The 57671-nt window shown below is 45.7% G+C and carries 67 protein-coding genes and 1 other annotated feature (1 of these 68 running past the window's edge); of the genes, 62 read left to right on the forward strand and 5 right to left on the reverse strand.

Features of this window, described 5'->3' with window-relative positions; all coding sequences use genetic code 11:
• Positions 1–592, forward strand: a 592-nt coding sequence (locus tag H7T88_RS08815) for a BclA C-terminal domain-containing protein (protein ID WP_221788168.1), incomplete at its 5' end; no start/stop codon positions are given.
• A 71-nt stretch (positions 593–663) separates the two neighbouring features.
• On the opposite strand, the gene serA is transcribed toward H7T88_RS08815, so the two are convergent.
• A complete protein-coding gene (serA, locus tag H7T88_RS08820) occupies positions 664–2259 on the reverse strand; it encodes a phosphoglycerate dehydrogenase (protein ID WP_090917287.1) in 1596 nt (531 codons plus the stop codon).
• Positions 2260–2462: 203 nt separating this feature from the next.
• Positions 2463–2693: a binding site (T-box leader), on the reverse strand.
• A gap of 328 nt (positions 2694–3021) precedes the next feature.
• Here serA and H7T88_RS08825 point away from each other — a divergent pair.
• Entirely contained in the window at positions 3022–3615 is a 594-nt protein-coding gene (locus H7T88_RS08825; protein WP_221788169.1) for a CPBP family intramembrane glutamic endopeptidase, read from the forward strand.
• Between the two features lie 46 nt (positions 3616–3661).
• Here H7T88_RS08825 and H7T88_RS08830 read toward each other — a convergent pair whose 3' ends face one another.
• The gene (locus H7T88_RS08830; protein WP_221788171.1) at positions 3662–3910 is read right to left on the reverse strand and encodes a hypothetical protein; all 249 of its coding nucleotides are present in this window, start codon (positions 3908–3910) and stop codon (positions 3662–3664) included.
• Positions 3911–4057: 147 nt separating this feature from the next.
• On the opposite strand from H7T88_RS08830, the gene H7T88_RS08835 reads away from it, so the two are divergent.
• Positions 4058–4882, forward strand: a complete 825-nt coding sequence (locus tag H7T88_RS08835) for a metallophosphoesterase (RefSeq protein ID WP_221788172.1) — start codon at positions 4058–4060, stop codon at positions 4880–4882.
• Positions 4883–4950: 68 nt separating this feature from the next.
• Here H7T88_RS08835 and H7T88_RS08840 read toward each other — a convergent pair whose 3' ends face one another.
• Positions 4951–5862 (reverse strand): polysaccharide deacetylase family protein, encoded by a 912-nt coding sequence (locus H7T88_RS08840; RefSeq protein ID WP_221788173.1) that lies wholly within the window; start codon positions 5860–5862, stop codon positions 4951–4953.
• Between the two features lie 94 nt (positions 5863–5956).
• Here H7T88_RS08840 and H7T88_RS08845 point away from each other — a divergent pair, with 94 nt between their 5' ends.
• The 22 genes from H7T88_RS08845 to hbs all read left to right on the forward strand — a co-directional run bounded on the left by H7T88_RS08845 (position 5957) and on the right by hbs (position 25838).
• Positions 5957–6307, forward strand: coding sequence for a hypothetical protein (locus tag H7T88_RS08845; RefSeq protein ID WP_090917276.1), 351 nt, complete (start codon positions 5957–5959; stop codon positions 6305–6307).
• 188 nt (positions 6308–6495) lie between these two features.
• Positions 6496–7110 carry a genetic competence negative regulator gene (locus tag H7T88_RS08850; protein WP_154890631.1) on the forward strand — a complete coding sequence of 205 codons (615 nt, stop codon included), beginning with the start codon at positions 6496–6498 and terminating at the stop codon, positions 7108–7110.
• A 42-nt stretch (positions 7111–7152) separates the two neighbouring features.
• Positions 7153–7839 (forward strand): glutamic-type intramembrane protease PrsW, encoded by a 687-nt coding sequence (prsW, locus tag H7T88_RS08855; RefSeq protein ID WP_090917272.1) that lies wholly within the window; start codon positions 7153–7155, stop codon positions 7837–7839.
• A gap of 618 nt (positions 7840–8457) precedes the next feature.
• Positions 8458–9804 carry a germination protein YpeB gene (gene ypeB, locus H7T88_RS08860; protein ID WP_154890630.1) on the forward strand — a complete coding sequence of 449 codons (1347 nt, stop codon included), beginning with the start codon at positions 8458–8460 and terminating at the stop codon, positions 9802–9804.
• Positions 9805–9953: 149 nt separating this feature from the next.
• Positions 9954–10607, forward strand: coding sequence for a flagellar brake protein (locus tag H7T88_RS08865; RefSeq protein WP_154890629.1), 654 nt, complete (start codon positions 9954–9956; stop codon positions 10605–10607).
• A gap of 63 nt (positions 10608–10670) precedes the next feature.
• Positions 10671–10895 (forward strand): hypothetical protein, encoded by a 225-nt coding sequence (locus H7T88_RS08870; protein WP_090917264.1) that lies wholly within the window; start codon positions 10671–10673, stop codon positions 10893–10895.
• Between the two features lie 103 nt (positions 10896–10998).
• On the forward strand, positions 10999–11703 hold the full coding sequence (cmk, locus tag H7T88_RS08875) for a (d)CMP kinase (protein WP_090917262.1): 705 nt from the start codon (positions 10999–11001) through the stop codon (positions 11701–11703).
• Positions 11700–12287 (forward strand): lysophospholipid acyltransferase family protein, encoded by a 588-nt coding sequence (locus H7T88_RS08880; RefSeq protein WP_221788174.1) that lies wholly within the window; start codon positions 11700–11702, stop codon positions 12285–12287. The genes cmk and H7T88_RS08880 overlap by 4 nt, the downstream gene beginning before the upstream one ends.
• A gap of 136 nt (positions 12288–12423) precedes the next feature.
• Positions 12424–13638, forward strand: coding sequence for a 30S ribosomal protein S1 (gene rpsA / locus H7T88_RS08885; protein ID WP_090917258.1), 1215 nt, complete (start codon positions 12424–12426; stop codon positions 13636–13638).
• A 194-nt stretch (positions 13639–13832) separates the two neighbouring features.
• A complete protein-coding gene (gene der / locus H7T88_RS08890) occupies positions 13833–15155 on the forward strand; it encodes a ribosome biogenesis GTPase Der (RefSeq protein ID WP_090917256.1) in 1323 nt (440 codons plus the stop codon).
• Positions 15156–15166: 11 nt separating this feature from the next.
• Entirely contained in the window at positions 15167–15790 is a 624-nt protein-coding gene (gene plsY / locus H7T88_RS08895) for a glycerol-3-phosphate 1-O-acyltransferase PlsY (RefSeq protein WP_221788175.1), read from the forward strand.
• Entirely contained in the window at positions 15783–16823 is a 1041-nt protein-coding gene (locus H7T88_RS08900; RefSeq protein ID WP_090917252.1) for an NAD(P)H-dependent glycerol-3-phosphate dehydrogenase, read from the forward strand. Before plsY ends, H7T88_RS08900 begins: the two co-directional genes overlap by 8 nt.
• A 114-nt stretch (positions 16824–16937) precedes the next feature.
• Positions 16938–17213, forward strand: coding sequence for a stage VI sporulation protein F (locus tag H7T88_RS08905; RefSeq protein ID WP_090917250.1), 276 nt, complete (start codon positions 16938–16940; stop codon positions 17211–17213).
• Between the two features lie 170 nt (positions 17214–17383).
• Positions 17384–17563 (forward strand): DUF2768 family protein, encoded by a 180-nt coding sequence (locus H7T88_RS08910; protein WP_090917248.1) that lies wholly within the window; start codon positions 17384–17386, stop codon positions 17561–17563.
• Between the two features lie 85 nt (positions 17564–17648).
• A complete protein-coding gene (locus H7T88_RS08915) occupies positions 17649–18284 on the forward strand; it encodes a hypothetical protein (protein WP_221788176.1) in 636 nt (211 codons plus the stop codon).
• On the forward strand, positions 18284–18637 hold the full coding sequence (locus H7T88_RS08920) for a 2Fe-2S iron-sulfur cluster-binding protein (protein ID WP_221788278.1): 354 nt from the start codon (positions 18284–18286) through the stop codon (positions 18635–18637). The genes H7T88_RS08915 and H7T88_RS08920 overlap by 1 nt, the downstream gene beginning before the upstream one ends.
• 58 nt (positions 18638–18695) lie before the next feature.
• Positions 18696–19505 carry a YphF family lipoprotein gene (locus H7T88_RS08925; protein WP_253493331.1) on the forward strand — a complete coding sequence of 270 codons (810 nt, stop codon included), beginning with the start codon at positions 18696–18698 and terminating at the stop codon, positions 19503–19505.
• A 469-nt stretch (positions 19506–19974) separates the two neighbouring features.
• Complete coding sequence (gene spoIVA / locus H7T88_RS08930; protein WP_090917242.1) at positions 19975–21453, forward strand: stage IV sporulation protein A; 1479 nt, start codon at positions 19975–19977, stop codon at positions 21451–21453.
• Positions 21454–21672: 219 nt separating this feature from the next.
• Positions 21673–22770: a sugar ABC transporter substrate-binding protein gene (locus H7T88_RS08935; RefSeq protein ID WP_221788177.1), complete on the forward strand. Its 1098-nt coding sequence runs from the start codon at positions 21673–21675 to the stop codon at positions 22768–22770.
• 78 nt (positions 22771–22848) lie between these two features.
• The gene (locus H7T88_RS08940; protein WP_221788178.1) at positions 22849–24366 is read left to right on the forward strand and encodes a sugar ABC transporter ATP-binding protein; all 1518 of its coding nucleotides are present in this window, start codon (positions 22849–22851) and stop codon (positions 24364–24366) included.
• Complete coding sequence (locus H7T88_RS08945; protein WP_123066011.1) at positions 24363–25349, forward strand: ABC transporter permease; 987 nt, start codon at positions 24363–24365, stop codon at positions 25347–25349. Before H7T88_RS08940 ends, H7T88_RS08945 begins: the two co-directional genes overlap by 4 nt.
• Before the next feature lie 216 nt (positions 25350–25565).
• The gene (gene hbs / locus H7T88_RS08950) at positions 25566–25838 is read left to right on the forward strand and encodes a non-specific DNA-binding protein Hbs (RefSeq protein WP_090917341.1); all 273 of its coding nucleotides are present in this window, start codon (positions 25566–25568) and stop codon (positions 25836–25838) included.
• 92 nt (positions 25839–25930) lie between these two features.
• Here the strand turns inward: hbs and H7T88_RS08955 are convergent, their stop codons facing one another.
• Positions 25931–26083, reverse strand: a complete 153-nt coding sequence (locus tag H7T88_RS08955; RefSeq protein ID WP_221788179.1) for a hypothetical protein — start codon at positions 26081–26083, stop codon at positions 25931–25933.
• Between the two features lie 144 nt (positions 26084–26227).
• On the opposite strand from H7T88_RS08955, the gene mtrB reads away from it, so the two are divergent.
• The 32 genes from mtrB to H7T88_RS09115 all read left to right on the forward strand — a co-directional run bounded on the left by mtrB (position 26228) and on the right by H7T88_RS09115 (position 54135).
• Positions 26228–26449, forward strand: coding sequence for a trp RNA-binding attenuation protein MtrB (gene mtrB / locus H7T88_RS08960; protein ID WP_090917232.1), 222 nt, complete (start codon positions 26228–26230; stop codon positions 26447–26449).
• 145 nt (positions 26450–26594) lie between these two features.
• Complete coding sequence (locus H7T88_RS08965; RefSeq protein WP_154890623.1) at positions 26595–27140, forward strand: hypothetical protein; 546 nt, start codon at positions 26595–26597, stop codon at positions 27138–27140.
• A gap of 107 nt (positions 27141–27247) precedes the next feature.
• Positions 27248–28111, forward strand: coding sequence for a heptaprenyl diphosphate synthase component 1 (locus H7T88_RS08970; protein ID WP_221788181.1), 864 nt, complete (start codon positions 27248–27250; stop codon positions 28109–28111).
• A gap of 15 nt (positions 28112–28126) precedes the next feature.
• A complete protein-coding gene (locus H7T88_RS08975; RefSeq protein ID WP_221788182.1) occupies positions 28127–28855 on the forward strand; it encodes a demethylmenaquinone methyltransferase in 729 nt (242 codons plus the stop codon).
• Positions 28848–29714 (forward strand): UbiA-like polyprenyltransferase, encoded by an 867-nt coding sequence (locus H7T88_RS08980; RefSeq protein ID WP_090917224.1) that lies wholly within the window; start codon positions 28848–28850, stop codon positions 29712–29714. Before H7T88_RS08975 ends, H7T88_RS08980 begins: the two co-directional genes overlap by 8 nt.
• A complete protein-coding gene (locus H7T88_RS08985) occupies positions 29714–30334 on the forward strand; it encodes a UbiX family flavin prenyltransferase (RefSeq protein ID WP_186809731.1) in 621 nt (206 codons plus the stop codon). Before H7T88_RS08980 ends, H7T88_RS08985 begins: the two co-directional genes overlap by 1 nt.
• A gap of 351 nt (positions 30335–30685) precedes the next feature.
• A complete protein-coding gene (locus H7T88_RS08990) occupies positions 30686–31660 on the forward strand; it encodes a polyprenyl synthetase family protein (protein ID WP_090917219.1) in 975 nt (324 codons plus the stop codon).
• A 135-nt stretch (positions 31661–31795) separates the two neighbouring features.
• Complete coding sequence (gene ndk / locus H7T88_RS08995; protein WP_221788184.1) at positions 31796–32239, forward strand: nucleoside-diphosphate kinase; 444 nt, start codon at positions 31796–31798, stop codon at positions 32237–32239.
• A gap of 24 nt (positions 32240–32263) precedes the next feature.
• Positions 32264–33055: a CheR family methyltransferase gene (locus tag H7T88_RS09000; protein WP_090917215.1), complete on the forward strand. Its 792-nt coding sequence runs from the start codon at positions 32264–32266 to the stop codon at positions 33053–33055.
• A 168-nt stretch (positions 33056–33223) separates the two neighbouring features.
• The gene (aroC, locus tag H7T88_RS09005; protein ID WP_154890620.1) at positions 33224–34393 is read left to right on the forward strand and encodes a chorismate synthase; all 1170 of its coding nucleotides are present in this window, start codon (positions 33224–33226) and stop codon (positions 34391–34393) included.
• A 1-nt stretch (position 34394) separates the two neighbouring features.
• Complete coding sequence (aroB, locus tag H7T88_RS09010) at positions 34395–35489, forward strand: 3-dehydroquinate synthase (RefSeq protein ID WP_221788185.1); 1095 nt, start codon at positions 34395–34397, stop codon at positions 35487–35489.
• A gap of 4 nt (positions 35490–35493) precedes the next feature.
• Positions 35494–35862, forward strand: a complete 369-nt coding sequence (gene aroH / locus H7T88_RS09015) for a chorismate mutase (protein ID WP_221788187.1) — start codon at positions 35494–35496, stop codon at positions 35860–35862.
• A gap of 516 nt (positions 35863–36378) precedes the next feature.
• Positions 36379–37947: an anthranilate synthase component I gene (gene trpE / locus H7T88_RS09020; RefSeq protein WP_090917209.1), complete on the forward strand. Its 1569-nt coding sequence runs from the start codon at positions 36379–36381 to the stop codon at positions 37945–37947.
• 68 nt (positions 37948–38015) lie between these two features.
• A complete protein-coding gene (gene trpD, locus H7T88_RS09025) occupies positions 38016–39056 on the forward strand; it encodes an anthranilate phosphoribosyltransferase (protein WP_154958041.1) in 1041 nt (346 codons plus the stop codon).
• Positions 39046–39834, forward strand: coding sequence for an indole-3-glycerol phosphate synthase TrpC (gene trpC / locus H7T88_RS09030; protein ID WP_221788189.1), 789 nt, complete (start codon positions 39046–39048; stop codon positions 39832–39834). The genes trpD and trpC overlap by 11 nt, the downstream gene beginning before the upstream one ends.
• A gap of 53 nt (positions 39835–39887) precedes the next feature.
• Positions 39888–40571, forward strand: coding sequence for a phosphoribosylanthranilate isomerase (locus H7T88_RS09035; RefSeq protein ID WP_423246128.1), 684 nt, complete (start codon positions 39888–39890; stop codon positions 40569–40571).
• Positions 40568–41764 carry a tryptophan synthase subunit beta gene (trpB, locus tag H7T88_RS09040; RefSeq protein WP_145331732.1) on the forward strand — a complete coding sequence of 399 codons (1197 nt, stop codon included), beginning with the start codon at positions 40568–40570 and terminating at the stop codon, positions 41762–41764. Before H7T88_RS09035 ends, trpB begins: the two co-directional genes overlap by 4 nt.
• Positions 41764–42570, forward strand: coding sequence for a tryptophan synthase subunit alpha (gene trpA, locus H7T88_RS09045; RefSeq protein WP_154957576.1), 807 nt, complete (start codon positions 41764–41766; stop codon positions 42568–42570). The genes trpB and trpA overlap by 1 nt, the downstream gene beginning before the upstream one ends.
• A 64-nt stretch (positions 42571–42634) precedes the next feature.
• Complete coding sequence (gene hisC, locus H7T88_RS09050) at positions 42635–43735, forward strand: histidinol-phosphate transaminase (RefSeq protein ID WP_221788191.1); 1101 nt, start codon at positions 42635–42637, stop codon at positions 43733–43735.
• A 26-nt stretch (positions 43736–43761) separates the two neighbouring features.
• Positions 43762–44856, forward strand: a complete 1095-nt coding sequence (locus tag H7T88_RS09055; protein ID WP_154890613.1) for a prephenate dehydrogenase — start codon at positions 43762–43764, stop codon at positions 44854–44856.
• A 677-nt stretch (positions 44857–45533) separates the two neighbouring features.
• The gene (locus tag H7T88_RS09060) at positions 45534–46127 is read left to right on the forward strand and encodes an RNA polymerase sigma factor (RefSeq protein WP_090917194.1); all 594 of its coding nucleotides are present in this window, start codon (positions 45534–45536) and stop codon (positions 46125–46127) included.
• Positions 46124–46759 carry an anti-sigma factor family protein gene (locus H7T88_RS09065; protein WP_090917192.1) on the forward strand — a complete coding sequence of 212 codons (636 nt, stop codon included), beginning with the start codon at positions 46124–46126 and terminating at the stop codon, positions 46757–46759. The genes H7T88_RS09060 and H7T88_RS09065 overlap by 4 nt, the downstream gene beginning before the upstream one ends.
• Before the next feature lie 44 nt (positions 46760–46803).
• Complete coding sequence (locus tag H7T88_RS09070; protein ID WP_221788279.1) at positions 46804–47406, forward strand: histidine phosphatase family protein; 603 nt, start codon at positions 46804–46806, stop codon at positions 47404–47406.
• 235 nt (positions 47407–47641) lie between these two features.
• The gene (locus tag H7T88_RS09075) at positions 47642–48760 is read left to right on the forward strand and encodes a hypothetical protein (protein WP_221788193.1); all 1119 of its coding nucleotides are present in this window, start codon (positions 47642–47644) and stop codon (positions 48758–48760) included.
• A 44-nt stretch (positions 48761–48804) separates the two neighbouring features.
• Positions 48805–49311 carry a gamma carbonic anhydrase family protein gene (locus H7T88_RS09080; RefSeq protein ID WP_221788195.1) on the forward strand — a complete coding sequence of 169 codons (507 nt, stop codon included), beginning with the start codon at positions 48805–48807 and terminating at the stop codon, positions 49309–49311.
• 23 nt (positions 49312–49334) lie between these two features.
• On the forward strand, positions 49335–49514 hold the full coding sequence (locus H7T88_RS09085) for an IDEAL domain-containing protein (RefSeq protein WP_090917186.1): 180 nt from the start codon (positions 49335–49337) through the stop codon (positions 49512–49514).
• A gap of 189 nt (positions 49515–49703) precedes the next feature.
• The gene (locus H7T88_RS09090) at positions 49704–50111 is read left to right on the forward strand and encodes a DUF2487 family protein (protein ID WP_253493393.1); all 408 of its coding nucleotides are present in this window, start codon (positions 49704–49706) and stop codon (positions 50109–50111) included.
• A gap of 193 nt (positions 50112–50304) precedes the next feature.
• Entirely contained in the window at positions 50305–50847 is a 543-nt protein-coding gene (locus H7T88_RS09095; protein WP_090917182.1) for a QcrA and Rieske domain-containing protein, read from the forward strand.
• Positions 50848–50862: 15 nt separating this feature from the next.
• Positions 50863–51534: a menaquinol-cytochrome c reductase cytochrome b subunit gene (gene qcrB, locus H7T88_RS09100; protein WP_017687726.1), complete on the forward strand. Its 672-nt coding sequence runs from the start codon at positions 50863–50865 to the stop codon at positions 51532–51534.
• 22 nt (positions 51535–51556) lie between these two features.
• Positions 51557–52444, forward strand: coding sequence for a menaquinol-cytochrome c reductase cytochrome b/c subunit (locus H7T88_RS09105; protein ID WP_154890610.1), 888 nt, complete (start codon positions 51557–51559; stop codon positions 52442–52444).
• Positions 52445–52572: 128 nt separating this feature from the next.
• Positions 52573–53199, forward strand: a complete 627-nt coding sequence (locus tag H7T88_RS09110; RefSeq protein ID WP_154957573.1) for a DUF1405 domain-containing protein — start codon at positions 52573–52575, stop codon at positions 53197–53199.
• Positions 53200–53265: 66 nt separating this feature from the next.
• Positions 53266–54135 (forward strand): sporulation protein YpjB, encoded by an 870-nt coding sequence (locus H7T88_RS09115; RefSeq protein WP_221788197.1) that lies wholly within the window; start codon positions 53266–53268, stop codon positions 54133–54135.
• 143 nt (positions 54136–54278) lie between these two features.
• Here H7T88_RS09115 and H7T88_RS09120 read toward each other — a convergent pair whose 3' ends face one another.
• Positions 54279–55148: a YitT family protein gene (locus H7T88_RS09120; RefSeq protein WP_221788198.1), complete on the reverse strand. Its 870-nt coding sequence runs from the start codon at positions 55146–55148 to the stop codon at positions 54279–54281.
• 195 nt (positions 55149–55343) lie between these two features.
• Here H7T88_RS09120 and H7T88_RS09125 point away from each other — a divergent pair, with 195 nt between their 5' ends.
• From H7T88_RS09125 to bshB1, 5 genes are all read left to right on the forward strand, one after another.
• Positions 55344–55673 (forward strand): nucleotide pyrophosphohydrolase, encoded by a 330-nt coding sequence (locus H7T88_RS09125; RefSeq protein ID WP_090917174.1) that lies wholly within the window; start codon positions 55344–55346, stop codon positions 55671–55673.
• A gap of 50 nt (positions 55674–55723) precedes the next feature.
• Positions 55724–56248, forward strand: a complete 525-nt coding sequence (locus H7T88_RS09130) for a tetratricopeptide repeat protein (RefSeq protein ID WP_154890606.1) — start codon at positions 55724–55726, stop codon at positions 56246–56248.
• A gap of 100 nt (positions 56249–56348) precedes the next feature.
• Complete coding sequence (gene dapB / locus H7T88_RS09135) at positions 56349–57152, forward strand: 4-hydroxy-tetrahydrodipicolinate reductase (protein ID WP_221788199.1); 804 nt, start codon at positions 56349–56351, stop codon at positions 57150–57152.
• Positions 57153–57170: 18 nt separating this feature from the next.
• The gene (gene mgsA, locus H7T88_RS09140) at positions 57171–57611 is read left to right on the forward strand and encodes a methylglyoxal synthase (RefSeq protein ID WP_090917168.1); all 441 of its coding nucleotides are present in this window, start codon (positions 57171–57173) and stop codon (positions 57609–57611) included.
• Positions 57608–57671, forward strand: the start of a protein-coding gene (gene bshB1, locus H7T88_RS09145) for a bacillithiol biosynthesis deacetylase BshB1 (protein WP_090917166.1). The gene runs 626 nt beyond the window's last position; 64 of the gene's 690 nt are visible here — the first part of the coding sequence; the start codon lies at positions 57608–57610; the stop codon falls past the right edge of the window. The genes mgsA and bshB1 overlap by 4 nt, the downstream gene beginning before the upstream one ends.

Consider the following 57671-nt stretch of genomic DNA (forward strand, 5'->3'; position numbering starts at 1 on the left):
TGGCGCAAGCATTACGGGTGCAACAGGAACCAACGGCGCCACTGGTGAAACCGGTGCAACAGGAGCCACAGGAGTTACAGGATCCACTGGAGCAACCGGGGGGACTGGTGCAACGGGCACAGCCGGAGTCACTGGAGTCACCGGAGCAAGCATTACGGGCGCAACAGGAGCGACTGGAGCTACAGGTACGTCCGTAACAGGAACCTCAGCTTTTGCTGAAAATACGAGTGGTACGATCCTTGTTCTTTTGGGTGGTACATTGATTCCATTGACAAACAATCAAAACATCGGAACTGGTATTACGGTTAATGGAACTAGCGATACGTTTACTTTAGCGAACACAGGAAGATACTTTATTTCTTACAAAATCAGTTTAACAGCTGCAGCTCTAGTACAATCCCGGGTATTGCTCAATGGTGCATCGATTCCAGCCAGTGTTGTCTCGCCTGCACTTTCCTTGAGTCAATTGCAAACAGAATTTATCGTCTCGGTTACAGCTGGTTCTACAATCCAACTTCAGCTTTTCGGCCTTGTGGCCACGGCTGTACTTGCACCACCAGGTGCAACATTAACAATTATTCAATTAAGTTAACTATCCTTAATCTCACAGAACGTAAAAAAGACGGGAGCATTATGTTCCCGTCTCTTTTTTGTAACATTGTATTAACCGAGCACAATCTCAACAGCTGTATTTAGTTCAGGCAGAGATGTAAGCTGAACCAGCACATCTTTTGGCACTTCTTTATCAACGGTCAGGATCATGATCGCAGCGCCACCAATAATTTTACGTCCAACCTGCATTGATGCGATGTTTACGTCATTTTGACCAAGCAAAGTACCTACACGTCCAATGATACCCGGTTTATCGTTGTGCGAGATCAAAATTTGATGACTTTCGGGTGCGATATCTACAGGGAATTTATCAAGACGAACAATACGTTCGCCGTATCCTGCAAGAAGCGTACCTGCCACGCGGCGTTCTTCAGCATCTTGTGTTGTTACAAGTGTTACGGTGATTAGGTTTGTGAATCCTTTTGTAGCAGAGGTTTGGCTCACAACAACATTCAGATCACGAATTTTGGCCAAGTGCATGGAGTTGACAATGTTGGCTTCTCCGCCCAAATGTCTTGCTAGAATGCCTTTCACAATGTAACGAGTGAGCGGTGATGTATCCACTTCTGACAGGTCACCCGCATAGTCAATGCGAATCTCTTGGACTGCATTTTGAGTGATTTGTGCTGCAAAACTTCCTAGCGTTTCACCCAATTTAAAGTATGGTTGCAGTTTGTTCATGACGGTTGGTGCGACAGCTGGCATATTAACCGCATTTTTAAATGGTTCATTGCGAAGAATGTGAAGAACTTGTTCAGATACGTCAATCGCAACGTTCTCTTGAGCCTCTACGGTTGATGCGCCCAAGTGAGGTGTAACGATAATGCTTGGATGATTCAGGAATGGATGATCTGCTGCTGGTGGTTCACTTTCAAATACGTCGAATGCTGCTCCAGCAACAATTCCTTCATCAATCGCTTCTACAAGCGCCATTTCGTCAACAACACCGCCGCGTGCACAGTTAATAATACGCATGCCTTTTTTCATGACTTCGAATTGCGGACGGGAAATCATATGACGTGTTTCTGGGGTGAGTGGAGTGTGTACAGTCATAAAGTCCGCATTACGGATAATATCATCAACACTTGCCAGCTTGACTTGCAGTTTCTCGGCACGCTCCTCTGTGAGGAACGGGTCATAAGCGAGAATGTCCATGCCGAATGCTTTGGCACGTTTGGCTACTTCGCTGCCGATTCTTCCCATACCGAGTACACCGAGTGTTTTATTTCTTAACTCCACACCGAGGAATGTTTTACGATCCCATGTACCCTGAATCGTTTTGGCATATGCCTGCGGAATGTGTCGTGCCAGTGCCATCATCATGGCAAAAGTGTGCTCACAAGTCGTAATGGTATTACCGTCAGGTGCATTAATGACAATGATACCGCGTTGTGTAGCAGGTTCCAGTTCAATATTATCTACGCCAACTCCTGCGCGTCCAATCACTTTAAGATTGGTGCCAGCCGTCATAATACGTTCAGTAACACGGGTCTGGCTACGAACGAGTAGGGCATCATAATCTCCGATAATGGCAACAAGCTCATCTTCACTTAGTCCGGTTTTCTTCTCGACAACGACATCACTTGCATCCACCAGCTGCTGAATTCCCAGATCACTGATTGGATCTGACACTAACACTTTGTACATGGTTTCTTCCTCCTTAGGTTTGTATATCTATAATCGTCAAGGTTTGTTCTCCGGCAGGAGACGTTCCTTAAAACCAAAGTGATTCTTCCCTCCAACAACGCGGTGCCGTAGCAGAGGAGGAGGGTAAACTAACAGGGTGATTCCACAGGATTCTTTTATCAAAAACAATCAAAAAAACTCTCAATCCACATACTGCTTGCGCAATAAGGGACGAGAGTTGTCGTGGTACCACCCTAATTCACCGCCGTTTCGCAACGACAGTCTTAGCGGTCAATGAAGACCGAAGAGGATAACGGGTCTAAACCGATTGCACCTACTCCAATTTCAATGCAATAACTCAGGAGCGCTCAAGATCATCTGCCTGCCACCGATTTACACCAACCATCGGCTCTCTGAAAGACAAAGCAACGTCTTTTTTCCATCATCGTGTTTGACGTAACTAATTTTTCATAATGTATCATGGCTTACATGAGCATGTCAATAGGCTTAAATGTTTTAATTCCTGACGTTGAAGGCTGTGATTTCCGGACCTTCAGAGAGTGTAATCTATCTACTTAGAATCATTTTTATTGAGATTTAAATGCTTAAACATACTGTTTCGTGAAAGAAAGTTCACTGCATTAATGAAGTAACGTTTTGATGTGATCAACCGGGACTTGGGACAGGTCTTGAACCGGATTGGTTTTTTGGCTATCATTTAGTATACTATCGGATTGGTCAATGAAATTTTTATCAAATAACTTAAGAGGACAGACGCATGCAATGAAAAAAAAGAAATTTCCGAAGTTTAAAATTCAGAAGGCCGAGCCGCATCAATTAACAGAACGTCTGCTCTTGATCAACCTTTACTTTACCCAAGGGCTAACTTTAATCGTAGGGATCGTATGGATTTTGTTGCAGAAAAGGGACCTATTCGAAGTTCTGGCCTTGCCTGATCATCTTCAGTTTTTATGGTGGGGTCTTGGACTCGCTGCGATTATGCTAGTCATGGATTTGGTACTGTCCTATGTTATACCTCAGGAAAGTATGGATGATGGGGGCATTAACGAACTGTTGTTTCGCGGGCGTCCAATCTGGCATATTGTATGTATAGCAGCCTTGGTGGCTGTATGTGAGGAGTTGCTTTTCCGCGGCGCAATTCAACACGCAATTGGTCCATACTGGACAAGTATCTTATTTGCAGTTATTCATATTCGTTATCTGCGCCACTGGATTCCTACAGGATGGGTGTTTGTGTCGAGCTATGGATTGGGCTATATTTATTTGCAGTCAGGCACATTATGGGCACCGATTCTGTGTCATTTTATCATTGACCTAGTATCTGGATTAGCGATACGTTTTCGGAGGGGATCATGAGTCAGCCATTAAGCAGGGTGAAAACATATGGCAGCCAACGTCAGCGTCACTCGGACAATAAAGAGAAAACCGGGCGGAACTCGGCATCACAGACAAGTTTCGTTGCTGAAACGGCAGTTGCTGCCGAAACGGTGGGACTTCCACCAATTACTTCAATTTCTTTACCAAGATCACAACGTGGGTCGAGTGCATCCGCACTGGAAAGTCCGGTATTACCGGAACGAGCGCCTAGTCGCTCCAAGAAAACGGCAAACCAGAAGGAAAGCTCAGTTTCCGAAGCGGGCTCTTTACCCACTCGAACTGAACTTCATCCTTCACGACGTTTGAGATTGAGCAAAAGATTTGTCAATTCACTTATTTTTATTTTCATAATGTTAACCGTTGGTCTGGTATGGTGGGGGATTAAGGGAGCTCCTCCTTTGAACACCTTCCTCCCATTGCCGTGGTAATATTAGTCATTTTATCCTTTCTCGCGTTAGTGGTAGCTTTAATACTTCCCTCTCATATGTGGCGAGAAGCTCATACAACTGTGATTACAGAGGACGAAGTCGAACTTGCGCATCTGCCAGCCTCTTTCAACGGAGCCAGGATTATTTTTTTATCAGATACCCATGCACGATTGTTGAAAACAAAAGAAGTTGAGCAGTTGAAGGGGAAAGCCGATTGGGTACTCATCGGGGGCGATATAGCTGAAGAGGGAATATCCTGGTCGATTGTCAGACAAAATATGAGGCTTTTGTCGAGTTTGGCTCCAACCTATACTGTTTATGGAAATCATGACAAAAAAGCAGGAATGACTCATTTATCTAGACTTTTGGATGATTCGAGCGTGCAACTCCTTCAAGATCAGGATGTTTACTTGCAAAAGGGAACGGAGCATGTCCGGTTGGTCGGATTAGATTATCGTTCGAAACAGGCAGAGAAATTGTTGCGAAATACGAAGGATGGCTGCTCCACAATCGTATTAGTTCACGATCCTTTGGAAGTATTGCGGTTAGACATTGATGTAGATCTGATACTGAGTGGACATACCCATGGGGGACAAATTGTTGTTCCGTTGTTAGGACCTGTATTGCTGAGTAAGGCTTATCGGGCTGTAAAGAGCGGTTGGTTTTCCTTGAAACGTAGCGATGAAGATACTCGTTCAGGAAAATTGCTTGTAAGCCGGGGATTTGGTACAAACCATCTCCCCTTCAGGCTAGGTTGTCCTGCAGAGATACATCTCATCACTTTACGTGTTCCTGCGACAAACAGCCCTGATCAATAAGATCAGGGCTGTTTGTCGCACATTACATTTTTCTCGCAGTGGTGCAGTAGCCCTTGTGTTGGCATCTATTAACGGGACTGCAATTCGATCGCGCGTGGATCAACAAAGGAATAACCCTTCTTCTCAAGCGACGTTAACAACTCGTCCAGAGCATCGACCGTCCAAGGTAATTCATGCATCAGAATATTACTTCCAGGATGAAGCTGATCCAGGACATTCTGGGTCACTTTGTCTGGTCTGTTTTTAGTGCTCTTATCCCAGTCAAGTGAGCCGTTGGACCATGTCATATACAACATTCCCTCTTCTTTGACGGCATCTTTCAATGCATCATTTCCGGAGCCAAAAGGGGGTCTGAAAAACTGAGGTTTTTCCCCGGTGATGTCTTTCACAATCTGTTGAACGTCGGTGACCTGTTTCTTAGCTTCTGAACTTGACATTTTCTTCAAATCTTCATGATCCCAAGCGTGGTTACCGATGATCTGGTTTCGATCACGAATCATTTTCAACAACTTCGGCTGACGTTTGACACGGTCTCCATTTACAAAGAATACGGCTTTGGCGTGATGTTTATCCAAAGTATCCATAAGTGAATTAATCATCTTTTCGTCCTTTGGTCCGTCGTCAAAGGTTAACAAGACCACTTTAGCAGGGCTGGATTCATCATTAGGTTTAATAACATAACTCGAATTCATATGATACGTCTTTTTAACGAGCACTTCCCTTGAGGTTCCGTCCGTGGATGGAATTTTTGGCTTAGTACCGGTTATATTTGTGTCTGTTTTGGGATGAATTTCAGTATCTGTCTCGTTATTTTCAATCTGGGATTCTGCGCTTGGGTTTTCTTCGGTTTTTTTCTCCGTAAGAATGACAGCAGTATCGTCTTTCATATCCTTGGCATCAGATGCAGATTGATTTTGTGCACTGCATGCAGATAGCAATATGCTGGTTATGAGTAACAGCGAGGTAGCGCGTTTCAACATTTTCTCAGCTCACTTTCCTGTATTTATGCGGAATGAGATTGTCTTCTACAGCAAACACTACTTTTGATTTTAACACTTAAAGGAGGTTGGTGTAATGAAGGCGTCATCCTTTTTCTGGGGTATAGTCGTTGGTGTTGCAGCCAGTTCTTGGTTAGCTAAGGGCAGAATGCCCATGTTGTCTTCAGGTTCATCTCGAAACATGGTTGACCAGGCCAAACATAAAATGATGGAAATGACTTTTCCAGGCATGGATAGCTTCAGTAGCAAACCGGATCATCATGGTGAACCGCACAAGTCGGCATCAAAAACCAGCAGAGTGATCTCACCAAAAGAAAAAGAAGAAAACATGAATATGCTTAAAGATTTTATTCGGACGAACCCGGATGTTAAACATGAAGTAGAGCAGATTTTAAGTCAAACCAATACATCAGTACCGGGTTTGTAACCCGTAACATCCATTAAGAATCATCCACAGTCTTGATTTGATGTGGATTGATTCTTTTTTTTGTTGATTTTACTGCGTGCATTTATAGGTATAAAATGATAACATAACTACATAGATTTATTTTCAGCACATATTGTTTTGTGCTTCATAATCTGTTATAAGACTTGCTTATAAAGGGGAGATCCTGTATGAAAATAGAACGACTAAGTCACGATAAGATACGGATTTTCCTGACCTTTGACGATCTGAGCGAGCGCGGAATACAAAAAGAAGATATGTGGCAGGAATTACCGAAGGTACATGAACTGTTCACTGAAATGATGGACCAGGCTTATTCTGAACTTGGCTTTGATGCCACAGGTCCGCTGGCTGTTGAAGTATTCGCACTTCCCGCTCAAGGGATGGTTGTCATTGTTACTCGTGGAAAATATGATCCGCAACAATATGGTTCAGGTCATGAAGATGATCTTCCTGAAGAAGTATATGAAATGGAAGTTACACTGGAGCAAAGTGACTCCATCGTATACGCATTTAAGGATTTTGAGGTGCTGATTGAATCTGCCCATATGTTACGTCAACATGTTACGGATGCGGGGAAACTGTATTCTTATAAAAATAAATGGTTCTTACATTTTGAACCGGATGATGTAGACACCGCCAAACACGCCGCATTGATTGCTTTATTGGCTGAATTTGGAGAAGGTTCTTCGGTCACTCCAGCTGTTATGGAGGAGTATGGAAAGGTCGTTATTCCTGAACAAGCGATTGATGTCATCTGCACACACTTCAAACGTCAGGATTAAACATCGTTATCATCGCGTCACTATTCAGGGGAGGGAATTTCGGTGCTTTTGTTTTCGCTTCTAGCTGCAGCAGTTGCTCCGGGTCTCGCCTTGTTAACATACTTTTATCTTAAAGACCGGTATGATTATGAACCACTTCACATGGTTCTGAGAGTATTTCTCATGGGGATTCTGATCGTTCTGCCCGTGATGATTATTCAGCGAGGCATGATGTTGTGGCTTGGAGATAGTCCCCTTCTCGAATCCATCGTAATCTCGGGCGGAGTTGAGGAGTTTGTTAAATGGTTTGTGATCTACCACATTATCTATAATCACACCGAATTTGACGAGCCATATGACGGAATTTTATATTCCGTTGCGGTATCATTGGGCTTCGCTACAGTGGAAAATGTGCTGTACGCATTTGCAGGCAATGCCTCCGTATCAGGTATGTTTCTAAGGGCCCTTCTGCCTGTATCAGGTCATGCGATGTTTGCCGTTATTATGGGATATTACATGGGCAAAGCCAAATTCATTGATGATACGAAGAAGAAACGGTGGTATCTCAGTCTGTCTCTGATTCTTCCGTTTTTCTGGCACGCATTGTATGATGTTATTATGAATATGATGGTGAATCACTGGCTGTGGTTCATCGCGCCTCTGATGGCGGGTCTGTGGTATGGAGCAATAGGCAAGATTACACGGGCTAACAACCGTTCTCCTTTTCGCTTCGTGAAACGAGAGGGATGAGATTAAATTATAAAAATACGGACACACTGGTGGACATAAAGCGTTTAAAACGCAGACCCTGGTGTGTCTTTTTTGTGTTCTAGAAAACAAGGGTACGACGATATGAAACGGGGATATCAAATGACAAGAATCAAGATTAAAATTAGATGCAAACAATGTGGTGAACGTTTCACGTTAAGAGGCAAGAAAGAACGGGGGCGCATTGATACTGGGTTTAAACAGTGCCTTTGTGATAACAAGGATCAATTTGACATTGAAGAAGAGGGCATGGCGACGAGCTATATGTTGCACTAGTCGGCTATATGTTCGATTAAAGTGAAGTCAACAAGCCTTACTCAAAAAAGTCTTAGCTTCATTCGTTAAAGGCAAATTTCGTTCCGACTGGAAATCGCATGCATAAGAGGACTTTCTTCGACCCACAATAAAGGCAGTGATCAAGGCGTGTCTTGAAATCCACTGAAGTGCATCTTTTACCACCTTTTCGCTCCCTGCTGCGTCACTTTCCCTTGACGTGCCCCGGCACGCCTGCGGTAAACTTCCTGGCTTGGAACGAAAATTCGGCAAAATCTGCTTCCTCCATTGTTTTCAGACACACCCTAGAAGAAAGGAGAATCTACCGTGTATAAACGATTAAGTTCAGTCATGTTTCCGATATTTGCAGTTCTCCTGATCGGCGCACTCGTGTGGGGTTATCAGGAGAATCAGGAGAAGAATGCGATACTGATCAAGGCGGAAAATCAATATCAGCGTGCATTTCACGACCTATCATTCCATATGGATAAATTACATTCGGAGATTGGGAACACGCTTGCTGTACATTCAAGTTCACAGGGGATGCATCGCAAAGGGTTAATGAATGTGTGGAGGCTTACTAGCGAAGCTCAGAATGAAATTAATCAACTGCCACTCGGCATGCTTCCCTTCAATGAGACTGAGGAGTTCCTCTCGCGTATCTCGAAATTTGCGTATCAGGCATCCATGCGTGACCTGACAAATGAGCCACTCAGTAAGAAGGAAATGGGTAATTTAAAGACACTGTATCAAAATTCTTCGGAGATTAAAAATAGTCTGAAAGAAGTTCAACAGAAAGTATTAGCTGATCGTTTGCGCTGGATGGATGCTGAAACCGTTATGGCAACTCAGGAGCAGACAAACGATAATTCCATCGTGGACGGTTTCCGGACCGTAAATAAAAAAGTAAAAGACTACCCGGAGCTGGATTGGGGCCCTTCCGTCTCTAATATGTTCACCAAACGCTCTGTGAAGAAGCTTGGCGGAATGCCTGTTTCCAAAGAGCAGATCCAGGAGAAGGCCGCCAAATTCTCGAATGTGGAAAGTGGTAAGATTCAGGTTCAGGAGAACGGCAAAGGGACGGACTGGGAATCGTATACCGCCACCATCCAGCATGCCAGAAACGGGAAACTGATGATGGATTTCACACGCAACGGTGGGAAGCTTATCTCGTACAGTGACACCAGAACGGTTGGAGCTAAAAAAGTGTCCCGTCAAGAGGCGATGAAACAAGCGGATCAGTTTCTTGTCAATAAAGGATATAAGGATATGAAAGCTGTCAACTACGATGAGTTCGGTAATTTGGCGAACCTCACGTATGTGCACAAGCAAGGAGATACGTTGATTTATCCAGAAAAAATGTCTGTACGTGTAGGTCTGGATACGGGGGAAGTCACCGGTTTTCAGGCAAGCGACTATGTATATGAGCATAACGACAAACGTCAGATTCCAAAAGCAAAGCTTACGGCCGATCAGGCTCGCAAAAAACTGAATTCAGATTTCAAAGAAAATTATGTTCGCAAATCGTTGATCGAGAATGAATACAGCAAAGAAGTGCTTTGTTATGAATTCGGGGGACGAATTAACGGTTCGCGTTACCGGATTTACATTAATGCCGATACAGGAATGGAAGAAGCGGTTGAGGAGATTAAGCCCGTGAATGAAACCTACTAGAAGCGTTTAGCAGAATGTGTATTCTCGAAATTAATCATGCGAAAACAGACCATTTCAATGGTCTGTTTTTTCTTGTTCCATGTGAGAAAGGTCATGGTATAATAGTCCTTGCAGAGACAAAGATAAATACATAAGTGGCGGTGAACCGATTGTTTCCTAAAATAAATGAAGTGTTGTATATCCAGATCGCATCGGCTGACGAAAAAGAGGAACATAAGGAATACAAATCGCGTATCGCAGATACCGATGATGACAGTTTTTTGATTGAAGTTCCGATGCAACAGGGGAACAGTCGTTTAAAAAGACTCTTTTTCGGAGAAGAATTGTCCATATCGTATATGAACGAGAGTGGAGTCCGCCATTATTTTAATACTTACGTAACAGGGTTCGAGGAAGATGTCGTTCGTCTGGTCCGCATTCGAAAACCGCTTCCTGATGAGATTTCCAAAATTCAGCGCCGTAGCTTTCTTCGTGTTCACGCCAGTCTTGAATTGGCGATTCAATGTGAAGACCTTACACGTGCAGTCGTGCTGACTGAAGACATCGGAGGCGGAGGATTGTCCGTATACATCGAGCCTGATGTCAAAGTGCAGGAAGAACAAAAGCTGAAATGCTGGCTATTGGTTCCTTATCGCAATGGGTCAATTGACCATGTTCAATTCGAAGCCGAGGTAGTTCGCATTAAAAAGCTGGAATCGGGCCGTGAGTTAGGTATGCTAAAATTTTCACAGATTACGGATTCAGAACGTCAGAAGGTCATCAAATTTTGTTTTGAACGGCAACTGGATTATCGTATGAAGTAGACGTGTGCAGGCATAAAACAGTATTGTACTGGGCAACGTAAGGCAAAAACGGAGAATGTTGCTATGAAGAAACGCTCTGATGCACGGAGAATTGAACATATTTATTGTATGATGTCAAAACGGTTGGAACGAAGAGCGTTGCTATTCATTGGCTTGCTCCTGATCCTCGTTATTCTCTGTCAATTGTTACTGCTTGTCCCGGATTTGAAGAAAATAATGACAACGATTGACCGGCTAGAAGGTACCCCGGTTCATATGCAAAGTAACAGCAAAGACCGGAATGGCTGATTTGTCTGTTTTTGCATCCATGTGTAGAGTGTGGTATAATTTTCACGATGCAGGCAATGCCTGTTTTTTTATTGAGGTTTATCGTTTGAGGAGGAATGCCCCGTTGGCTAGCCAGAACACATCAGAAGACGGGAAGATGAACGTTGCAATTGACGGACCTGCTGGTGCCGGAAAAAGCACGGTGGCCCGCTTGGTTGCAGAGGAACTCGGATACATTTATGTCGATACAGGCGCAATGTACCGTGCAGTATCCTTGCATATGCTTCGGAAAGATATATCTCCGGAAGATATGACTCAGGTACTTCAGGAAGCTCAAGATTTGGTTATTGATTTACAACCGGATCGGGGTGGACAGAAAGTGTTCTGTAATGGCGAGGATGTTACCTCGGAAATCCGCTCCCGTGAAGTAACGGGAATCGTGTCTCGATATGCGCAAATCGAGGGGCTGCGTACACAATTAGTGGATACTCAGCGGCAAATGGCTTTGCGCAAGGGCGTCGTCATGGATGGGCGCGATATCGGAACGACTGTATTGCCCGATGCGGAAGTGAAAATTTTTATGACTGCCAGTGTGCAGGAGCGCGCACTTCGCCGCTTCAAAGAACTGGAACCATCCGATGGGCTGACGTTGGAGCAACTGGAGCGAGATATTGCAACCCGTGATAAACTGGATGAGAACAGGGAAGTCTCCCCGCTTCGTTGTGCAGAGGACGCGATTGTCCTGGATACAACGAAGATGAATATCCATGAAGTGGTTGACAAAATCGTATCTTATTGCACAATGGTCAGAGGAGAGAGCGGTCTATGATTTACACCTTTTGCAAGACTGTACTGCGGATCATGTATACCATTCTTTTTCGCCTGGAGGCAGTTGGACGGGAAAATATCCCGAAAGACGGCGGTGTACTTTTATGCTCCAATCATATCAGTAACTTTGATCCGCCAACCGTTGGCATCAAAATTCGCCGTCAAGTGAGATTTATGGCTAAAAGCGAATTGTTTGATGTTCCGGTGCTAGGGCCGATTATCAAGGCTGTCGGTGCCTTCCCTGTAAAGCGAGGAGGCGTCAGCAAAGAATCCATCAAAACCTCACTCAATATTTTGCGTGGTGGTGAAGTGCTTGGCATTTTCCCAGCGGGAAGCCGTCACAATGATGGTGGAATTGGTAAAAAAGGAGCAGCGAGTTTTGCTCTCCGCAGCGGTGCTACTGTAATCCCTACTGCTATTATCGGCAACTACAAGCTTTTTCATAAGATGAAAGTAGTATATGGCGCACCGGTCAATTTGGACGAGTTCAAGGAAGACACTTCCGGAGATGCTTTGGAAAGAGCTACCGAGAAAATCATGTCCAAAATTAACGAAATGGTGAATACAGGCGAGCCTAGTAAGTAAGGCAGGTCTACTGTGAGTGCATGTTTCCATATTTTTGAGGAATGCTATGTGAAGTGCATTTGCATGAAAGTGTTTTGAACTCTGCCAAGGCAGGTTTGAATATAATGGGGTTTTTGAATTGAGGAGGGTATTTGACATGTCGGAAGAAATGAAAAATCAAGAAGCAACCCAAGATGAGTTGGATCAATTCGTTTCCTTGAAAAAAGGAGATACTGTAAAAGGAACCATCGTCAAATTGGAAGATAACCAAGCTTATGTAAGCATTGGATATAAATATGACGGTGTTATTCCAATTCGTGAACTGTCTTCGCTTCACGTAGACAGCGCGTCTGAAGCAGTAGAAGTTGGACAAGAAGTTGAAGCTAAAGTTCTTAGCATCGACGACGAGAAAGAAAAACTCGTTCTGTCCAAACGTGCGATCGACAGCGAGAACGCTTGGGAGCAATTGCAAAAGCATTTTGAAGACCAAGATGTGTTCGAAGTTGTTGTAGGTGATGTAGTTAAAGGCGGTTTGGTTGCAGACGTGGGCGTTCGTGGATTTATCCCGGCTTCCATGGTTGAGCGTCATTTCGTTGAAGACTTCAGCGACTACAAAGGCCGCACACTACGTGTTAAAGTGAAAGAGATCGATCGTGAGAACAACAAAGTGATCCTTTCCCAAAAAGACGTTCTGGAGCAAGAATTCGAAGCAAACAAAGTTCAAGTAATGGCTGGTTTGCAAGAAGGTCAAGTCATTGAAGGTACAGTTCAACGCTTGACTCAATTCGGTGCTTTCGTTGATGTAGGCGGAGTTGACGGTTTGGTACACGTATCCGAGCTGGCTTGGACTCACGTTGACAAACCATCCGATGTATTGTCCGAAGGCGACAAAGTAAATGTTAAAGTGCTGAAAGTTGATCCTGAAAAAGGTAAAATCAGCCTGAGCATGAAAGCTGTTCAACCAGGTCCTTGGGAAACAGCTGGTGACAAATTCAACACAAGTGATATCGTAACAGGTGTTGTAAAACGTCTGGTTGATTTCGGTGCATTTGTTGAAATCGCTCCTGGTGTTGAGGGTCTTGTGCATATCTCACAAATTTCCCACAAACACATCGGTACTCCACATGAAGTGCTGAAAGAGGGCCAAGAAGTTCAAGTGAAAATCTTGGACATGAACCCTGCTGAACAACGTGTAAGCTTGAGCATCAAAGAAACAGAAGAAGCTCCTGCTCAACCACAAAAATCAGAGCGCCCAGCAAGAAACAACGCTCCACGTGAAGAAATCAACAATCCGAACGTTTCCTTGAACAATCAAGGTATGAGCACTACGCTCGGCGAACTGTTTGGTGACAAACTCAGCAAATTCAAATAAGTTATACATGCATGGTTCTAAGTTATATACTGCATATTTTGCTGAACAATAAAAGCAAGATCGGCGAGCCCCAGCGGGTTCGCCGATTGTTGTTATTGCGAGAAAATCGTTTCGGTTCGTTACGAAACGTTAGCCAAGCCATAGCTTTTTTGCTATGATGAGTAACGTAAGTATGGACAGGAGGAGTGGAATGTATGGCAAGACCAGTTGTGGCAATTGTCGGCCGACCAAACGTGGGTAAATCCACCATTTTCAATCGGATTATCGGCGACAGACTGGCCATTGTGGAAGATAAGCCGGGCATTACCCGTGACCGGATTTATGGAATCGGTGAATGGAACGGAAAAGCATTTAGTATTATTGATACGGGTGGTATCGAAATTGACGGCGAAGACGTCATTATGAAATCCATTCGCATGCAGGCGGAGCTTGCGATTGAAGAAGCAGATGTAATTGTGTTTATGTGTGATGCCAAGGCGGGTATTACGCAATCGGACGAAGAAGTTGCTGAGATGCTTTATCGCTCAGGTAAACCGATCGTGGTAGCCGTGAACAAAGTGGATAACATTGGGCGCAGTGAGCTGATTTATGAGTTTTATGGCTTCGGTTTTGGTGATCCGATCGGGGTATCTGGCAGTCACGGTACGGGAATTGGTGACTTGCTTGATGCGATTGTGGAGAAATTGCCTGAACTTGAGGAAGAGACATACGATGAGGATGTAATTCGTGTAGCTCTGATCGGCCGACCTAATGTGGGTAAATCTTCACTTGTGAACGCCATCCTGGGTGAGGAACGTGTTATTGTGAGTGATGTAGCCGGTACAACACGTGATGCAATTGACACTCCTTTTGAAAAAGACGGGCAACGTTACGTGCTGATTGATACGGCGGGTATGCGGAAGCGCGGTAAAGTATATGAAACGACGGAGAAGTACAGCGTAATGCGTGCGATGCGTGCTATTGAGCGTGCGGACGTTGTTCTGATTGTTATCAACGGTCAAGAAGGCATTATTGAACAGGACAAGCACATTGCCGGTTATGCGTATGAAGCGGGTAAAGCTTCATTGTTCGTGGTAAACAAGTGGGATGTTGTAGAGAAAACGGATAAAACGATGAAGGAATTCGAGACGAAAATTCGGGATCATTTCCTCTTTATGACCTATGCTCCGGTTGTCTTTTTGTCCGCACTGACAAAACAACGCTTACAAAAATTGTTGCCAGTGGTACAGCGTGTAGCAGAACAGCATTCTTTGCGTGTTCAGACACATCTGCTTAATGATGTGGTATCGGATGCTGTAGCCATTAATCCACCGCCAACCGATAAAGGGCGGAGAATGAGAATTAACTATGTGACTCAGGTTGCGGTCAAACCGCCGACTATGGTTATCTTTGTTAACGACCCTGAATTGATGCACTTCTCGTATGAGCGTTACCTGGAGAATAAAATCCGTGCAGCGTTTGATTTTGAAGGCACACCAATTCGCATATTTACTCGGAGGAAGTCCGACGAAGGTTAGGGGAGAAGTTTGTGATTTTATCCATCGCAGCTATTGTACTGAGCTACCTGCTTGGTTCGATCAGTTTTAGTGTTCTTCTTACAAAAGCAATACGGGGGATTGATATACGTCAACACGGAAGCGGTAATGCCGGGGCAACGAATACGCTGCGTATTCTGGGTAAAGGGCCGGCTATCGCAGTTCTGCTACTTGATGTAATCAAAGGTATTGCTGCAGTATGGATTGGCATATGGTTAAGTAACGGGTCTCCATGGATTGCTGCATTCAGCGGTATTGCTGCCATCGCAGGTCATAACTGGCCCCTTTATTTCAATTTTCGCGGAGGCAAAGGCATTGCTACTGCGATTGGAGTACTGGTAAGCTTGGCTTTCCTGCCTGCGCTTTATGCCGGGATCATCGCCATCCTGTCCATCGTTCTGACACGTTATGTTTCACTCGGCTCTTTAATTTTTGTAGCACTGACTCCTGTTTTCATCTTGATCCTGCCTGGGTATTCAATGAGTATCTTTTGGGGCAGTCTGATTATTTGTCTGTTTGCATTCTGGAGACATCGTACGAATATTGCGAAGCTCGCCAAAGGACAGGAAAATAAATTGGGATCAAAGAACCCTGGAGGGGGGAAACGCGTTGTCTAAAAAAGTTGCCGTACTGGTCGCAGGCAGTTGGGGAACTGCCTTGGCCAGTGTCCTCGCCGCGAACGAACTGGATGTGGTGATGTGGACACGTAGCGAAGAACAAGCAACGGAGATTAATACCCAGCACACGAATACACGTTATCTACCGGGTGCAGAGCTGTCTCCTCGCATTCGCGCAACCAGCGATATGGAAGCTGCGGTTGCAGATGCGGCGGCTGTGTTAATTGTAGCGCCTTCGTCTGCGATGCGTGCGGTTACACATCAGTTTAAACCTTTCTATACACCCGATATGCTGATTATTCATGCAACGAAGGGCTTTGAAACGGAAAGTTTGAAACGGATGTCTACCGTGATCTCTGAAGAGCTTGAATGTGAAGAAGGACAGATTGTTGTATTGTCTGGTCCAAGTCATGCTGAGGAAGTGGTGAAGCGCTGTCCAACCACCGTGGTTGTAGCTTCATTGGATAAAACATCTGCGGAGGCAGTTCAGGGATTGTTTATGAATGCCTATTTTCGTGTGTACACAAACCGGGATATGCTCGGAGTTGAGCTAGCGGGGGCTTTCAAAAATATCATCGCGCTCGGGGCAGGCATGTCGGATGGTCTGCAGTTTGGTGATAATGCCAAGGCGGCGTTGTTAACCCGCGGACTTGCCGAGATTACTCGAATCGGTGTTGAGATGGGAGCTAATCCATTAACATTTTCTGGACTAGCGGGAATCGGTGACCTCGTTGTCACAGCTACAAGTCAGCACAGTCGGAACTGGAGAGCCGGATCTATGCTGGGGCAGGGACAGAAGCTGGATGATGTGTTGCAGTCCATGGGCATGGTGGTTGAAGGTATTCGAACTACTCAGGCCGCCTATTTTATATCCCAAAAATACGGTGTTCAGATGCCAATTGCGGATCAATTGTACCATGTGTTATTTCAGAATCGGCAGCCACGTGATGCCGTTGAAGCCTTGATGGGACGTGATCCGAAAACGGAGATGGAAGTAATGAAGCTGGAAACTTGGGAGCAATGGCATTCCTGAGTTGATGGTTTAAATATCGTTACAATGGCCTAGTTTAAAATGATGCAGCTTAATCACCTTTTCCCCGGCACACTCATATTATACACATGAGTATTGCCGGAGGAGGGGAGACGAATGGGTAACAACATTTCGAAAGAAGCGCTGAAAGCCATCAACAAAAAGACAGGCAAAACGATCACTGAAGGAGCTGTCAAAAAGCTGGCAAGCACAGTGAAACCAACAACGATGCAGAATGAGGCTCAGTTGCGCCAGTTGATTAAACAAGTATCCGCCATGGCGAAAATACCGGTATCTGAGGATACGGTTCAGGATATTGTGAGTGCAGTCAAGAAGAGTGGGCTGAATCCAAGCAATATGGAATCGTTAATGAAGATGATGATAAAAAAATAATAGTTCGTTGCCTGCTCACGCAGGAATCGAGCATGACGAAAGCAAGCCAGCAGATGCTGGCTTGCTTTTTTGTCTTTTTATAGGAAAAATACGTTCGATTTCATGTTATAATGATTGCAATTGTCACAATTTCGTGATGAATATAGGATTGAAGGGGAGACTGCTGGTTTATGAGCGCAATGGACAAGATGTGGCTGTCATTAGTTGCCATCCTCATTATGGGATTATCTGTATTTTTGATTACATTTGCTCGTGCCAAAACAAAAGGATTCGTGCGGGGGATTCTTTCAATTATTGCATTTTTAATTATGCTCATCGGATTTTTTGGTGGAATCGCTTCTCTGACCTAAATTCCCTCATGGGAGAGAGAACATCCGCATAAGCGCATCATAAGAACGGACACAATGAAAAGACGGATGGGAGGAGTGTGTAGCTATGGAACCGCAAGAAACGGGGGATTGGACTGCGCGATATCCGGAATTACACAAGGCTTTACTGGATACGGCAAAAGCCTGGGATCGTCAGCCTTATTCCTGGTTACTAGGTGGTAGTTGCGGTTTACTGCTTCAAGGGGTCGAGTTGCAACAAGCACCTCGAGATATAGATGTGTATGCTGATATTGCTGATGCCAAAAAGCTACATATCTGTGCTCCCGGGAACAAGCTTGATGAGCCTGCAATAGACAAAACGGGGCCTTATGCTTCCCTGCTGAGTCATTACCAGGTGGGTGCATGCTCACTGGAACTGGTAGGCGGCTTTGAAGTATGGGCTCGCGAAAGTTGGTATCGTATCCAGATCGAACATGTGCTAGCTCTTTATGCTTCCGAGACTCAGGTGGACGCATACCGGTTGCGACTAATGCCGCTTGCGCATGAATTGCTTTTTAATCTGCTTCGCGGACGTGAAGATCGTTATGTCCCCATCGCAGCGCGAATTCGTCTAGAGCCTGAGGTTCATCGACCTGCGATGATTGCGTTAAGTCAACATAACATATGGGGATCTCGTTTCAGATCAGAAGTGGAAGAACTGGTCGGGTTTTCTTGGTCGGATCAAGCTGGGGAGGAACGATGATGCAAGAGATGATTACATTTTTACCGATGAACAAATCCATCAAAGTTCAGCCCGGCACAACCCTTTTACAAGCTGCGCGTCGGGCTGGTGTTCGAATATCAACCCGGTGCGAGGGCAAAGCGGCATGTCTGATGTGCAAAGTTAACGTGGCGCCGGAGGAGCGGCATGCACTGCTTCCACCTACGGATGCGGAGAGACGGAAGCTCGGACTAATGCTTGACGATGGAACAAGACTCTCGTGTCAGGCGAAAGTATCCGGACAACTGACCGTGCAGGTTCCGGAAGATCCGCTGAAAGCCGCCATAAGGAAACACCTTGAGCGTCAGCAGCAAGATGATGACTGGTTCGCATAATAACAAGAAGTGAAAATCGAATGTCAAGCTATGTTTTGAATGTTTAAGGAGGGTCCGAATGAATAAAAAGAAGAATAAAACTGCGGAAGGAAGACATCCCTTGGATTTGTTACAGCAGATGAAGTGTCTGTCTTTACTTCTTCTGCTCATGCTGACAATGAGTGGTTGCTTGTATCCTTCTCAGAGTAATTCTGATCCCAAAACAGCTTATCGCGAAAGTGTAAACCGTATTCAGAGTGCGATTGAAGCGTTTCAAAAGGACGAGGGCATACTGCCAATTCTGAACGCGGACGCGGATACGCCGAAGTATGAAAAGTTTAGAGTAGACCTGTCTAAATTGAAGCAGCTGGGTTATCTTGATGATATACCTGGAACGGCCTTTGAGAATGGTGGTAGCGCTTACTTTTTGATACAAAATGAGGAAGTGAAACCGACAGTGAAAGTGATGGATCTTCAGACGGTGCAGAAAGTAAATGATGTGCAACGCATGGTGGATCAGTACAAATCTGTACATAATCAACAACTGCCTGCGGGTGAAAAGTTATATCCTGGCTTCCATGCGGTGGATATGAACTTAGCGGCACAGCCGGGATCTCCTTCAATTACGCTAAAAAGTGTATATTCGGGTCAGGAACTGCCTTTTATGATGAATGAACAGGGTACAGTGTTTGTGGATTATGCTTTTGATATTATGCAGGCATTGGAAAAAACAGATGGTTCATCCGATGATGAGCATGCTGTCTCTGATGACCCGGATTTACGTAATCATTTGCTTACACACTCCTATTTCGTACCTGTAAAATCTGTTCCATATACGCTGGAGAATAATACACCTGTCGCACAGATCGTTCAAAACCAAAGTAAGTAAGTGAAGAACAGACATATACTATTAAGTAAAAGTACAATTTCAAGGCTCTACAGAATCCCGAAAGAGATATGCCGCGTTCCGTGGTGTGTCTCTTTTTTTGTGAAAAGAATAGGGTTCAAGATGTGAGAGGTGTCATAAACAGAGAGGGGTTCTCATAAAGTAGATTGAAATAAAGACGCACAGTCCGGGATCGGAGGATGTTCTTCATGTCACCATCATGAGATAAAAAAACAAAAAAACACGTCATATTGCCGCATACAGGTACATAAGATGATACTAGTCCAATTGCATGTACGAGTTAACGCCGCTCTCGCCGGTTTCATCAGAATGCAACGTTCGGCGGCGGACGACTTCCGGGCACTCACAAAGGCGGCTCTACCGTTGCAGGGATTTCAGTCTTCTGATTGAAAAAACGAAGCGGATGCTCTTTAGCATTTTTCCTTCGGAGTAATTTAAGGAGGGGATTTCATTGGAGAAAGTGGACATTTTTAAGGACATAGCTGAGCGGACCGGAGGGGATATTTATCTCGGGGTTGTCGGCGCAGTCCGGACGGGGAAATCAACATTTATTAAACGATTCATGGAAACGATCGTATTGCCGAACATCGCAAGTGAGGCTGATCGCGCCCGTGCAGTGGATGAACTTCCACAAAGTGCAGCAGGTAAAACGATCATGACAACCGAGCCCAAATTTGTACCGAATAATGCAGTTCAGATCAAAGTGGCTGAAGGACTGGATGTCAATGTACGTTTGGTGGATTGTGTGGGTTACGCCGTGGAAGGCGCAAAGGGATACGAGGATGAAAATGGTCCGCGTATGATCTCCACACCTTGGTTCGAGGAGCCGATTCCATTCCAGGAAGCAGCCGAGATTGGTACCCGAAAAGTCATACAGGAGCACTCCACGCTTGGTGTGGTGGTCACAACAGACGGAACCATTGCCGAAATCGCTCGCAGTTCTTATGTGGAATCAGAAGAACGAGTGATTGCAGAGTTGAAAGAAGTGGGTAAACCGTTCGTTCTGGTCATCAACTCCACCCGGCCTCGTAGTGAAGAAGCGTTGCAACTTCGGAGCGAGCTGGCTGCCAAGTACGATATTCCGGTCATGACGCTAAGTGCTGCGACGATGACGGAAGATGATGTCACTGGTGTACTCCGTGAAGTATTATATGAGTTCCCTGTGCATGAAGTGAATGTGAACCTCCCGAGCTGGGTTATGGTGCTGAATGACACACACTGGCTTCGTAACAACTATGAGAATTCGGTACGGGATACGGTAAAAGATATTCGCAGGTTGCGCGACGTGGATCGGGTCGTGTCACAATTCATGGAATATGAATTTATCGACCGTGCGGGTCTTAGTGGTATGAATATGGGGCAAGGTGTAGCAGAGATAGATCTCTACGCGCCGGATGAGTTATATGACCAGATTCTCGTGGAAGTTGTGGGGATTGAAATCAGGGGCAAGGATCATCTGTTGCAACTGATGCAGGAGTTCTCCCATGCGAAGAGAGAATATGACCGCTTCGCAGAGGCGCTCGAAATGGTCAAAACAACAGGTTATGGTATTGCTGCTCCTTCACTTGCCGAGATGGCGCTGGATGAACCGGAACTGATTCGTCAGGGCACGAAATTCGGCGTTCGCCTGAAAGCGACGGCACCGTCCATCCATATGATTCGGGTCGATGTGGAGTCGGAGTTCGCACCGATTATCGGTACGGAGAAACAGAGCGAGGAACTGGTGAGATATCTGATGCAGGATTTCGAGAACGATCCGATCAAGGTATGGGATTCAGATATGTTTGGTCGCTCTTTACACTCCATTGTGCGTGAAGGCATTCAGGGTAAAATCGCGATGATGCCGGATAATGCAAGATATAAACTGCAAGAGACACTGGGTAGAATCATTAACGAAGGATCAGGTGGATTGATCGCCATCATACTTTAATTGTTCAAAAGACCGTGAGGCTTGATCTCATGGTCTTTTTCTTTGGATTTATTTCTTGAATATGGATGAAATGGATGTGAAAATAATTTATTTTTGAAAAATGTAGTAAGTTTCAGCTTTAAATCACTAAAACCTATTTACATACTGGGGATTAGTCGTTATATTAATAAACAACTATTGTGATTGAAGTCACAGCGAGCGAAACAGGGGGAGAACGAGATGAAGAAAAGAAATTTCAAATGGGTTGGGTTAAGCGTTTTACTCGTATTGGTACTGGCGTTGTCAGCTTGCGGAATTAAAAAAGAACCAGCGGCCTCTTCTGCATCAGGATCAGCAGGTGAAGCACCGAAGTCGGAAGCCGTTACAGGACCTTTAAGCGGTAAACGGGTTGCGCTAATTATGGAATTTAATACAGGGACATTTTCACAGCAGTATGTACAAGGAGTGAAAGAGGAAATCGCCAAATTCGGCGGTGAACTCACCACCTTTGTTGCAGATAACGATAAAGCCAAAATGGTATCGTTGCTTGACAGTGCAATCAACCAAAAATTTGATGTCATTTTGACAGACCACGGTGACTCGCTCCTGGAACCAGGGGTGAAAAAAGCGGTTGAACAAAAGATTCCAGTCGTTGTATTTGATGCAGCGATCAGTGTGCCGGGCGCTACGGTGTTGTCACAAGATGACCAGAAGATGGCTGAACTAACACTGGAACAGATGAAAAAGGATATCAATGGTAAAGGTAACATCGTGAAAGTCTGGGTGGCCGGTTTTGCTCCAATGGAACGTCGCCAGATTGCTTACGGAGCATTCTTGAAAGCCAATCCGGAGATCAAAGAAATTGCGACATTTGGTTCTGCTCAGAACCCGGCGCTGGACACGCAAGCCAAAATGGAGGCCATCCTGAAACAATATCCAAAAGGTGAAATTACAGCGGTTTGGGCCGCGTGGGACGAGTTTGCAAAAGGTGCGGCGCGTGCCATTCAGCAAGCAGGGCGTGATGAGATTAAGGTGTATGGAATTGACATGAGTGATGAAGATCTGCAAATGATTCAGGACCCTAAAAATCCTTGGGTTGCTTCCGCGGCTGTAGACCCAACAGACATTGGACGTGTACAAGTTCGATATGCATACCAGAAGTTGCATGGGGACCAAACTGAAGATGCGGTTGTTCTTAATCCGGTGTACGTACAACGCGAGGCTTTGCCTGATAAACAAATCTCCACATCTGAGCTGTCTGAGTACGTAAAAGGCTGGGGAGGCAGTACTCAAGGGATTAAGGACTGGATGAGCGAGTACGGGATCACTGCGAAGTAAGCAGCGTTAGAAGCACGCCGCGAGGCGTGCTTTTTTTTCAGGTGATAACAGGCAATACAGCTGATTGGAGGCAACATCATGAAGGACCCGATATCACTGGATATGGAGCATATCCATAAGCATTTTTCAGGCATACCTGCGCTGAGGGACGTACATTTTTCTGTAAAAGGTGGAGAGATCCATGCCCTCCTTGGAGCGAACGGGGCCGGCAAAAGTACGTTGATGAAAATACTGTCAGGCGCGTACCAACTGGATGAGGGAACGATCCGTCTAAATGGCTATAAACTGGGCCTCCATTCTCCGAGAGAAGCCAAGGCAAGTGGAATTCACTGTGTATATCAGGAAGTGGATGCTGCACTTGTGCCGCAGCTGACGGCTTCCGAGAATATTATGCTAGATCAGTTGGCATCATCGGCTGGAGGATGGTGGAAAAGTCCAAGAACGTTGCAACAACGTGCCAAGGAAGCATTGAAACAGCTCGGGGCAGAACATATATCGATTCACCGTAAAGTGGCCGAACTGACCCTGGCCGAGAAACAGATGATTTTGCTTGCGCGTATCCTGATTCAGGATGCCAAGGTTATTATTTTCGACGAGCCAACTGCACCTCTGAGTCAAGAGGAGACTGATGCCTTCTTTCGCATTGTACATCTGCTGAAGGAACGCGGGGTAGCCTGCATCTTCATTACCCATCGTCTTGCCGAAGTAACGAGTCACTGTGACCGGGTTACTGTGATGAGGGACGGTCGTCATGTGTTTACCGGTGAAACAAATGGACTGACGATCAATGATCTGGTTACGCAAATGTTAGGCAAACCGTTCGAAGAAGAGTTTCCCAAGACCGAAGCATCTGTGGGAGAGCTGCTGCTGCAAGCCCGAGGTCTTCGGCGGGGGTTGAAGGTGAAAGGGGTGGACCTTGAGGTTCGCCGCGGAGAAGTGCTGGCTGTGGTTGGGCTCGTGGGTGCTGGAAAAACGGAATGCTCTCGTCTGCTGATTGGTGCTGATCGATTGCAGGCAGGTGAGATAAGATTACTCGGACGGAATATCCGTCTGTCTCAACCCGCGGATGCAGCGGCTCTAGGCATTGTATCTGTTCCGGAGGAACGACGTAAACAAGGCATTCTTATTCAGGAGAACGTGGAACGTAATCTGAGCCTGCCCTTGCTTTCCAAGCTTAGTCGACTGGGCTTTGTTAACCGCAAACGTGAGCGTCATCATGCAGATTCACTAGTGGAACAACTCGGCATCAAGACTTCTTCCGTGAAACAAGAAGTGAAGTATTTAAGTGGCGGTAATCAGCAAAAGGTAGCCATAGGAAAATGGTTGCGTACGGATGCAGATGTATTTATTTTTGACGAACCAACAAAAGGTGTGGATATCGGGGCGAAAAGTGACATTTTCCGCATTATCAATGAATTGGCGTTGGCTGGTAAAGCGGTGATCTATTTCACTTGTGAATTGGATGAAGGAATGGGGATCGGAGACCGGATTGCGGTCATGTGTGAAGGGGTTATCGTAAAAGAGTTCCAGCGTGGCGAGACGAACCAAGAACAGCTGCTTTACTATGCAAGCGGTGGACAAGAGGTGGAAGCATGAAGGATAAATCACTCGATTTTGCGTTCCGGTATGGGGCGATTATAGTCATTATAGGCGTTATTGCTTTTTTCGGCATAAAACTGCCCTATTTCTTCACGTATAGCAATTTGACGGATATTTTGGGTTCGATCTCGATCGTAACCTTTGTGGCGATTGGTGTAACATTATCTCTCATTGTAGATGGATTTGATCTCTCTGTGGGAGCGACCGTCTCGCTGACAACCGTTGTTACTGCGTCATTAATGATCTGGTATCAACAGCCTCTTGCTGTCGTTATTATCGTACCTCTCGTTATCGGGGCTGTCATTGGTCTGCTGAACGCGCTGTTGATTGTTAAACTGCGTATTCCGGATCTGCTTGCAACGCTTGCGACAATGTACATTATCGGTGGTATCCACAAAACCTATGCGCAGGGATATACAATTTACAACCATATGCAGTTCCCGGATGGAAGTAAGGCTGCTGGAGAGATGGACCCGACGTTTCTGTTGATTGGGCAAGGGAAATGGCTGGGGATGCCGATTTCTGTTATCCTGCTGCTTATTGCTGTAATCGGTGTTCATATCTTTTTGACATACACCAAATATGGTAGGCAAATGTATATCACAGGCGGAAATGAGGAAGCGGCAAGGCTCTCTGGGATCAAGGTGAAAAAGGTTCGAACACTTGCTTATGTGGCAGCTGGAATCTTCGCGGCTATTGGAGGAATCATCTATGCGTCCAAAGTGGGATCGGGACAGATTGATGCCGGATCTCCATTGTTAATGGAATCCGTAGCTGCTGTATTTGTTGGTTTTTCTGTTTTTGGCGCCGGGAAGCCGAATGTAATCGGAACCTTTATCGGTTCCGTTCTGATTGGTGTCCTGGTCAATGGATTGACGATGATGAATGTCCAGTATTTTACACATGATATTGTCAAAGGCGGAGTGCTTGTGCTGGCTCTGGCAGTTACATTTTACGTTTTAAACCGTAGCCGCACTTGAAATTGTGTGCTGTCTGTATTAGTATAAAATTTGTTCGGCGTCAGAAACACGCGAGGTTTCAGGCGGCTTTTACCAGAAATGACTGTGGGCCGCAGGCGGAGATGAATGTTCATCGCTCAAAATGGTCAACGTTTTTTTGTGAATGAACGTATATTTCCTTATAAAACGGAAACACAGTATAACATTCAGGACATTGATTCAGGAGGTGAAAAACAAATGAACAAATCAGACTTGATTACACACGTATCCGAGGCTACTGAATTGTCCAAAAAGGATGTAACGAAAGCGGTTGATGCCGTATTCGAAGCGATCTCTGAGGCTCTTCAAAACGGAGACAAAGTACAATTGGTTGGTTTTGGGAACTTCGAAGTTCGCGAGCGCTCTGCACGTAAAGGACGCAACCCGCAAACAGGTGAAGAAATCGAAATTCCTGCGAGCAAAATTCCTGCGTTCAAACCAGGTAAAGCGCTCAAAGACGGAATTAAATAAGATTTCTACATATTCCATATGTCAACGAAAAAAGACCGTGACTTGTTCACGGCCTTTTCTTTTGCCTGTAAACAGGAAATTTTCGTAATCTGTTACTCAACCTCTTTACTTTTTTCCGAAAGTTCCGGTTGCTCACTGTAAGCGATTAGAATCAGATCTTTGCCCGTAACGGCAGACAGATGATGCTCAATCTCCTGTAACTGGTTTACATGCTCATCCTTGAGCACAGCGGGGGTGTACTTCATGCAAACTCTCCTTTCCTGGCTGATCGTTATAGTATGACCCGGGAATTATGGTTTCTTGCGGTATATTCCCTCCAGGACTTGTTGACAAATGAAACAATCTTGATCATCATTAACGCTATGAAATCAGAAAAGGGGACGAGCGGGATGGATCACTCTACGGGCAATGACTTTATCGTAATTAAAGCAGAAGAAAACGGTGTACAGGTGATTGGCTTGACCCGGGGGCAGGACACACGATTTCACCACACGGAGAAGCTGGACAAAGGCGAAGTGATGATTGCCCAATTTACAACACATACTTCAGCCATTAAAATCCGGGGAAAAGCTACGCTGATTACGAAGCATGGAGAGATTGAATCGGAATAGTGATGAAAGAGTTTGACTAGGTACATTAAAAGGTTGAATGGGTTAGATGAAAATTGCAGGCATAGCCTGCTTTTTTTGATTGTACAATGAGGTATGAGCCTTTACCGGACAGACTACACTAACAGGTAAAGGCAGGGAGGCGCTTATGAAACCGGGAATGATTGTGACTGCGTCCATGCTGTCAACGATTGCGGCAGTCATCGTGCTCGTGGTTTTTCAAAGCTTACATACACGTACATGGGGAGGGGACCGGGCAGAGCCTGTAACCGCTTCTCATCAAACGATTCAGTTGACCAATGATAATCTGGTTGATGTACTGAGTTCACTTCATATGTCTACGCCGATTGCTAGAGTGGAGTGGAAACAGTCTATTTTGACACTCGACCTCAAAGTAAAGGGAACGGACACGAGTTATACTGAAATTTATGAAAATATGGCGGCAGTCGTGGATCTGAGTTTTCGCAGTGTAGACAACGTGGAGCAGGTGCTCCTTCGCGTCATGGCCGAGGATGAATGGGTGCATAGACGTCATCTGTTACTTGCGGCAGATATCAGGCGAGGAGAATGGCCTATGTATGCCATTGACATGCTTCGCACGTGGAAAAGCGCGGCATTTTCGGAGGATTTAAAAGACTGGTTCAATCTGATGCAGACGGAACTGTGGAAGAAGCAGTTCGAAATGACCAGTTAGGGGTAATCAAATAGCAGGATTCAGTGCGTGCCGAATAAACATATGCTATAATATATAAGATTGTAGTGCAGAAATGGTTTGACAAAGCAAAGCCTCGGAGGATGAGAATGAATTCATATCGTGTACCCCAACTTGCAAAGAAATATACGGATTACGACATGATTCGACAACATACGGAAATCCCGTCATTTCCGGATAGCCGGGCGCGTCTGTTACAGGTATTTGTGGGCCGAACAGACGAAAAGGGTCATCAGGAACTTTACGCTCTTGCGACCTCGCTCGTTCAGTTGGCTATGGATACGCATGATCGAATCGATACGATTTCCGGTGATCGGGGAGAACAGGAGATGCGTTCACGCCAATTAAATGTTCTCGCTGGAGATTATCTGAGTAGCCGTTTCTATCAGTTGCTTGCTCATGCAGGCAAAATAGAAATGATCGGTAAGCTCAGCGGTGCTGTTTCCGAAGTAAACGCACGTAAGATGACGCTGTATGAACGGATGAAAAAACTTCTCGTTTCGGCTGATGAATATTTGCGTGAAACGGTACAGCTGAGAATGCAGCTGTTTCTTTCATTTACAGACATGATGCCTGTTGAGGATAAGCCGTTATGGAACAGCTTGCTGATGGAGTTCAGCACTTGCGAAACCATCATAGAAGAGATGGATCGGATGCGTGACGAGAAGCGTATGCTTCATAGCTATGCGTTCTGGTATGTGTACGAGAACGGCAATGACGAGGAACGCGGTCATTTGACTCAAATGGAGCTCGAACCACGTATGTGGAGCTCTATGGTGCTGAAACACAGCATAAGCGAGGTGTTGCTGGACAAGCTTCGCGAGTGCACACACCGCATTCAGCTTTTGCTGCAAGATGAGGAAGGTCTTCAAGATATGCATGAGTTCGAGGCAATTCTTGAGCCTTACCTGTCCTATGTGCAGCCTTCACATGCGGCAGTAAGGGAAGATTGAGGGGGAGACAGACGAATGGGTAGCGGAGAGACCAAACCGAAAGAAGAATTTGTCCATTCGGTTTTTCAGAGTATAGCCGGCAAGTATGACGTCATGAATGATATTCTGAGTTTCCGCAGGCATAAAGCTTGGCGTAAATTCACGATGAAAAAGATGAATATGTCCAAAGGAGATACGGGACTGGATTTGTGTTGCGGCACATGCGACTGGACGCTCGCTATGGCACAGGCAAGTGAAACGGGGCACATGCACGGGCTGGATTTCAGTAGCAACATGCTGGAAGTGGGCCAGACAAAAATTGATGCGGTGAACCGTTCAAAACAGATTACGCTCGTTCAAGGGAACGCCATGTCTTTGCCCTTTGAAGACAATACGTTCGATTATGTTACGATTGGATTTGGTTTACGTAACGTGCCTGATCTAAGACAGGTTTTGTCTGAAATGAAACGTGTTGTAAAACCCGGCGGTATGGTGGTTTGTCTGGAATTGTCCAAACCGACTTGGCAGCCGTTTAAAGGCATTTATTATTTTTATTTTGAGCATATGCTGCCAAATATGGCGAAACTGTTTGCCAAACGTTATGAGCAGTATAAATGGCTGCCGGACTCTCTGGCGCTTTTCCCGGGTAGAAAGGAACTGGCAGACATTTTTGTTGAAACTGGATTGCTACAGGTGCAGGCCTACCCTCTAACCGGAGGCATCGCGGCACTGCATATTGGAACCAAGGAGAATCAGAATGTTTAGGAAAATTCGCATCTTTTTAGAAATGATCAAGATTGAACATACGCTTTTTGCTTTACCTTTTGCTTTTATGGGCGCTATTTTGGGATCGATGGTTGTTAACAACACGTTCCCGAGCTGGATGCAGATTATGTGGGTATTACTTGCCATGGTTGGTGCAAGGAGTGCCGCATTTGGTTTGAACCGGATTATTGACCAGGCGATTGACGCAAAAAATCCACGTACGGCGATGAGAGCTATTCCAGCAGGCTTGCTGAAGAATGGCGAGGTTATTATTTTTATCATCATCTCGTTTATTTTATTATTCTGGGCATCATCCAATCTTAATGTATTATCCATGCAGTTGTTGCCGATTGCAGTCTTCATGTTAGTGCTGTATTCGTACACCAAACGGTTCACATGGCTTTGTCACGTCGTACTGGGGATGACCATTGGCCTTGCTCCTTTGGGAGGATGGGTGGCTGTGACAGGTACTATGGATTGGACAGCGATTGTTCTGTACGTTACGATTGTATTCTGGACTGCCGGTTTTGACATTATTTATGCATGTCAGGATCTGGAGTTTGATCAGGGAGAAGGTTTGCATTCCATTCCGTCCCGCTTCGGACTTGTGAAATCATTGCAGATTGCCAAGTTCTTTCATGTCATTACGGCGATTGGTTTCCTTGCCTTGTTACTAATGACCGATCTGAGCTGGTGGTATGGCGCAGGTATGCTGATTACGTATGGTATCCTGCTTTATGAGCACTATATTGTGTCACCTAATGATATGAGCCGTGTACAAACGGCATTCTTTACGATGAATAGTGTACTGAGCCTAGTCGTATTTACGTTTACATTCATTGATCTGGCGGTGAAATAATGATGCAGCAACCGGAGAATAAACGACTTGTTGTCGGAATCACCGGAGCGAGTGGCAGCATTTATGGTATCCGATTGATTGAAACGTTGCTTGACCTGGGATATGCCGTTCATTTGGTTATTTCCAATGCTGGCTGGCGTGTACTAAAGGAAGAAATGGACTGGGATGTGACGAACCGGGAGAGCCTGCTCCAAGAAAAATTCGGTCACCGCGGTGGATCGTTAATCTATCATCCCGTTAGTGATATCGGGGCTTCGATTGCCAGTGGTTCTTATCTGGCGGAAGGCATGATTATCATGCCTTGCTCCATGGGCACTCTTTCATCGATTGCAAACGGATCTTCAGACAATCTGATGTCACGCGCGGCAGATGTTATGATGAAAGAAGGCAGGACGTTAATTCTTGTGCCTCGTGAGACGCCTTTGCATGCCATTCACTTGGAAAACATGCTGAAGCTTTCACGTCTTGGTGTGCGAATGATCCCGGCGATGCCTGCCTTTTATTACAAACCTCAGAGCATGGAGGATTTAATTTTATTTTTAGTAGGTAAAGTGCTGGATAGCTTGCGCATCCCGCATCAACTGTTTACAAGATGGGGAGAACCGGATGAACGGGGATAATGTAGTCGGGTCGCACTTTTCTGGATAACTGGATCAGAAAAGCGTGGCTCAATGACATGATCCCCTGACTCCCGGGGTATCGGTGAGTGCTGATGGCCAAATAAGTGTGTCCACAGTCTTGACCCATGCTCCGGCAACTTCTGTACTTTTAGTTGATTCAGATTTGGTCGCAGCGTTTAAATCCCGAATGTCGGTGCTGGCATTCGAATAGGCATCATGATGGACGCTGTAGAAGAACACAAGCAGGAACGGCGAGCCTGGGGCGACGTTTTTGCCTGTAGGCTCGGGCTTGCTGGAAGGGAAGGTAAGCATGGATTTTTGGATTGACAATACGCTGACACGGGTGAACGAATGAAACTATTGGACATTTTCGGATTGTTAAAAAAGGACATGGATTACGTTGAAAAAGAGTTGTATCGTAGCGTAAAAGGCGAACAAAAGTTACTGAGTGAAACTTCGCTTCATCTGCTTAAGGCAGGTGGAAAACGACTGCGGCCTGTTTTTGTGCTTTTAGGTGGCAAATTTGGTACATACGATATCGAGCGTTTGAAGCTCGTAGCCGTTCCACTGGAACTTATTCATTCTGCTTCCCTCGTTCATGATGATGTCATCGATAATGCGGAGACTCGCCGGGGCAAACCCACCGTCAAGTCTAAATGGGACAATCGGATTGCGATGTATACAGGAGACTATATCTATGGCAAAGCGTTAGAGATGACGGCAGGACTTTCTGATCCTGCTATTCACCGCATCCTTGCCAAAGCTATGGTACAGATGTCCATTGGTGAGATGGAACAGATTCGGGATTTTTTTAATACAGGTCAGAGTGTGCGTAACTATCTGTTACGTATTCGTCGCAAAACTGCACTTCTGATTGCAGTGAGCTGCCAGCTTGGAGCACTCGCTACTCGTGCACCTGAGCACATTTCATCTTTGTTGTATACCTATGGATATAATGTGGGTATGGCTTTTCAGATTCAGGATGATGTTCTGGACTTGGTGGGTACAGAGAAACAACTTGGCAAGCCTCCAGGAAGTGATATGAAACAAGGTAACATCACGTTACCTGTGCTGTATGCTTTGGAAGAAGAACAGTTACGTGAGCCGTTGCTCAAGGAAATTTCGCGTGTTCATCATGAAGAAGGACGTGCAAGTGCATCGGATGCAATTGGAATGATTCGCCAAAGTCAAGGAATTGCTAAAGCAGAAGCCCTTGCTGACCGATATATGAAGAAAGCGCTCGATGCTCTCGATCAGCTGCCTAATATCAAGACCACTAAAAATCTGCGAGACATTGCTCACTTTGTCGTTAAACGTACACATTAAGCTTGCTTGTGTTGTTTAATGCTCTACACGGTGTGAAAATCCTCATTGGGAGGATTTGGACTTGTATGTTACAATCAAAGGGATTGCGTTTACATAGTGATTAACTTTGAACCGTGAGTGAGGAGTGAACTGGTAATGGATCGTACATTTTTGATGGTGAAACCGGATGGTGTGCAGCGTGGTTTGATCGGCCGTATTATCAGCCGTCTGGAAGACAAGGGGTTTAAACTGGTGGCAGGGAAGTTGGTTCAGATGTCGGAAGAACAGGCTAAGCGCCATTATGCAGAACATGAAGGCAAGCCGTTCTTTGATGATCTGGTTCGTTTTATCACATCTGGCCCGGTATTTGCCATGGTGTGGGAAGGCGACGATATTGTGACACTTGCACGTATTGTCATTGGTAAAACGAATGTGAAGGAAGCAGCTCCAGGGACAATCCGTGGAGATTTCGCTAGCCATACACCGCATAATCTCATTCACGGGGCAGATTCGCCGGAAAGTGCTACTCGTGAAGCTGCTAATTTCTTTAATTCTGACGAGCTGGTAACCTATGAGAAGAGCATCGCAGGCTGGTTGTAATTATTAGCCAAAGGGTGATGTACGATGCTGGAGCAAGAACAACTAGACCCGGATTATGCCGGATTCATTCGTAAAATTAAAGAGAGCACAGGCATTGATCTTGCTCAGTACAAAGAAGGCCAGATGAAAAGAAGGCTGACCACACTACGTAACAAAAACGGGTTTAATACATTTTCTATCTTTTTTGATGCGATGCAGAAGGAGAAGTCGTTATTTTACGAATTTCTGGATCGCATGACCATTAACGTATCGGAATTTTGGCGCAACCCGAATCGCTGGGAAGTGTTACGTGATGAGATTCTGCCTGAGCTCGTGGGTTCCAAACGCAAGGTCAAGGTATGGAGCGCTGCTTGTTCGACTGGTGAGGAGCCATACACGATTGCCATGATTTTGGATACGCTAGGAATCTTGAAAGAAAGTTCCATTACGGCAAGTGACCTGGATGAAGGTGCACTCGCTAAGGCTAAGGAAGGCCGTTATATGGAACGTTCGCTGAAAGACGTGCCTCCAGAAACGGCGAGTCGATATTTCAAGCAAGACGGTATGATGTATCGTATTGATGAGAAATTAAAAAGCTCGATCAACTTCAAGAAGCAGAATTTGCTGGTTGACCGTTTTGATGATGGATACGATCTGATCGTATGCCGGAATGTCATGATTTATTTTACAGAGGAAGCGAAAAACCTGCTGTATCACAAATTCGCAGCCAGTCTGCGTCCAGGTGGGATGTTGTTCGTAGGCAGCACAGAGCAGATTTTCTCCCCAGGACAATACGGGCTGGAGACGGCAGAGACGTTTTTCTATCGGAAAAAATAAATCAGTGTATAGATCAACCGCCTGAGGTGCATGAAGATGTGCTCAGGCGGTTGTTTGCATAAGAAAAAGAGGCTTTCTTGTCAAAGCTGGTCAGCTATACTATAATAAGCAAAGAAATTATGGGATTTTAGCAATGTGAAGTTTAACAGTTTAAAGGGGGAACGTATTATGAGTTTACGTTATTTAACCGCAGGGGAAACGCACGGACCCCAATTGACCGCAATTATTGAAGGACTGCCAAGTAATTTGAATATTGATTTTGAAGAATTGAACTTCCAGCTTCATCGCCGCCAGAAAGGGTATGGCCGCGGACGCCGGATGCAGATTGAGAAAGACCAAGCTAATTTTGTTGGCGGAATTCGTCACGGATATACGACTGGTGCTCCAGTAGCGCTCGTTGTTCAAAATAATGACTGGAAGCATTGGCAGAATATTATGAACATTGAGCCGATTGAAGGTACTGATGAGGAAAAACGCCGTGTTCATCGCCCACGCCCTGGGCATGCCGACCTTAACGGTGGGTTGAAGTACAATCTCAAAGACTTGCGTAACGTTCTGGAACGCTCCAGTGCGCGTGAGACAACTGTACGTGTAGCATGTGGTGCGATTGCACGACAGTTTCTGGCTGAATTCGGTATTAAAGTGGCTGGAAGGGTTATTCGTATCGGGGAGATTGAAGCACCATACCAGGAGCTTCCGATTGATGAACTGATCGCCGTGACAGAAGCATCTTCAGTTCGTGTGACAGATGCGGAGACTGAGAAGAAAATGGAAGCCTATATCGATCAGATCAAGCAAGAAGGAGATTCCATCGGTGGAATCGTGGAATGTATCGTTGAAGGCGTTCCTGTCGGTCTGGGAAGCTATGTACAATATGATCGCAAATTGGATGCTCGTATCGCTCAAGGTGTAATGTCGATCAATGCGTTCAAAGGTGTGGAGATCGGTATCGGCTTCGAAGCGGGTACGATTCGCGGCTCTCAGGTACATGATGAGATTCTGTATACGGAGGATCGTGGTTACCACCGTGCAACGAATCGTCTGGGCGGGTTTGAAGGCGGTATGACCAACGGTATGCCGGTTGTGGTACGTGGAGTAATGAAACCTATCCCGACGTTGTACAAGCCGTTGCAAAGTGTAGATATCGATACGAAAGAAGCTTTTTCGGCTCAGGTTGAACGTTCCGATGCTTGTGCAGTTCCAGCAGCTAGCGTTGTTATGGAACATATCGTTGCTTGGGAAATTGCCAAGGCATTCCTGGAGAAGTTCGGCGGGGATTCCATGGAGGAGATTCGGGCAAACGTTGCCAGCTACCAATCACAATTGGAGAATTACTAATATGCGTCAGTTGACAGTACAGCTTGAAGAGCGCTCATATCCTATATTGATTGGCAGCGGCCTGCTGGCTCAAGCTCCGCAATATTTTGAACAATATGGATTGACTAAAAAAAGTCCGCTTCTGATCATTACAGATGATCATGTAGCCCCGATATACTTGCATGGATTAGAGCAAACGTTGCGTGCGGCGGGTTATTCCGTCGTCTCCGCAGTCGTGCCGTCTGGTGAGACTTCGAAATCACTTGCGGTATATCAGGATATGATGACGGTAGCGATTGAAGGCAAACTGGACCGCAGTTCGGCGATTCTCGCTCTTGGGGGAGGCGTTGTGGGCGATCTGGCTGGTTTTGTCGCAGCTACATATATGCGCGGGGTTAAGTTTGTGCAGATCCCAACAACCATTCTTGCTCATGACAGTAGCGTCGGCGGTAAAGTGGCGGTCAATCATCCTCTTGCGAAAAATATGATTGGTGCTTTCCATCAGCCGGAGCTTGTACTGTATGATGTTGACACACTGCAATCGTTGCCGCCAAGAGATGTATCGGCCGGTTTATCCGAGATGCTGAAGCATGGACTGATCCGTGATGAGGCATTTGCTCATTGGTGCGAAGAAAACGCCGAGGCACTGCTTGCGCTTGACCCGGATACACTCGGATATGGTCTGGAACGTGGATGCAGCATCAAAGCCGAGATTGTTTCCAATGATGAACGTGAGAATGGAGAACGTGCACTTCTGAATCTAGGTCATACGATTGGACATGCGATTGAAGCGATTGCTGGATACGGTGAATTTCTGCACGGAGAAGCCATTTCTATCGGTATGGCTGGATCGGCACTACTGGGTGAGAAACTCGGAGCACCAGCAGGGCTGTATGAAGATACTGTTCGTATGTTGCGTTCTCTTCGTCTTCCAGTGACGCTACCTGCACATTTAAGTACGGATGCTTTGATGGAAGCGATGATGCATGATAAGAAATTCCGTGAGGGCCATATGGTCTTTATCGTTCCTGATCGGATTGGATCTGCCAGAATCGTGAAGGATGTGCCGGTTACGGTTGTTCGTGAAGTCATTGAACTGCTTAGGAAGGGAGAATAACAGCATGATTACACGGGGAATTCGCGGGGCGACAACCGTCACCCAGAACAGCGAAGATGAGATTTTGCAAGAAACAGCAGTGTTGCTTCAGGAAATTGTTGACCGGAACAAGATTGTACCGGAAGATATTTGCAGCGTATGGATTACGATGACCGGAGATCTGGATGCAGCTTTTCCGGCAAAAGTGATTCGTCAGTTAGATGGATGGGAGCTTGTGCCTTTGATGTGTGCGCTAGAGGTGCCTGTAAAAGGCGCTTTGGCGAAGTGTATTCGTTTTATGGTGCATGTGAACACAACCAAAGCACAAAATGAAATTCATCACGTGTACTTGAACGGTGCACAAGCGTTACGTCCCGATCTGGCAGGTCGTTAAGTTTTGAATGGCCATGGTTGTCAAACCGGTGAATATGATGTATAGTGAGAAACAGTTGAGTAGAGTTTAGATTGAGCTGAGAGCAGCTGAGTTGAGCCTAGTATATAGCAGAGTCCAGTGTTTGGTAGCCGATGCATCCGAAATCGGTCAACGCATACACGGTACGTCTTGCTAAGGGAGAAGTACAGGAAGAGAGTAGGCGTGTCAGAGGACATCGTTTATTCCCATATATCTAACGAACATTTCACATTATCTATCATCGAGGAATTGAATTGATTTCTCAAGAGATGAAGATGATGCAAACGAAATGTTACGAAGTATATGTTATCTTATAATATCTGAAACATGGATGAACATGGATCAGTTGCCTGTCACTCGCCCTTCGCAAAAGTATAGGGACTTGTTATTTATGGAGCAACATGCTTGAATACAGCTTATAACCAAACCTCTACCTGATGGTAGAGGTTTTTTGTCGTCATAACTTTCTTCTACCTAAATCTGAAAGGACGTGATCTGATGATAACGCCAAACGTTAATCAAGTATTGAAAATGTCAAATGAATATAATCTGATTCCGGTTGTTAAACGGATTTTGGCTGATATGGAGACGCCGATTCGTATCTTCCGCCGTTATGCGGACAATGACCGTGCGTTTTTGCTTGAAAGTGTAGAGGGTGGCATTCAATGGGCTAGATATTCCTTCATCGGTACGGATCCGTTTTTGATGATTTCAGGGAAGAAAGGCCGAATTGTGGTTGAAGAGGCAGGAAAGACTCGTGAACTGCCGGGCAAACCGATCGAAGAACTGAAAGCTTTGCTACGCAAATATCGGAGTCCGAAGATGGATGATCTTCCTCCTTTTACTGGTGGAGCCATTGGATTTTTTGGATATGACCTGTTGCAATATTATGAGAAGCTTCCAGCTCATGCGCTGGATGATCTGAATATGGATGACATACGCTTTATGTTTTGTGATCAAATTGTTGTGTTTGACCATGTGAAGCAGCACATGTTGCTCGTTGGCAATGTACATGTCAAGGATGGGGCAACGGACGAAGAGATTCGTCAGGCGTATGCAGCCACTTCCGAGAAGCTTGAACAAGCGGCAGAGCGTTTGCAGCAGCAAGGACCAGGTGAAAACCTGAACCCGCGTTCGATTCCGGGAGATGTGGAGCTTGGGGACATTCGTTCCAATCTGACAAAAGAACAATTTATCGGCAATGTGGAGCAAGCCAAAGAGTATATCCGTGCAGGAGACATTTTCCAGGTGGTGCTGTCTCAACGTTTTCATATTGATACGGAAATTTCCCCGTTACATGTATATCGCGTACTGCGGACGCTGAACCCATCACCTTATATGTATTATTTGAAAATGGACGATGAGATTATCGTAGGTACCTCACCTGAGGCGCTGGTCAAGGTTGACGGCAATCGCGTAGAAACACGTCCTATCGCAGGCACACGTCCACGAGGAGCGACAGAGGCAGAAGATCGCGCACTTGCGGCAGATTTGCTACAAGATGAGAAGGAGCGCGCAGAGCATCTGATGCTGGTGGATCTGGGAAGAAATGATCTGGGGCGTGTATCCACTTTTGGCAGTGTGAAGTGTGACATGTTCATGGAGATCGAGCGTTACTCTCACGTTATGCATATGGTATCGAACGTTACAGGTGAGTTAAGAGAAGACAAGGATTTCTTCGATGCTTTCCTCTCCTGTCTGCCAGCCGGGACCGTATCTGGTGCGCCGAAGCTGCGTGCGATGGAGATTATTGCAGAATTGGAAAAGGAGGCACGGGGTGCCTACGCAGGAGCGATTGGTTACCTTGGATTCTCCGGAAATATGGATGCATGTATTACCATTCGTACGATCATTTTCAAAAAAGGAAAAGCATATGTACAGGCCGGAGCCGGAATTGTATGGGACTCTGTGCCTGAGAAGGAATATGAAGAGACCGTAAACAAAGCCAAAGCATTGTTAAAGGCCATTCGTACGGCTGAAGCGATGTTTCCGGCAAAAGCTGCAGATCCCAAATTAAGTCTGGCTAACGCTGATTATTTTGTTACACCAACTTCGGCAACAAACTGAGAGAGGAGAGACTGGAAATGAACTTGAATCCAATCATGAATGACAGTCAGGTGCTACCTGAAGCAGTGATTTCGCGGGAAGAAGGAATGAAACAAGGACTCGCTAAAATTCTCGAAGGCCGTCACCTGGAGCAGGACGAGGCACGTGAACTGATGTATTCGATCATGCGAGGTGAAGCTACTCCGGCTCAAATCGGAGGGTTGCTGATGGCTCTTCGTATGAAGGGGGAAACGGTGGATGAAATCACTGGTTTTGCTCAGGCGATGCGTGGACAAGGTGGACGTATACTGACTGATGGTAGAGGGCTGCTGGATACATGCGGTACAGGCGGATCGGGTATTCATAAATTCAATATCTCTACAGCATCGGCCATTATTGCTTCGGCAGTTTCAGTTCGAGTAGCCAAACACGGCAATCGTTCAGCTTCTGGCAAAGCAGGCAGTGCGGATGTGTTGGAAGCGCTCGGCGTTAATATTCATCTGAATGGAGAGCAGGCCAGACAATGTCTAGATGAGATCGGAATCTGTTTCTGTTTTGCTCAGGTATACCATCCATCCATGCGTCATGCGGCGGCTCCGAGAAAAGAGCTGGGTGTGCGCACGATTTTCAATATGCTTGGACCATTAACCAATCCAGCCGGTGCAGACCGCCAATTGCTCGGATTGTATGATCGCTCCCGGACGCCGATGATTGCAGAAGTGCTTAACCGCCTCGGTTTGAAAAGAGCGCTAGTTGTTGCCAGCCATGATGGTCTGGACGAAATCAGTATCTCTGCACCTACACAGGTATCGGAGTTGCGGAACGGGGTAGTGCACACGTATGACATTGACCCACGCGATATGGGGCTGTCTTTGCATCCGCTCGAAGCAGTGCTTGGAGGAGATGCGGCGCAGAATGCCGAAATTATACATCGGATCTTCCAGGGTGAACGCAGTGCTTACCGGGATGTTGTGTTGCTGAATGCAGGGGCATGTATTTATGTATCCGGCCTTGCGGACAGCATTGCAGATGGCGTTAAAATCGCTGCAGAGGCAGTGGACTCGGGTAAAGCGGCCAGTAAGCTTGGACAGTTAATTCATACAACGGAGGCGTACAATCATGTATCTTGATCGAATCGTTGCGACAAAACATAAAGAAGTGCAGGCTCTTGCACAGACGTTTAACATGGATGAAGCTATGAAAAAGATTGAACAATTACCGGCTGCACGCGGGTTTGAACAGGCACTGTCAAGTAGACGCAATCGTAAGCTGGGGCTTATTGCCGAAGTGAAGAAGGCCTCGCCATCCAAAGGGTTAATTCGCCCGGATTTTCATCCGGTAGAGATTGCTTCTGCCTATGAACGTGCGGGTGCTGATTGTATCTCAGTTTTGACGGATGTTTCCTATTTTCAAGGTAGTAACGAGTATTTGCAGGCTATTCATCAGGCTGTGAATATTCCGCTCTTGCGCAAGGACTTTATGATCGATGAGTCACAGATTGCAGAAGCTAGACTTTTGGGAGCAGACGCGATCTTGCTGATTGCCAGCATTCTCACGCCGGTGCAGATTCGTCAGTTTCTAACGTTTGCGAAAAGTCTTGGACTAGATGCTTTAATTGAAGTTCATGACCGGGCAGAACTGGAAACGGTATTAGAGATTCCTGAAGCGACACTTGTTGGTATCAATAACCGAAATTTGAAAAATTTCGAAACCAGTCTGAATACCACGCTCGATCTGATGGGACTGATTCCACCAGGTGTGACGCTCATTAGCGAAAGCGGGATTGACGGTGCGGAATCGACCAAACCCCTGATTGAAGCTGGCGTGCACGGTATTCTCGTTGGAGAGCATCTGATGCGTAAAGACGATGTGGAAGCTGCTGTTTACGATCTGATGGGACCGAAATAATGAATAACCCTATATATGACGATACAGGTGCAGGTTCCCGTAAAGAAGAGAACTTGATGCCAGCGGCCGTAAAAATATGTGGACTTCAGGACGTTGAAGTGCTAAAATCGATGATAAACTTGCCTGTGGACTATATTGGTGTCGTATTTGCCAAGTCCCGACGACAGATTACTCCTGAGAAGGCAGCGGAGTTGAGATCGGTATTGTTTGAATGGTCTTTACATGAACGACCGAAACTTGCTGGTGTATTTGTGAATCCGACGATGCAAGAACTGAAACATGTGATGGAGACAGTGTCTTTGGATGTGATTCAATTGCATGGGCAGGAAAGTGCGGAATTCTGTCAACAAGTGAAAGAGCTCTGGCATGCAGATTTGTTCAAGGTCGTTTCTTTTCCAAAAGACGAAACAGGACAGGATGCGGATTATGCCGCTTTGCAACGGTTAAATGATTACGTGGGATTCGTTGACGCGATCTTGTTGGACACCTTTGATCCATTGTATGGTGGCGGTTCTGGCAAAACATTTGCTTGGGAACGTATTCCTGTATACGCAGAATGGGCTACTGAACGTGGTATTGCCATGTTTGTTGCAGGCGGACTTCAGACGGACAATGTACAACATTTAATTCAAACGTACAGACCTTATGGCGTAGACGTATCAAGTGGCGTGGAGACGGAAGGTCTGAAAGATATATCCAAAATTACAGCATTTGTAGAAAGGGTGAAGCAGGCATGACACACCAATTGCCGGATGAACATGGGCGTTTCGGTCTTTTCGGAGGCCGTTTTGTACCCGAGACACTAATGAACGCTCTGATTGAACTAGAAGAAGCATACAGCCGCTTCTCTGAGGATGAAGAGTTTAACAAGGAATTGAATTATTTGCTCAGTGAATATTCCGGACGAGAAACACCTTTGTATCACGCGGAGCAATTATCACGTCATCTGGGTGGTCCCAAAATTTATTTGAAACGTGAAGATCTGAATCACACAGGTGCACATAAAATCAACAATGCGATTGGACAAGGGCTTCTTGCTAAACGGATGGGAAAAAAGAAAGTCATTGCTGAGACCGGCGCAGGCCAGCACGGGGTTGCGACGGCAACCGTGGCGGCATTGCTTGGACTGGAGTGCAAAGTATTCATGGGTGAAGAAGATACCCAGCGCCAGCAACTAAATGTATTCCGGATGAAATTGCTCGGAGCAGAAGTCATTCCGGTAACGTCCGGCACACGTACATTGAAAGATGCTGGTAACGAAGCGCTTCGTTATTGGGTCAGTAATGTAGAAGATACTTTCTACGTGCTGGGATCTGTTGTCGGACCTCACCCGTATCCAATGATGGTGCGTAACTTCCAGCGCGTGATCGGAGACGAGACACGTCGTCAGATTCAGGAGATTGAAGGACGCCTTCCGGATGTTATTGTAGCGGCTGTTGGCGGCGGAAGTAACGCCATCGGAATGTTCTACCCTTTTATCGGAGATCAGGATGTTAAATTGGTCGGTGTTGAAGCAGCAGGCAAAGGTGTGGATACCGAGTACCATGCGGCAACGATGAGCAAAGGCACACATGGTGTATTCCAGGGCTCGATGAGTTATCTGTTACAAGATGAGTATGGGCAAGTGCAACCTGCACACTCCATCTCAGCAGGTCTGGATTATCCAGGGGTTGGACCAGAACACTCCTATCTTAAAGATATTGAACGGGCTAAATATGTTCCGATTACGGATCAGGAAGCCTTGGATGCTTTGCAATTGTTAAGTCGTACGGAAGGCATTATTCCTGCGCTCGAGTCGGCCCATGCGGTTGCCCAGGTCGTGAAGCTGGCGCCGGAACTGACAGCTGATGATATCATTGTGATCTGTCTGTCTGGGCGAGGGGATAAAGACGTAGAATCCATTATGAAGTATACGGGAGGTAACTTGTAATGAATCTGATGGACCAAACCTTCCAGCAATTAAAAGAACAAAATCGCACGGCACTTATTCCGTTTCTTACCGTTGGTGATCCAGATGTGAACACCACTATTGATATTATCAAGGAGCTTGAACAAGCAGGAGCAGACATTTTGGAGCTTGGTGTTCCATATTCCGATCCACTCGCAGACGGCCCTGTGATCCAGCGTGCTTCCGAGCGTGCATTGAAAAGCCAAATCACGATTCGTACGGTGATGGAGACGGCGGCTAAAGCTCGTGAAGCCGGTGTGAAATTACCCTTTGTTCTGTTTACGTATTACAATCCGGTGCTGCAAACGGGTCTGGATATTTTCTTTGACGAGTTGATCAAACATGATATCAGCGGCATGATTATTCCGGATTTACCGATCGAAGAGGCTGAGGATATGCGTCGCCGTGCTGATCAGGCCGGTGTTCATCTAGTCCCGCTTGTAGCCCCTACGTCCAATGCTCGTATTGAGCGGATTGTCACTGGCGCGCGCGGATTTATCTATTGTGTCTCATCTCTTGGTGTAACTGGAGAGCGTGCATCCTTTTTTAACGGTGTAGAAAGTTTTATTGAAACGGTAAAAGGTCTGACAGACCTTCCTGTTGCCGTAGGCTTCGGTATCTCGAGTCATGAGCAAGTAGCCCATTTCTCCCGCATCTGTGATGGTGTCGTTGTAGGGAGTGCTATTGTGCGTCAAGTGGAAGAGGCAATCCCGCTACTTGAAAATCCGGATACACGTGAGGCAGGACTGTTGCAAATTCGCAACTTTGTGGCACAATTAAAAGGATAATCACATAAGTTGAACTTTTTATTTTGCACTTTATTCTAAGTTTGAACAACAGGAGGCGGTCGAGTTGAAACCGAAATCCCAGATTGTCAATCTGCCTGTGTATAAACCGGGCAAACCGATTGAAGAAGTAAAACGTGAACTGGGGCTGGAGCACGTCATCAAGCTGGCCTCCAACGAGAACCCCTATGGCAGTTCTCCCGCTGTACTTGAGGCAATGACGAGAGAATTGGCTAATGTAAGTATTTATCCCGATGGAAGTGCTGCAGAATTGACAGCAGTGCTTGCCAAGCATTTGGGAGTAGAGCGAGACAATTTGATTTTTGGCTGTGGATCAGATGAGATTATTGCGCTGATCACGCGGGCGTTCTTTCTTCCTGGAGATGAGACCATTATGGCGGACCAGACCTTCTCCGTGTATAAAAGCAATGCGGACATCGAAGGTGCAGTAACGATAGAGGTCCCTTTAAAAAATGGAACTCACGACTTGCCAGCAATGCTGGCGCAAATCAACGATAAGACCAAAGCTGTCTGGGTGTGCAATCCGAATAACCCTACAGGTACGATCATTTCCGAGCAAGAGCTGATTAGCTTTATGGACCGGGTACCGTCGAATGTAATGGTTGTGCTGGACGAGGCTTATTATGAATTTGTAACGGATGAAGCTTATCCGCAAAGCATTTCATTGATCGATCGTTACCCTAACCTGGTTGTTCTGCGGACCTTCTCCAAAATTTATGGTTTGGCATCACTCCGCATAGGCTACGGAATTGCACGTCCAGAGATTATTGACCTGATTAACCGTGTCCGGGAACCGTTTAACACCTCTCGTTTTGGGCAGGTTGCTGCAATGGCTGGACTTCAGGATCAGGCTTTTGTTCAGGAGTGTTCCAAACGGAATGCTGAAGATCGGGAATGGCTGCAAAATGAATTTTCACGACTGGGTTTGCCTTATTTCCCAAGTCAAGGTAATTTCATTTTGGTTGACGTCAACATGCCATCCGTCGAAGCATTTCAGTCTTTGTTGAAACAAGGTATTATCGTTCGCTCGGGCTTTCACGTCTATCCAACTTACATTCGTGTGTCTGTGGGAACAGCGGAGCAAAATCGTGCTTTTATAGCGGCGCTGGAGAACACACTGGCGGAGAATGTGGCAGCACGCCCTTAATACTGGCGATGAAAGAGTGAGGACCCATGACCATAAAAATTGCAATGATTGGTGTCGGACTCATCGGCGGTTCACTTGCGCTTTGCTTTAAAGGCAAGCCGGGGGTTACCGTCATGGGTTACGCACATCTGGAAGAGTTAAAAGACAAGTACATAGCGAGCGGAGTAGTGGATGCTGCGACGCTCTCTCTGGAAGAAGCGGTGCAGGATGCCGACTTCATTTTTTTGTGTGTGCCTGTTGGTTTGCTTGAATCGTATTTTGAACAACTGTCCAGACTGCCGCTGAAAAAAGGTTGCATCATTACAGATGTTGGTAGTACCAAAGCTTCCATTGCAGCTTGTGCGGAACAGATCCGGTTAAAAGAGGCTTACTTTATCGGAGGACACCCGATGGCAGGATCGGAACGTGCGGGTGTAGACGCAGCATCAGCTGTATTATTTGAGAACGCCTATTACGTTCTCACCCCTTCCATGCATGTGCCTGAGGAGGCGTATGGCCGCTTATCCGAGCTTTTAGCGTATACTCGTGCTCAGATTGTTCGGGTAGAGCCTCTCTTGCATGATGATATTGTAGGTGCGATCAGTCACCTGCCCCATGTTATTGCTGTTGCTTTGGTGAATCAGGTACGTGAATATAACGAATCTAATCCGCTGTATAAAATGCTGGCAGCAGGTGGTTTTCGGGATATTACGAGGATTGCGTCCAGTGATGCGATTGTCTGGAGGGATATTCTGCTGAGTAACCGTGACGTGCTGCTGGAGTTGCTTAAGGACTGGAATAGTCAAATGTCGTCTTTTACAACGATGTTAGAGCAAAAGAACGGGGAAGGCATTGAGGATGCATTTCGTCAGGCGCGGGAATTCCGCAGTGTATTGCCTGAGCGACGCAAGGGCATGATCTCGCCTTTATTCGATCTGTATACAGATGTGCAGGATGCTCCGGGTATGATCGGTAAAATAGCAACAGAGCTCGGGACAAATGATATCAACTTGAGTAACCTTGAGATTATTGAAAACCGGGTGGACGTGCCGGGGATTATGCGTTTGTCATTCCGTCAGGAAGAAGATATGGAACGAGCGAAGACTCTGCTGGCATCACTAGGTTATCAGGTGTGGATTTAGGTTGACAAAAGAGGGCGAGAGCTCTCTTTTTTTTGTAACCAGTGGGAGAATTATGTTTTTAGACAAAAAAAAGACCGCTTACATAAGCGGCCATTGCTCACGTGGAGCAATACAGTTATTGGATAGGAGTGGAGAGAAACCATACTGTACTTTTATTATATGTATACGTTTTCATTTTGTCAACACTTTGGACAAATTTATTTGTATAAACTTAGATTTCGAGGAAAAACAGTACAATCAAGGCTTTTAATCTTAGCAAAACCACTCGTGAGGTACGAAAAAGAATGTTGATAGAATGCGCCAAAAAAAATTCCGAAAAAAATATCTCATTTTTGTAACCTTTTTAGAAATGGTCACGTCTATATATGCAAGGCTTTCCAAAATGCTGTATTAGGAAGTCATGACAACGAAATTAATGGCATATAAATGTTAAGTCGGACAAAAGTGGATAGCAATGGATTTGCCAGGATGATGCAGACCGTTGTACAATGTTACTGTTATGTAGAAACGTTGGGGAAATTGCCATTACATAGGGGAATTTGGCGGAAGGGCCGAAAACGGTGCTGGACGCTTTTTTTATGCGGTTGAACCGCAACTTTTTTACGCCTGTTCGGTAATACATGGATAGAGTCGAACGGGGAGAAGCACATGGATGGGCGAGGAGGGGTCGCACTCAAATGACGGATTCCCAGTTGATTCGAGAGATCAAGGAAGGTAACGTTGAGTTATATTCCGAGCTGATGAGTCGTTATCAGCGTAAAATACTGGCTTTCGTATATCATATGTTGAAAAGTTCCAATATGGAGCTGCTTGCGGAAGATCTCTGTTCTGAGACATTCTACAAGGCGTTCCGCAGTTTACACTCTTTCCGTGAGGTGGATGCTTCATTCTCCACCTGGCTGTATACCATCGCTAGAAATACGGTATTGAGTGAGCTTCGTAAACAGCGTAGTGGGAATGTTCCGCTTGAAGAGAGCGGCGTAGTTCCTGTTGCTCCTATGGAGAATGCTCCTGAGCATGCTGTACTGCGTAGCGAGCGGGTGATGCTGGTTAGAGATGCGATTAACAATTTACCAGAGAAGCAACGTTCTGCGATTATACTCCGTGAGTATGATCAGCTCGACTATCAGGAAATTGCAGGTATTTTGGGGCAGAGTGTTAGTTCTGTTAAATCGCTGTTATTCAGGGCAAGATCAAGCGTAAAAACACAATTGGAGCCTTATTTCTTCGAGCCGATGTACGAGCCATATGAAGGGATGAAGAACCGATGAATTGCAATGAAGCCCAGGAACTGTTTGCATTGGTCTGGGACTTACCGGAATCTCATCCTCAGCGAATTGCTTTTCAAGCACATCTCGCTGGTTGTGAAGATTGTTCGGAGCAGTTTGAAGTCTGGGAGGAAGCCCAGATGTTGCTGCACAGCATCCCGGTTCCAGTGACAGAGCAACAGGCAGAGAGGGTCAACCGAAACGTAATGGACCGGATTTACGCGGAGTCTCCATGGCTATTACCAGAAGAGGCAAAGGTTAATCGATTCTCTGCGGCAATCCGTAAACATATGTCTTTGTGGATTGCGGCGTTCCTGGCTATTTTTTTATGCAGCTTTCTGTACATGGCGATGTTCAAGCCAGAGGTTTCAGAAGCTGAGAAGTCCAATGTAATTACAACAGGCATCCTAGAGACTGGGGTTGCTGGAAGTACATCTTCATCTTCGGGATTATATAAGTATGACATCCCTGGAGCGAATAAAGGGAGTATCATTGAACCTTTTGTTGTAAGTATGGGACCTGCATATCCTCAATACTGGATGGCATTGTCTCTGCTTGCCATAGGAATGGCTTTGTTTTCACTTGGACGTATGCATCGATCAACAACTAAACGTAAACAAGGTGTGGGTGCGTAGGTTTCCAACCTGGCGTTCGCTGTGTGGAGAAATGAGGGATGAATGTGCAGATCGGACTTGTTCGTCATGGTCTGACAGATTGGAATGCGGCTGGCCGCATACAGGGGCAGACGGATATTCCTTTGAATGAGGAAGGACGTAAGCAGGCAGAATGCCTTGGTAGACGTCTGCAGTCTGAGGACTACCAGTGGGATTTTATTGTGACGAGTGGTTTATCAAGGGCACAGGAAACGGGAAAGATTCTTTCACGAATGCTGGATGTACCTATGCTTGAACCGGACGCACGATTGAAAGAACGAGCATTTGGTCTGATTGAGGGCCTTACTTCGGATGAACGGGTTGCGCGTTGGGGGGAATCCTGGGATACACTTGATCTGGGACAAGAGCACATCGAGGATATTCAAGTACGTGCGCTGGCTTTTTTGGACGATTTATGGTCTGCTCACTCGAAAGAAAATGTACTGATTGTAACGCATGGTGCTTTTCTTGCTAACCTGTTAACGGCGTTATATCAGGATAAATACACCGAACGCATTGGCAATCTGTCGCTGACCATTCTGGAGAAAGAACATGAAGATGACTGGACTCCACTCTTATATAATTGCACACAACATCTGTCTATGGATACCGCCAAACAATCTGAGTGATAAGCTCAGGTTGTTTTTTTTATACCATCTACATTTAAGAGATTATTCAGGACTGCGGATAAACTCTACTGTTTCTCTTCTGATTGATTGTTTTGAGGCATAAGATGAGATAAAACAAAAAAAATGGCAAGAAGAGGTTTAGATTGTGGAGAATCCGTCAACCATGTTTACAAAACCACACTGTTGAAGGCCAGATCAGCAACCTAAAGCAGTGAACGGGTGAGGCGATGGATCCATGAATCTAGCAGATATGCTGACTTTTGCTGATATTGGCCAGCTTAATCGAATAGCAGACTACTATCAATGTGAATGCAAGCCTAATTCCAAACATGAACTCATCCAGAGCATCCTCACAACATTGGGTAGTAAACCTTTCTTTGAGCAACAGATACGTCAATTGAACCAGGCCGATCAACGGTTTCTGAACAACCTGTTATTTGACCCCCGCCAATATTATGGTATGGAGGAGCTCATCGCCATAGCCCGTCAATCGATGGACAAAAAGGAGAGTGAGGCAGGCTCGAGTCCGCGTGATCTCATTGTTCGCTTTACCAAAAGCGGCTGGCTGTTCAATGGGACTACACAACAGACCAGATATCTCTATCAAGTGCCTAAAGACTTGAAACTGAGGTTCAGAGATGTATTATCTACCCATTTACGAGCAGGTATAGTCAAAACAACAGAACCGGCCATGTATCGAGAAGAATATCATCTGATGGCAGAAGATCTGAAGTTGTTCCTGAAATTTGTGCAACAACATGAGATCGCTGTGAATGCCGAAGGCATGATGTATCGACGCTCACAGCAGCAACTTATGGAGCATCTGCACATCTCTGAGGAACTGGTAGGCAAAGCCGGTTGGCGCTTCGGATATGGTCGTTCGTTCAAGGATTATCCGGATCGATTCGCATTGGTGTATGATTATGCGTTTCATCATCGATTGATTCGTGAAGAGCAGGGGTGTCTTAGGCTGACAGGGTCTGGTGAAGAGAAGCTGGGGGCCGAGAAAACAGCCGAAATGATACAGCTGTTTCGGTTTTGGTTAAGACTTTATAAAGGTGCTGTTCCAAATCTGTCCTCGATTGTGTACTGGACAGGCGAATGTGCCGAGAATTGGTCTACAAGGGAATCTCTTTTTCAGCAAATTGGCCCGTTTATCCAGCCGTTCTATTATGACACTGCTGAAGATATCTATGATAAGCGGATCATTAAAATGATGATGCATCTAGGCTTGATTCGTGCAGGTGAGCATGAACAAGGAAGAGTTGTGCAGATGACGGCTTGGGGATTAAAGCTCGCATCATCTTGCCGTTCCGTCTCTGCTGATGTTGCACCTATTGTGTTTGACAAGTGAAGGACAAGTTGCTACAATCACTCCCAAATTAAGGAGTGATACGAATGATAATTCCATACAAAGGTATAAAGCCAGTGCTACACCCTTCCATATATATGGCGGAGGGTTCGAAATTGATAGGTGATCTGCAAATGGACGAAGATTCTACCGTTTGGTTCAATGCAGTTCTGCGGGCCGATTTGGCACCTATTATTATTGGAAAGCGATGCAATATTCAAGATAATGCTGTAGGACATGTAAACACCGACCAACCTCTTATTCTGGGAGATGATGTCTCCATAGGACATGCTGCAATCATTCATGGTTGTACCATCGGAACAGGGGCATTGATCGGTATGGGAGCCATTGTACTCAATGGTGGCGAGATCGGTGAGTACTCACTGATTGGAGCCGGTTCTGTAGTAACTGAAAATAGTAAAATTCCGCCCTATACTCTCGCTTTGGGGACACCTGCCAAAGTGATTCGTGAATTGACTGAAGCCGATCTGCAGCGGATGTCGAGAACTTCACTGGGTTATGTAATCAAAGGAAGAGAATATAGGAGCTCTTAAATCCGTTTTGGAGGTGCATCCTATTGGATAAAATGAAAGTTACGTATGAAGTCATGTTGGGGCTGGCGGCTGAGATGGTTTGGGACGAGGCGCTTCGCAAACAGAAGAGTGAAAAGCTTTATTTGGAAATCGACAAAGCGTTAGCTACCGGAGACGAAGTAGCTTTCCGGAGTCTGACGGATGAACTGAGGACGATCAATTAACGGATCAATATAGAACCATTTAAATGAATAGTGGATAAAAAGGAATGCGCAACCTCGCATTCCTTTTTTTAATATTTTTTTATATAAACTTAAAAATTGAATGAATATCTGGCTTTATAACATATGCTCATATATAATATGGGAATAAAATGGATAGGAAGGGGATATAGGGAATTGAAATTCAGTGAGATGAATCAAGACAGCTGGGCTGAACTGCAACTCTATCTGGATACCTGCCTTGTTCCGTTCACGGCTATGAGCGGCAAACAGTCACCGGTTGAAGCGACTGAAGCGCTGGAACGGCTGAGAGATTTTCTAGATACGGTGGAGATTCCTTTTAAAGGAAGAATTATGACGTACCCAGCCTATCATTACGCAAGTTCACAAATGTCAATGACATTAAATACTTTGTCGACTGAACTCAAAGCTTCTGGATTTAAGTATGTGGTAATTATGTCAGCAGATGGATCATTTGTGGAGATGGACATTCCAGCCGCGGATTTACTTTTGAGTCAAAAGGATCTAGCAGGGCAACTCGAAGAAGGGACAATTGCCCGACATGTCGGGGAATGCATTCGAGACCTATGGAAAAGGTGACATCTTGATGACAAATGTGACAAATTTCCAACAGTTTTTTAACAACGCTTACAATTGAACCTTAAAAATGTGTGACAAATTCTTGACGGTGTTCTAGGGCTACTATATGATTATGTATGTTCTAGTAAGTCGTGGAATTTATGATAATGAAAACGATTGAGAGAGTTGGCTGAAAAAGGGGGTTGGAGACAGTATGAGCAGTGAGCATGACCAGCACGAAGCCTCGATGAAACCGCCAAGCAAATTGGAAATGTCGCGCAGGCAGTTTTTGACGTATACGCTTGGTGGAGCTACAGCCTACATGGCCGCCGGTGCAATTCTTCCTATGGTCCGTTTTGCGGTGGACCCGATTTTGCAACACAAGGGGGAAGGAACCTCTGTCAAAGTGGCTGAGATCAGCAAAATTACAAATGAACCTCAAGAATTTACGTTCGAACTGAAACAACAGGATGGCTGGTATTTGAGTAATGCTTCGTTGGTGGCCTGGATTCGCAAGGACGAGCAAGGGAAAATTTATGCGCTTTCACCCATCTGTAAGCATTTGGGATGTACAGTGGGATGGAACAGTGACAAAAACTACCCGAATGAGTACCATTGCCCATGTCACGGCGCGCACTATGACAAGGAAGGGAAGAATCTTGCCGTAGCCCCGAAACCATTGGATGAATATGTGGTTAAGGAGGAACAAGGCTGGGTTTATCTGGGCGAGATTGTTCCGAACACCCGAGTGAAATAGGAGGCGTGAACGCAGATGTTTAAAAATGTCTATGACTGGATTGACGAGCGTCTTGACATCACGCCAATATGGCGGGACGTTGCGGATCATGAAGTGCCAGAGCATGTAAACCCGGCGCATCACTTTTCCGCATTCGTATACTGTTTTGGCGGATTAACGTTCTTTATTACAGTTATTCAGATTCTGTCAGGCATGTTCCTGACGATGTACTACGTTCCAGATATTATTAATGCGTATGCAAGTGTTGAGTATTTGCAGACGAAAGTAGCTTTTGGTCAGATTGTACGCGGTATGCACCATTGGGGGGCCAGTTTGGTTATCGTCATGATGTTCCTACATACGATGCGTGTATTCTTTACAGGCTCATACAAGGCTCCGCGTGAAATGAACTGGGTTGTCGGCATGTTGATTTTCTTCGTCATGCTCGGTCTCGGTCTGACAGGATATTTGTTGCCTTGGGATAACAAAGCGTATTTTGCAACAAAAGTAACGCTGGAGATTGCCAACACCGTACCTTGGCTTGGACCAATTATCAAAGAATTCCTGCAAGGAGGAACCATCGTTGGTGCACAGACGCTGACACGATTCTTCGCATTGCACGTCTTCTTCCTCCCTGCGGTGCTTCTGGTGCTTCTGGTCGGACACTTTATCATGATCCGCAGACAGGGCATTTCGGGACCACTATAAACCAAAGAAGGGAGGAAACGTAATGGCTCACGGGCACAAGGGCAATGATGAGGAAAAAGTTATCTTTGTCGGTGATTCACGCGTCCGCAAAGGGTCGGGGTTCATTACTCCACCTGATTACACGGCATATCCCGGCAAATCGGAAGCATTTATTCCTAACTTCTTGCTCAAAGAGTGGATGGTCGGGGTTGTTGTTCTGGTCGGCATTCTCGTGTTGACCATCTCGGAACCTGCACCTCTCGGTTATCCGGCTAATCCAAGTGCATCGGTTATCCCGATGCCAGACTGGTACTTTCTTTTCCTGTATCAGTATTTGAAATATCCTTATGCATCTGGAGATTATGTCCTGCTGGGTGTACTGGGTGTCAGCGGTGTCGCATTCGGAGCTCTGCTGCTGGCTCCTTTCCTGGATACGGGGAAAGAGCGTCGTTTCTACAAACGTCCAATTGCTTCTGCTTTAATGTTACTGTCCGTTATCTCGGTATTCTATCTGACAAACGTAGCGTGGACACACTACAAGCACGAGCTTGAAGCGTCAGGACAGAAGCCGGAGCATATTCAGCGGGAGGAAGAGGCTCTGGAGAAACATGAACAGGGCTTGCCTACTTCTAATGCACCGGGACAGCAGCAGGAGGAAGTCGCGATTGTTGACAAGGACGATTCTGCGATGGAAACGTACAAAAAGGCTGGATGTATTGGCTGTCACGCAACCGATATGAAAGGCCAAGGCAACGCACCTTCTCTTCGTGGCGTCGGTGACAAGCACAGTCAAGAAGAGATTGTGACGATTATTAAAGAGGGCTACAATGGAATGCCTCCAATGTATGACCAAGCTATAGCCCAGGGTGTTACCGATGACGAAATCACTCATCTAGCCGAATGGCTTGCGAAACAGAAGGCAGAACAGTAAAATCGAATTAATGAAAAAACCTGATCGTTATGCGGTCAGGTTTTTTTGAAGTCTATTTTGATAATATCTGAAATTCGGTAATCGAGATGAAGTGTCAAGAATGAGTGAAGGAAGAAGGTGCAGTGGTCGTGGCTTTATCGTTTTTTTGGAGCAGGGAGTTTTTAACCAATCGGTATTTCCTGTGGCTTTTGTTCTGGTGTAATGCGCTTGGTACGGTTTACGGGTATATCTGGTATGGTGAACAAATGAAATGGACTCTTGCCCACCAGCCAGTATGGCAGATCGTATTTGTGCCAGATAGCCCAACAGCAAGCTTGTTTTTTACATTAGCGCTGTTGTGGGTACTGTATCCTGTAAAGTCGGCAGTCCTGCAACGAATTGGACATATTATCCAGGCACTCGCTGTAGTTACCTCTGTTAAATATGGCGTATGGGCTGTATCTATCATTTTTGCTGGCTGGTCTCAAGGAGGAGCACAGCATTGGCAGGACTGGATGCTGATCGCTTCCCATAGTGCCATGGCAATTGAAGCACTGATATATGTACGCTTCTTCGGCTTCCGATGGTTGTCATTGATTGTGGCAGGTCTCTGGACACTGTTGAATGATACGATGGATTATACATACGATATTTACCCGTGGTTGCCTGCAACGCTGTACCAATATGTACAGGCTGTTCGTAATTTTACAGTCACGTTGACCATCGTGAGCATTCTTGCGGCTTGGCTTGCATTAAAGCAGGCCAAAAGAGCCTGAGTATACCAGCTTAGCTTGTTCTAACCAGACATCCCTCGCCATACATTGATGATGGGAGGGATGTCCATGAAGAGAACATTCAGGAGTCTAACGGGATGGTTGACGGTATCACTCATGGCTCTGCTGCTTTGGACCAATGCTTCGTACAGGGTATCCGCGCAAAGTGGTGAATTCAAACCAAATGTGAATCAGGAAGTTTCCTCAACTTATACCATTGCACAAATGAATGAAGAGGCTACTGTGCTATATCGCAGGGTGCTTGAAAATAACATGGAGGAAGTACGTGCCAGCGTTACGCGTATCGGGAATAGTCTGGCGCATGTCTCGTTTGAGGGTCAAACCTCTGTTGAGGGAATTCATGCGTTGTCCGAAACGGTGGTAGAAGTCAAGGAGGCTACAGCTAAATTCAAAGGGGATAGACATCTGCTTCAGCAAGTTTCAGCCAAACTCAGACTTGCTACGGACAGTCTGGCCAATCCGGCTAAACCGCTCTGGCTCCAATATTATAAAATTGTGAAGAATGATCTGGATGCGTTATCACTGGCAGTTAATCAGAACAACAGTGCAGCGATTCTGACTAATCGCTTTAGTGTTCTTGAAGAGCACTATGAAACGATCCGTCCAGCGGCGATCATTCGGCTTGAGCCGTATCAGATCGCTCAAATGGATGCTTGGTTATCCCATCTCAAAGGACTGACACATGCAAAGCAGTCTGATCGATCACAGCTCCGTAGCATGACCGAACATGGAGAGGAGTTAGTCAATCAACTGTTTGGACGTGAAAAGGATGAGAGTGCCTTTGTGCCCTATGTACAAGGGCCAGACCGCCGGGCAGCAGGGCTAATAATTAGTTCTGTCATTGTTGCTACGCTGAGTTATGCGGGGTACCGTAAGTATCGTGCCGAGCAACAGGATATTTTTACATATCGCCGCTAGTCATTTTTCCCTATTTATCATGATAGATGTATCATAAAATGATCAACGAAAACCTCTTACCACAAAGACAGCCGATAGACTGACGTTTTGCTGTGGGAAGAGGTTTCTTTTTTTGCATATTTTACTATCGTAAAAATAAAGTCTCAGCTTTCTTTAAAACCTTCCCCATGCACATCGTGTACATCACTGATAATGACAAATGCCCTGGGATCAATGGAACGTACAATCGTTTGTAACCTGCGAAATTCTTGCCTGGAAATAACACAATATGCCATATGCTTTGCTTGTTTCGAGTAAGCGCCGATGGCTGGAATGAGCGTAACGCCGCGATCCATATCTTTGGTGATTTGATCGGCAATCTCGGGAGCATGATCGCTGATGATCATAAATGCACGGGCTGAATAGGCACCTTCCTGAATGAAATCGATAACCTTCGATGCAATAAACACAGCTACGAGTGTATACAGAATTTTTTCCTTGGGAATGTAAATGAGGGAAAGGCCAATGATCACAAAGTCGATACCTAACAGCACTCGTCCCATACTCCACCCATATTTTCGATTCAGGATACGCGCGATAATGTCGGAACCACCTGTCGTACCGCCCCAGCGGAACACGATGCCAAGCCCGGCTCCCAAGGTAACCCCTGCATATAATGCGGCCAAGAGAAGATCATTCTCGGTATGTAACGGTTCAATCCAGCCTTGATGAATCATTTTCTCAAACAGCCACAGAAATAAGGTCAACGCCCCAATCCCGACTCCGGTATAAATCATCTGTCTGCTACCGAGCACTTTAAGCCCAATCAGAAATAACGGAACATTTAAAATAAGAGTGGTAAGGGATGGGGAAACCCCGAAGGCATAGTTAATCAGCACGGTAACCCCGGTAAGTCCGCCCTCCATTAACTGATTGGGGATAATAAAATAAAGAAGCCCAAAGGCGTATAAAGTTGTACCCAACAGTATTGGGAGTACAAGTTTTAGTTGAATCCACGTTTTGGTAGTGCTCATAAGATCCCTCTCTGTACTTGAATTAGAATGAGGAAGTCATCATTCCCATCTTAGTATACCTGTTTCTATAGTCTTTAAAAATGATTATGCCGGACATTAATCATGATTTGTACCGTATGATGGTGGAAGTAAACATCAATAACTGATATTATTAGGAACAAACACGACATCAGAATAGAAGGAGAACCTGCTCTCATGGAGAAAAGTATGGCGGAAATGCAGCGTGAGGTTGACCTCTATATTTCTCAATTTAAAGAGGGATATTTCAGTCCTCTGGCCATGCTGGCCCGGATGTCTGAAGAGGTTGGAGAGCTTGCCCGTGAAGTGAATCACGAGTTCGGAGAGAAACCGAAGAAAGCTTCCGAAGCTGCCAATTCAATTGAACTTGAGCTTGGTGATATTTTATTTATCACTATCTGTTTTGCAAACTCGCTCGGTATTGATCTGGCTGAAGCGCATGACAAAGTTATGCATAAATTTAATACCCGCGACGCAAATCGGTGGACTCCAAAAAACACCGATTAGGCGTAGATTACATATGCTGTACCATCACCCGCACGGGGAGGGTCAGCTTGATGATGAAACCGGAAGATTATATGCAGCAGGCTTACCGCTGTATATTGCAAAATGATTTTGAGCAAGCCATTCGCTGGTTCGAAGCGGCTATTCATGCTCACCCGGAGCATGCCGAGTTATATTATCGCTGTTCCATAACGCACGCCCGAAGCAAACATTTGCTTCCTGCACTCGAATATGCCCGCAAGGCGGTGGAACTATCCGAAGGTGCCGAAGAATATGTGCTTCATCTGCAGACACTTGAAGCGAAGCAACTTACAGTTAGAGCCAAATTACTGCTTGAGCAGGCTGGAACAGAATCAAGCAAGCCATATGTCGAGGCTTCCCAACTTCTTAAAGAAGCCATTAGGCTGGATCCACTGTCTGTGGAGGCACATGTGATGCTGGCTCTTGCTCACAGCGATCTGAACGAATACGAAAGTGCCCTTCAGGTGTTACAGGATGCAATTGTGCTTGATCCGCAGAACGGGCAGTTGTATCAGATGTTACAACAAACGAAGCAACGGTTGAAATCGATGCAGTAATTGATATTCACAGTCGAGTGTTACAATAAATACAGACTGGATGAGATGCATGGGTTAAAACGACTAGATGAACTAACATAGTGAAGGAGATGCAGCCAAGATGAGTGAAGTGATAAGAGTTGCCGTGATCGGAGCGGCTGGACGAATGGGCCGTGAAGTTGTGAAACTGGTACTGCAAGACTCGGATTTGGAGCTTGCTGCCGCTGTCAACCGCTCCGGAGCAGGCACGGATGCAGGAACGCTGGTAGGACTGCCAGAGTGTGGCGTATTGGTAACCGATGATATCGAGATGGCTTTTGCTGAAACCAAACCACAGGTCATGGTTGACTTTACAGTGCCTCAATTTGCTCTTGCTCATACAGAGATTGCTATCCGCCATGGCGTGAGACCCGTCATGGGTGTTACCGGCTTTACGCCGGAGCAGATTGAACAGTTGGACAAGCAATGCCAGGAGAAAGGTATTGGCGGACTGATCGCGCCTAACTTCTCGATTGGAGCCATTCTTATGATGCGTTTTGCAGCACAGGCAGCCAAACATATGCCTAACGTAGAGATCATTGAATACCATGGCGATCAGAAGCTGGATGCACCTTCAGGAACAGCGATCAAAACAGCTGAATTGATTGCAGCCAATCGTGAAGAAATTCGTCAAGGCAATCCGAACGAAGAAGAAACGATTGAGGGTGCACGTGGTGGATATTATAACGGATTCCGCATTCACAGCGTGCGTTTGCCAGGTGTATTCGCACAGCAGGAAGTTGTATTTGGCGATTACGGACAGTCGCTGAAAATTCGTCATGATTCATATGAGCGTGCTGGTTATATGCCGGGAGTCAAGATCGGTGTACAAAAGGTGATGGAATATACAGGACTCGTTTACGGCTTTGACCACTTTATCGACTAAAGGAGATTGAAGATTGTCATGTTGAAAATCGCATTTATTGCCCACGATCGTAAAAAAGAAGAAATGGTAAACTTCGTTACGGCCTATGAGCCTGTGTTTACAGACCATCAATTATATTCAACAGGTACGACAGGTCTTCGTATTATGGAAGGTACATCCCTGCAGATTCATCGTTTTGAATCAGGGCCGCTTGGGGGAGACCAACAGATTGGAGCGTTGGTTGCACAAAACGAGATGGATCTGATCATTTTCCTTCGTGATCCATTAATGGCACAGCCCCATGAGCCGGACATTAATGCACTGCTTCGCCTGTGCGATGTTCAGGGCATTCCACTGGCTACCAATATTGCAACAGCCGAGATCCTTGTTAAAGCTCTTGACCGTGGTGATTTTGCTTGGAGGGAACTCGTACATAAGTATAAGCCGGACGCTGGATTGAATACGGGTGACTCTCAATGAGTCTAGATATTCTTATCTTCGGTGCACATGCGGACGATGCCGAGATTGGCATGGCTGGAA

The organism is Paenibacillus cucumis (ex Kampfer et al. 2016), from assembly GCF_019748695.1.
GTDB lineage: Bacteria > Bacillota > Bacilli > Paenibacillales > Paenibacillaceae > Paenibacillus > Paenibacillus polysaccharolyticus.

Excerpts from the sequence above, each read along its gene's own strand:
- H7T88_RS08840 (WP_221788173.1), bottom strand. The coding sequence starts at position 5,862 with ATGTTGAAACGCGCTACCTCGCTGTTACTCATAACCAGCATATTGCTA.
- H7T88_RS09095 (WP_090917182.1), top strand. The coding sequence starts at position 50,305 with ATGAGCAGTGAGCATGACCAGCACGAAGCCTCGATGAAACCGCCAAGC.
- ndk (WP_221788184.1), top strand. The coding sequence starts at position 31,796 with ATGGATCGTACATTTTTGATGGTGAAACCGGATGGTGTGCAGCGTGGT.
- H7T88_RS09080 (WP_221788195.1), top strand. The coding sequence starts at position 48,805 with ATGATAATTCCATACAAAGGTATAAAGCCAGTGCTACACCCTTCCATA.
- H7T88_RS08920 (WP_221788278.1), top strand. The coding sequence starts at position 18,284 with ATGCAAGAGATGATTACATTTTTACCGATGAACAAATCCATCAAAGTT.
- trpC (WP_221788189.1), top strand. The coding sequence starts at position 39,046 with ATGTATCTTGATCGAATCGTTGCGACAAAACATAAAGAAGTGCAGGCT.
- H7T88_RS08970 (WP_221788181.1), top strand. The coding sequence starts at position 27,248 with ATGAATTCATATCGTGTACCCCAACTTGCAAAGAAATATACGGATTAC.
- H7T88_RS08945 (WP_123066011.1), top strand. The coding sequence starts at position 24,363 with ATGAAGGATAAATCACTCGATTTTGCGTTCCGGTATGGGGCGATTATA.
- H7T88_RS09120 (WP_221788198.1), bottom strand. The coding sequence starts at position 55,148 with ATGAGCACTACCAAAACGTGGATTCAACTAAAACTTGTACTCCCAATA.
- H7T88_RS08925 (WP_253493331.1), top strand. The coding sequence starts at position 18,696 with ATGAATAAAAAGAAGAATAAAACTGCGGAAGGAAGACATCCCTTGGAT.
- hbs (WP_090917341.1), top strand. The coding sequence starts at position 25,566 with ATGAACAAATCAGACTTGATTACACACGTATCCGAGGCTACTGAATTG.
- H7T88_RS08825 (WP_221788169.1), top strand. The coding sequence starts at position 3,022 with ATGAAAAAAAAGAAATTTCCGAAGTTTAAAATTCAGAAGGCCGAGCCG.
- H7T88_RS08880 (WP_221788174.1), top strand. The coding sequence starts at position 11,700 with ATGATTTACACCTTTTGCAAGACTGTACTGCGGATCATGTATACCATT.
- H7T88_RS09065 (WP_090917192.1), top strand. The coding sequence starts at position 46,124 with ATGAATTGCAATGAAGCCCAGGAACTGTTTGCATTGGTCTGGGACTTA.
- H7T88_RS08910 (WP_090917248.1), top strand. The coding sequence starts at position 17,384 with ATGAGCGCAATGGACAAGATGTGGCTGTCATTAGTTGCCATCCTCATT.
- H7T88_RS08985 (WP_186809731.1), top strand. The coding sequence starts at position 29,714 with ATGATGCAGCAACCGGAGAATAAACGACTTGTTGTCGGAATCACCGGA.
- trpE (WP_090917209.1), top strand. The coding sequence starts at position 36,379 with ATGATAACGCCAAACGTTAATCAAGTATTGAAAATGTCAAATGAATAT.
- mtrB (WP_090917232.1), top strand. The coding sequence starts at position 26,228 with ATGGATCACTCTACGGGCAATGACTTTATCGTAATTAAAGCAGAAGAA.
- H7T88_RS08915 (WP_221788176.1), top strand. The coding sequence starts at position 17,649 with ATGGAACCGCAAGAAACGGGGGATTGGACTGCGCGATATCCGGAATTA.
- H7T88_RS09105 (WP_154890610.1), top strand. The coding sequence starts at position 51,557 with ATGGCTCACGGGCACAAGGGCAATGATGAGGAAAAAGTTATCTTTGTC.
- H7T88_RS09125 (WP_090917174.1), top strand. The coding sequence starts at position 55,344 with ATGGAGAAAAGTATGGCGGAAATGCAGCGTGAGGTTGACCTCTATATT.
- H7T88_RS08940 (WP_221788178.1), top strand. The coding sequence starts at position 22,849 with ATGAAGGACCCGATATCACTGGATATGGAGCATATCCATAAGCATTTT.
- H7T88_RS08850 (WP_154890631.1), top strand. The coding sequence starts at position 6,496 with ATGAAAATAGAACGACTAAGTCACGATAAGATACGGATTTTCCTGACC.
- H7T88_RS09130 (WP_154890606.1), top strand. The coding sequence starts at position 55,724 with ATGATGAAACCGGAAGATTATATGCAGCAGGCTTACCGCTGTATATTG.
- H7T88_RS08975 (WP_221788182.1), top strand. The coding sequence starts at position 28,127 with ATGGGTAGCGGAGAGACCAAACCGAAAGAAGAATTTGTCCATTCGGTT.
- H7T88_RS08990 (WP_090917219.1), top strand. The coding sequence starts at position 30,686 with ATGAAACTATTGGACATTTTCGGATTGTTAAAAAAGGACATGGATTAC.
- dapB (WP_221788199.1), top strand. The coding sequence starts at position 56,349 with ATGAGTGAAGTGATAAGAGTTGCCGTGATCGGAGCGGCTGGACGAATG.
- H7T88_RS09115 (WP_221788197.1), top strand. The coding sequence starts at position 53,266 with ATGAAGAGAACATTCAGGAGTCTAACGGGATGGTTGACGGTATCACTC.
- H7T88_RS09060 (WP_090917194.1), top strand. The coding sequence starts at position 45,534 with ATGACGGATTCCCAGTTGATTCGAGAGATCAAGGAAGGTAACGTTGAG.
- H7T88_RS08955 (WP_221788179.1), bottom strand. The coding sequence starts at position 26,083 with ATGAAGTACACCCCCGCTGTGCTCAAGGATGAGCATGTAAACCAGTTA.
- H7T88_RS09000 (WP_090917215.1), top strand. The coding sequence starts at position 32,264 with ATGCTGGAGCAAGAACAACTAGACCCGGATTATGCCGGATTCATTCGT.
- aroH (WP_221788187.1), top strand. The coding sequence starts at position 35,494 with ATGATTACACGGGGAATTCGCGGGGCGACAACCGTCACCCAGAACAGC.
- H7T88_RS08905 (WP_090917250.1), top strand. The coding sequence starts at position 16,938 with ATGGGTAACAACATTTCGAAAGAAGCGCTGAAAGCCATCAACAAAAAG.
- aroB (WP_221788185.1), top strand. The coding sequence starts at position 34,395 with ATGCGTCAGTTGACAGTACAGCTTGAAGAGCGCTCATATCCTATATTG.
- H7T88_RS08870 (WP_090917264.1), top strand. The coding sequence starts at position 10,671 with ATGAAGAAACGCTCTGATGCACGGAGAATTGAACATATTTATTGTATG.
- der (WP_090917256.1), top strand. The coding sequence starts at position 13,833 with ATGGCAAGACCAGTTGTGGCAATTGTCGGCCGACCAAACGTGGGTAAA.
- trpB (WP_145331732.1), top strand. The coding sequence starts at position 40,568 with ATGACACACCAATTGCCGGATGAACATGGGCGTTTCGGTCTTTTCGGA.
- trpA (WP_154957576.1), top strand. The coding sequence starts at position 41,764 with ATGAATCTGATGGACCAAACCTTCCAGCAATTAAAAGAACAAAATCGC.
- H7T88_RS09055 (WP_154890613.1), top strand. The coding sequence starts at position 43,762 with ATGACCATAAAAATTGCAATGATTGGTGTCGGACTCATCGGCGGTTCA.
- serA (WP_090917287.1), bottom strand. The coding sequence starts at position 2,259 with ATGTACAAAGTGTTAGTGTCAGATCCAATCAGTGATCTGGGAATTCAG.
- H7T88_RS08965 (WP_154890623.1), top strand. The coding sequence starts at position 26,595 with ATGAAACCGGGAATGATTGTGACTGCGTCCATGCTGTCAACGATTGCG.
- mgsA (WP_090917168.1), top strand. The coding sequence starts at position 57,171 with ATGTTGAAAATCGCATTTATTGCCCACGATCGTAAAAAAGAAGAAATG.
- H7T88_RS09075 (WP_221788193.1), top strand. The coding sequence starts at position 47,642 with ATGAATCTAGCAGATATGCTGACTTTTGCTGATATTGGCCAGCTTAAT.
- qcrB (WP_017687726.1), top strand. The coding sequence starts at position 50,863 with ATGTTTAAAAATGTCTATGACTGGATTGACGAGCGTCTTGACATCACG.
- H7T88_RS08980 (WP_090917224.1), top strand. The coding sequence starts at position 28,848 with ATGTTTAGGAAAATTCGCATCTTTTTAGAAATGATCAAGATTGAACAT.
- aroC (WP_154890620.1), top strand. The coding sequence starts at position 33,224 with ATGAGTTTACGTTATTTAACCGCAGGGGAAACGCACGGACCCCAATTG.
- rpsA (WP_090917258.1), top strand. The coding sequence starts at position 12,424 with ATGTCGGAAGAAATGAAAAATCAAGAAGCAACCCAAGATGAGTTGGAT.
- H7T88_RS08935 (WP_221788177.1), top strand. The coding sequence starts at position 21,673 with ATGAAGAAAAGAAATTTCAAATGGGTTGGGTTAAGCGTTTTACTCGTA.
- H7T88_RS09090 (WP_253493393.1), top strand. The coding sequence starts at position 49,704 with ATGAATCAAGACAGCTGGGCTGAACTGCAACTCTATCTGGATACCTGC.
- H7T88_RS08845 (WP_090917276.1), top strand. The coding sequence starts at position 5,957 with ATGAAGGCGTCATCCTTTTTCTGGGGTATAGTCGTTGGTGTTGCAGCC.